Source organism: Streptomyces sp. NPDC047982, from assembly GCF_043204165.1.
Classification (GTDB): domain Bacteria; phylum Actinomycetota; class Actinomycetes; order Streptomycetales; family Streptomycetaceae; genus Streptomyces.
In genome coordinates, this window is the sequence record NZ_JBIDBS010000004.1 from 113,574 (window position 1) to 171,067 (window position 57,494).

The following is a 57,494-nucleotide window of genomic DNA, read 5'->3' on the forward strand; positions in this document are numbered from 1 at the left end:
TGGATCTCGCTGGTCGTCCTCGGTGCCACCACCGTCGCCCAGGGCGTCGTCGTCGCCCTGTCGGGGTCGGTGGCCCTGCTGGGCGACACCGTCCACAACGCCGCCGACGCGCTGACCGCCGTCCCGCTGGGGATCGCCTTCCTCCTCGGCCGACGGGCGGCGAACCACCGCTACACCTACGGCTACGGCCGGGCGGAGGATCTGGCCGGCGTCCTCATCGTCGCGACCATCGCCGCGTCCGCCGTCCTGGCCGCTTGTGCGGCGGCGGACCGGCTGCTCCATCCCCGCGACGTCACCCACCTGTGGGCCGTCTCCGCCGCCGCGCTCGTCGGTTTCATCGGCAACGAGTGGGTGGCCCGCTACCGCGTCCGCACGGGGCGCCGTATCGGCTCCGCCGCACTGGTCGCCGACGGCCTGCACGCCCGGACCGACGGATTCACCTCGCTGGCCGTCCTGCTGGGCGCGGGTGGCGCCGCGCTCGGCCTGCCCGCCGCCGATCCGGTGATCGGCCTGCTCATCGCCCTGGCCATCCTGTGGGTCCTGAAGGATGCCGCCCGCGAGGTCTGCCGGCGTCTGATGGACTCCGTCGACCCCGGCCTCGTCACCACCGCCCACTGCGCCCTGCGCGGCGTCGACGGCGTACGGGACACCGGGCGGGTACGCATGCGGTGGATCGGTCACGAGCTGCGGGCCGAGACCGAGGTCGTCGTCGATCCAGGGCTGAGCGTCGTCGAGGCCCACCGCATCGCCGTCGCCGCCGAGCACGCCCTCATCCACGCCGTGCCCCGGCTGACCGCGGTGACCGTGCACACGGACCACACACCCGTCGCAGGAGACCCGCACGCCGCCCTCGACCACCACACCGCCTGCCACGTCGCACGGCCCCCGGTGAACCGGGGGCCGTGCGACGGTACGAATGCCACGTGACGCGGCGCCTGCGAAACGGTGGGATCAGACGTTGAAGCCCAGCGCGCGCAGTTGTTCGCGCCCATCGTCCGTGATCTTGTCCGGACCCCACGGCGGCATCCAGACCCAGTTGATCCGCAGCTCGTTGACGATGCCGTCGGTCGCCGACTTCGCCTGGTCCTCGATGACATCGGTCAGCGGACAGGCCGCCGACGTCAGGGTCATGTCGAGAGTGGCGATGTTGGCGTCGTCGATGTGGATGCCGTAGATCAGCCCCAGGTTGACGACGTCGATGCCCAGCTCGGGGTCGACGACGTCGTACAGGGCCTCGCGGACCTCCTCCTCGGAGGCCGGCTTGGTCACCGGGGCCGCCTCTGCGGCCACCTGGGTCTCCTCGGAAGTCACCGTGTTCTCGCTCATGCCGTCTTCCCTTCGGACAGTGCCTTCGCCGTCGCGTCCTTCCACGCCATCCAGCTCAGCAGCGCGCACTTCACGCGGGCCGGGTACTTGGAGACGCCGGCGAACGCGACCGCGTCCTCCAGCACCTCCTCCATCGCGTCGTCCGGCTCCAGCTGGCCCTTCGACTGCATCAGCTCCAGAAAGGTCTCCTGGATCTTCTGCGCCTCGCCCAGCTCCTTTCCGACCAGCAGGTCGTTCAGCACGGACGCACTGGCCTGGCTGATGGAGCAGCCCTGACCCTCGTACGACACGTCGACGATGGTCTCGCCGTCGTACTTCACCCGGAGAGTGATCTCGTCGCCGCACGTCGGGTTGACGTGGTGCACCTCGGCGTCGCCGTCCCGCAGGCCACGCCCGTGGGGGTGCTTGTAGTGGTCCAGGATCACTTCCTGGTACATGGAATCAAGCTTCACCAGTCGACCTCAGCCGCTCGTCCCTCATCCGAAAAAGTTCCGTACGTGCTCCAGGCCGTCCACCAGGGCGTCGACCTCGGCGGGCGTGGAGTACAGATAGAAAGACGCTCGCGTCGTCGCGGGAATTCCGTACCGCAGACACACCGGCCGTGCGCAGTGGTGTCCGACCCGGACCGCGATGCCCTGCTCGTCCAGCACCTGGCCCACGTCGTGCGGATGGATGTCCCCGAGCGTGAAGGAGATCGTGGCGCCGCGGTCCTCGGCCGTCGCCGGGCCGATGATCCGGAGGTCGGGTACCTCCAGCAGCCGCTTCACCGCGTACTCGGTGATCGCCTGCTCGTGTCGGTGGATCTTCTCCATGCCGATCGCCGAGAGGTAGTCCACGGCCGCGCCGAGGCCGACGGCCTGCGCGATCGGGGGCGTACCGGCCTCGAACTTGTGCGGCGCGGGGGCGTACGTCGACGAGTGCATCGAGACGGTCTCGATCATCTCGCCCCCGCCGAGGAACGGCGGCAGGTCCTCCAGGAGCTCCTGCCGTCCCCAGAGCACGCCGATGCCGGTCGGGCCGACCATCTTGTGGCCGGTGAAGGCCACGAAGTCGGCCTGGAGCGCCTGCACGTCGAGCACCATGTGCGGGGCCGCCTGCGAGGCGTCGATGCAGACCAGCGCGCCGACCTGCTGGGCACGGCGGACGATCTTCTCGACCGGGTTGACCGTGCCCAGGATGTTCGAGACCAGCGTGAAGGTGACGATCTTCGTCTTCTCGGTGATGATCTCGTCGATCTTGGACAGGTCGAGGCGGCCGTCGTCGGTGATGCCGAACCACTTCAGCTTCGCGCCGGTGCGCTGCGCGAGCAACTGCCACGGCACGATGTTGGAGTGGTGCTCCATCTCCGTGGTGACGATCTCGGTGTCGCGGTCCACCCGGTAGGGCTCGTCGGCCCAGCCGAGCATGTTGGCCACGAGGTTCAGCGACTCGGAGGCGTTCTTGGTGAAGATCACCTCGTCGCGGCTGGGCGCGTTGATGAACGCGGCGACCTTGTCACGGGCGCCCTCGTACAGCGCCGTGGCCTCTTCCGCGATCGTGTACACGCCGCGGTGCACATTGGCGTTGTGCCGCTCGTAGTACTCGTTGAGCGCGTCGAGGACCTGGCGCGGTTTTTGCGAGGTCGCGGCGCTGTCCAGGTAGACGACCTTCTTCCCGTCGTGGACCGTGCGATCCAGCAGGGGGAAGTCCTTGCGGATCGCCTCGGTGTCGAGGAGGCCCGGCAGCTGTGTCACGCGGAAGCGCCACCCTTCACATACGCCTCGTAGCCCTCGTTCTCCAGCTTGTCGGCGAGCTCGGCGCCGCCGGACTCGGCAATGCGGCCGTTGGCGAAGACGTGCACGAAGTCGGGCTTGATGTAACGGAGGATCCGCGTGTAGTGCGTGATCAGCAGCGTGCCGACCTCGCCGGTCTCGCGGACCCGGTTGACGCCCTCGGAGACGATCCGCAGGGCGTCGACGTCGAGACCGGAGTCGGTCTCGTCGAGGATCGCGACCTTCGGCTTGAGCAGCTCGAGCTGGAGGATCTCGTGGCGCTTCTTCTCACCGCCGGAGAAGCCCTCGTTGACGTTGCGCTCGGCGAAGGCCGGGTCCATCTGGAGCCGCTCCATGGTCTCCTTGACCTCCTTCACCCAGGTGCGCAGCTTGGGCGCCTCGCCCCGGATGGCGGTGGCGGAGGTGCGCAGGAAGTTGGAGACCGAGACGCCGGGGACCTCGACGGGGTACTGCATCGCGAGGAACACGCCGGCGCGGGCGCGCTCGTCGACGGTCATCGCCAGGACGTCCTCGCCGTCCAGGGTCACCGAACCGCCGGTGACCGTGTACTTGGGGTGACCCGCGAGCGAGTACGCGAGGGTGGACTTGCCGGACCCGTTGGGGCCCATGATGGCGTGGGTCTCACCCCTCTTCACGGTCAGGTCGACGCCCTTGAGGATCTCCTTCGTGGCGTTGTCGGCCTCGACGGTGACGTGCAGGTCGCGGATTTCAAGCGTTGCCATGGGTGACTCAGGACTCCTGGGTGACGGAGACGAGCACATCGTCCCCTTCGATCTTGACGGGGTATACGGGGACGGGGCGCGTCGCCGGAAGGCCGGACGGCTTGCCGGTGCGGAGGTCGAAGCTGGAGCCGTGCAGCCAGCACTCGATCATGCAGTCCTCCACCTCTCCCTCGGACAGTGAGACGTTCGCGTGCGAGCAGATGTCGTTGATCGCGAACACCTCGCCCCCGGTACGGACGACGGACACCGGGACGCCGTCGAGCTCCACCCGCTTCGGGGTGTCCTCTTCCAGCTCGCTGAGCGTGCACACTTTGACGAAGGCCATCAGACGGACGCCCTCAGCTCGGTCTCGATCTTCTCGAGCAGCCGCGCCTCGACGTCCGGCAGGCCGATCTGCTGGACGAGTTCGGCGAAGAAGCCGCGGACGACGAGCCGACGGGCCTCCTCGGCAGGAATGCCGCGCGCCATCAGGTAGAAGAGCTGCTCGTCGTCGAAGCGGCCGGTCGCGGAGGCGTGGCCGGCACCGACGATCTCACCGGTCTCGATCTCCAGGTTCGGCACCGAGTCGACGCGCGCGCCGTCCGTGAGGACGAGGTTGCGGTTCATCTCGTAGGTGTCGGTGCCCTCGGCGGCGGCCCGGATCAGCACGTCGCCGATCCACACCGCGTGCGCGTCGTCGCCCTGGAGCGCGCCCTTGTAGGCGGCGTTGGACTTGCAGTGCGGGGTGTTGTGGTCGACCAGGAGGCGGTGCTCCTGGTGCTGGCCCTTGTCGGTGAAGTACAGACCGAACAGCTCGGCCTCGCCTCCGGTGCCCGCGTAGCTGACGCGCGGGTGGAGGCGGACGAGGTCGCCGCCGAAGGTGACGACGATCGACTTGAACGAGGCGTCCCGGCCGACCAGGGCGTTGTGCTGGCCGACGTGGACCGCGTTCTCGTCCCAGTCCTGCACGGAGACGACGGTCAGCTTCGCCCCGTCGCCGAGGACGTAGTCCACGTTGGCGGCGAGCACCGCGTCACCGGTGTGGTCGATGACGACGACGGCCTCGGCGAAGGCTCCCAGCTCCACGACCTGGTGGCCGAAGGCCACGCCGCCCTCGCCGTGCACCGCGATGCGGATCGGCTCGGTGAGCACGGCCTCCTTGGGGACCGTGACCACGGACGCCTGCTCGAAGGACGAGTACGCCTGGGCGGCGACGCGGTCCACCGGGGTGCCGGCCCGGCCGAGCCGGGAGTCGTCGCGGCCGACGGTCTCGACCGTGACCCCTTCGGGGGCCTCGATGGCGACCTTGACACCGCCGCCGGCGGCCACCGCCGTGCCGTCGTGCAGTCCGCGCAGCCGGTCCAGCGGCGTGAACCGCCACTCCTCCTCACGGCCGTGCGGGACCGGGAAGTCCGCGACATCGAAGGACGGCGGGGCGCTCATGCGCGTGGCGACGGTCGACTCGGCGGCCACCGCGATGGAACCGGTGGTGGTGGATCCCGCCGGAGGGGGTCCCCCCGCTCGAGCGGAGCCGAGAGTGGGGGAGTTCTGAGCCTCAGCCATGGCTGTCGTAGTGCTCGCTTTCTCAGTGAAGTGTCCGGGGATTCGGTCGTCGGGCCGGGTCAGCCGACCGAACCCTCCATCTGCAGCTCGATCAGCCGGTTGAGTTCGAGCGCGTACTCCATCGGCAGTTCCTTGGCGATCGGCTCGACGAAGCCGCGCACGATCATCGCCATCGCCTCGAACTCCGTCATACCGCGGCTCATCAGGTAGAAGAGCTGGTCCTCGGAGACCTTGGAGACGGTCGCCTCGTGCCCCATGGAGACGTCGTCCTCACGGACGTCGACGTACGGGTAGGTGTCGGAACGCGAGATCGTGTCGACCAGCAGCGCGTCGCAGAGCACGTTCGACTTCGCGCCCGGCGCTCCCTCGCCGATCTCGATCAGACCGCGGTAGGAGGTGCGTCCGCCGCCCCGCGCCACCGACTTGGAGACGATGTTGGAGGAGGTGTTCGGCGCCATGTGGACCATCTTGGCGCCGGCGTCCTGGTGCTGACCCTCGCCCGCGAAGGCGATGGACAGGGTCTCGCCCTTGGCGTGCTCGCCCATCAGGTAGACGGCCGGGTACTTCATCGTGACCTTGGAGCCGATGTTGCCGTCGACCCACTCCATGGTCGCGCCCTCGTAGGCCACGGCGCGCTTGGTGACCAGGTTGTAGACGTTGTTCGACCAGTTCTGGATCGTCGTGTAGCGGCAGCGGCCGCCCTTCTTCACGATGATCTCGACGACCGCGGAGTGCAGCGAGTCCGAGGAGTAGATCGGGGCGGTGCAGCCCTCGACGTAGTGGACGTACGCGTCCTCGTCGACGATGATCAGCGTCCGCTCGAACTGGCCCATGTTCTCGGTGTTGATACGGAAGTACGCCTGGAGCGGGATGTCGACATGGACGCCCTTGGGCACGTAGATGAACGAGCCGCCGGACCACACGGCCGTGTTCAGCGAGGCGAACTTGTTGTCGCCGACCGGGATGACGGTGCCGAAGTACTCCTTGAAGAGCTCGGGGTGCTCCTTCAGCGCGGTGTCGGTGTCGAGGAAGACGACGCCCTGCGACTCCAGGTCCTCGCGGATCTGGTGGTAGACGACCTCCGACTCGTACTGCGCGGCGACGCCCGCGACCAGGCGCTGCTTCTCCGCCTCCGGGATGCCGAGCTTGTCGTAGGTGTTCTTGATGTCCTCGGGCAGGTCCTCCCAGGACTCCGCCTGCTTCTCCGTGGACCGCACGAAGTACTTGATGTTGTCGAAGTCGATACCCGACAGATCGGAGCCCCAGGTGGGCATGGGCTTCTTGTCGAAGAGCCTGAGGCCCTTGAGGCGCAGCTTCAGCATCCACTCGGGCTCGTTCTTCTTCGCGGAGATGTCGCGGACGACGTCCTCCGAGAGCCCGCGCTTGGCCTCGGCGCCTGCCGCGTCGGAGTCGGCCCAGCCGTATTCGTACCTGCCCAGCCCCTCGAGTTCGGGGTGGACGGTCTCCGTGGGGAGCGTCATGCGGGGTTCCTCCCGGCCTTGCTTGCAGATGCTGAATGGGTGGTCTTCGGTGCTGTGCGGCGACCGCTGCGCGGGATGTACGTCGTGCACACCTCGTCGCCGTGGGCGATGGTGGCCAGACGCTGCACATGCGTGCCGAGGAGGCTGGAGAAGAATTCCGTCTCCGCCTCACACAGCTGCGGATACCGCTCGGCGACATGAGCGACCGGGCAGTGGTGCTGGCACAACTGCTCGCCCTGCTGCGGGCCGGGCGCGCTACGCGCCGTAGCAGCGTACCCGTCGGCGGACAAGGCCCTGGCCAACGCCTCGGTGCGCGAACCGGGGTCCGCGGCCTCGACCGCCGCCCGGTACGCCTCGGCCTGGGCCGCGATCCTGGCCCGGGCGAAGGCGGCGACCGCGGCCACTCCCGAGGTCTCGGCGATCCACCCCAGGGCGTCAGCGGCGAGCTTGTCGTAGGACTGGTCGAAGGCGTCCCGGCCACAGTCGGTCAGGGCGAACACCTTGGCCGGGCGGCCACGCGTCCGCGCCCCGTAGACCCGCTGCTCACGGGCCTCGACGACGCCGTCCGACGCGAGGGTGTCGAGGTGGCGGCGGACCGCGGCCTGGGTGAGACCGAGGCGCTTCGCCAGCTCGGCGACGGTGGACGGGCCGTGGTCCAGGATGGAGCGCGCGACCCTGTTGCGCGTCGAACGCTCGCCGGTCGCGAGTTCCTCCTGGGGTGTCTCCCGCTTGGTCTCGCCGTTTTTCACAACGCCATTGTTGCGTAATTAATCCGGCCCTGACAACCACGGTCCGGAACGATCTACGGTGCGTTTCATCACTTAGGGTCACCTAATCCAGCCCGGAACCGGCCCTGGATCCGGGCTCCGCGCGCCTTTCGGCGGCCCGGGAAAAGACGCCCCCGCAGCCGCCGGGGTCCCGCGCCCGCCTGGTGCCGGTCACGGCACTAGACTCACCGGCCATGAAGAGCGAGCCGGTCGTCCAGATCCGCGGGCTGGTGAAGCGGTACGGCCGCAAGACCGCGGTGGACGGCCTCGACCTGAGCGTCCGCGCCGGTACGGTCACCGCCGTTCTCGGCCCCAACGGAGCCGGAAAGACCACCACCGTCGAGACCTGCGAGGGCTACCGCCGCCCGGACACCGGGACGGTGCGGGTCCTCGGCCTCGACCCCGTCGCGGACGCCGCCCGGCTGCGGCCCAGGATCGGCGTGATGCTCCAGTCCGGTGGTGTCTACTCCGGGGCGCGCGCGGACGAGATGCTGCGCCACATGGCGAAGCTCCACGCCCACCCGCTGGACGTCGACGCCCTGATCGACCGCCTCGGCCTCGGCAGCTGCGGCCGCACCACCTACCGCCGGCTGTCCGGCGGTCAGCAGCAGCGCCTCTCCTTGGCGATGGCCGTCGTGGGCCGCCCCGAACTGGTCTTCCTCGACGAGCCGACCGCCGGGCTCGACCCGCAGGCCCGCCGCTCCACCTGGGAGCTCGTGCGCGAGCTGCGCGCCGACGGGGTGTCCGTCGTCCTCACCACGCACTTCATGGACGAGGCCGAGGAGCTCGCCGACGACGTCGCCGTCATCGACGCGGGCAGGGTCGTCGCCCAGGACAGCCCCGAGGCGCTCTGCCGCGGCGGTGCCGAGAACACCCTGCGGTTCACCGGCCGCCCCGGCCTCGATCTGGGCTCCCTGCTCAAGGCACTGCCCGACGGCGCGGGGGCGGCCGAGCCCGCCCCGGGCACGTACCGCATCACGGCCGACGTCGACCCGCAACTGCTGGCCACCGTCACCTCCTGGTGCGCGCAGCACGGGGTGATGCCGTCCGGCATCTCCGTCGAGCGGCACACCCTGGAGGACGTCTTCCTCGAACTGACCGGCAAGGAGCTGCGCGCATGAGCGCCGGTACGTACGCCCCGCGGCCGGGCGCCGCCCCGCTCTCCCGCATGATCGCCGCGCAGACGGCGCTGGAGACGCGGATGCTGCTGCGCAACGGCGAGCAGCTGCTGCTGACCGTGATCATCCCGACGCTGCTGCTGGTGCTGTTCAGCGCGGTCGACATCGTGGACACCGGCGCGGGCCGGTCCGTGGATTTCCTGACGCCCGGCGTCCTGGCGCTCGCCGTGATGTCCACGGCCTTCACCGGCCAGGCCATCGCCACCGGCTTCGAGCGCCGCTACGGGGTGCTCAAGCGGCTCGGTGCCTCGCCGCTGCCGCGCTGGGCGCTGATGACCGCCAAGACCCTCGCGGTGCTGGTCACCGAGGTGCTCCAGGTGGTGCTCCTGACGGTGATCGCGTCCGCGCTGGGCTGGTCGCCGCACGGCGACCCGCTCGCCGTGGTGCTGCTGCTGGTGCTCGGCACCGCCGCGTTCTCCGGGCTCGGACTGCTGATGGCCGGGACGCTGAGGGCGGAGGCCACGCTGGCCGCGGCCAACCTGGTCTTCCTGCTGCTGCTGGTCGGCGGCGGGGTGATCGTGCCACTGGACAAGTTCCCGGACGCGGTGCAGTCGGCGCTCGGGCTGCTGCCCATCGCGGCCCTGTCGGACGGGCTGCGTGACGTTCTCCAGCACGGTGCCGGGATGCCGTGGGGCGATCTCGGCGTGCTGGTGGTGTGGGCGGTGCTCGGGCTGGGCGCGGCGGCGAAGTTCTTCCGCTGGGAGTGAGTCGGCGGCAGCGGGCCGGGACGCGCGCCCGGCGTGAGCCGCTGTGCGCGGCCTTCCGGCCGAGCGCCCCGAAGGGTGCTGCGGCAGCAGTTGCACGACGTACGCGGCAGCGCCCCGGAGCGTGCCGGGAGCGTCCCGCGCGTGTGCTCGACGTGAGCCCCCGGCAGCGCTCCGTCGACGGTTCGCACTACTCGTCCCCCCTCGTGAAAGCTTGCACAAGCCGCCGCCTACGATGGTGCGCGTGCCCAAGCTGACCCGAGCCGAAGTCGCTCAAGCCGTGCGGAATCCGCTTCGTTACATCGCCGAACGGTGGACGCCGACGGACCGCATCGTCCGCCGTGCCGCACTGTCGGCCGTACTCATGTCGGTCCTCATCGTCGTGACCGGCGGAGCGGTACGACTGACCGGCTCCGGCCTCGGCTGCCCCACCTGGCCCAAGTGCACCGAGGACAGCCTCACCGCGACGAGCGAGATGGGCTTGCACGGCGTCATCGAGTTCGGCAACCGCCTGCTGACGTACGTCCTGTGCGCGGCCGTCGGCTGGGCGATCGTCGCCGCCCGCTCGGCGAAGCCCTGGCGGCGCAGCCTCACCCGGCTCGGCTGGGCGCAGTTCTGGGTGGTCATGGGCAACGCCGTGCTCGGCGGCATCGTGGTGCTGGTGGGCCTCAACCCCTACACGGTCGCGGCGCACTTCCTGCTCACCACGGCGCTGCTCACCGTCGCGCTGGTGATGTGGCAGCGGATCGGCGAGGGCGATGAAGCGCCCCGGCCGCTGGTGGGCAAGGCGGTGTCCCAGCTGACCTGGCTGCTCGTGGTCGCCGCGGGGCTGCTGATCGCGGTCGGCACGGTCGTCACGGGCGCCGGACGGCACGCGGGTGACTCCAGCGACGTCCCCCGCATTCCGGTGGACTGGCAGATGGTCGCGCAGCTCCACGCCGACCTGGCCTGGGTCGTGGTGGCGCTGACCGTCGCCCTCTGGTTCGTACTGAAGGCCGTGGACGCGCCGGCCGGTCCGCGCAACCGGGCCCGTGACCTGTTCCTGGTGCTGCTGGGGCAGGGCGTGATCGGTTACGTCCAGTACTTCATGGACACCCCGGAGATCCTGGTCGGCCTGCACATGCTCGGTTCGTGTCTGGTGTGGATCGCGGTGGTGCGGGTGCTGCTGTCGCTGCGCGAGCGTCCGGTGGCCGCGACCGCGGCCCCTGGCCCCGCGGTCGAGGAGCCGGAGCCGGCCGCCGCGGGGTGAGCCGGGAGGGCAGGGGGTTGCTCGCCGTACGAGGAGCCGCTCGTCAGCCCTTGTCGGACGGGCCGCCCACCTGGATCCCGGCCATCCGCGTCCACTCGTACAGGCCGGTGCGGACCTTCGCCGCGAGTTCTCCGTCGAAGGACTCGTGCATCGTGATCCCGGCCTTCCGGGCGGCGCTCTCGGCGACCTCGTACGAGGGGGCGACCAGATCGCCCCAGCCGCCGTCCTCGCCCACGAGAACGATGCGGGCGCCCATCTGCCCGATGTAGGCGAGCTGCCCCTCCGCGCCGCCGTGCGCCTTGGAGAAGGCACCGATCTGCTTGGCGAGCCTGGCAGCCCTGCGCTCCGCGCGGGCCGCCCGCTTGCCGCTCTCCACCTGGGTCTCAGCCGTCTCTGCCATGGTCAGGATGCTACCCACGGGTAGATGGACGTGCGACGGGCGGGGTACGTGGCGTGGGCCACGTACCCCGCCCGTCGGCAGGCTTCGGCGAAAGGGGACCGCCCCGGGGGCCACCCCGGGAAGCGGGCTACCTCAGGAAGGGGTCGATCGCCACGGCGAGGAAGAGCAGCGAGACATAGGTGATCGACCAGTGGAACAGCCGCATCTCCTTGAGCTTCGCGCCGGTCACTCCCGCCTTGGCCCGGTTGAGCAGGGCGTGCGCCTCCCAGAGCCAGAAACCGCCGGTCAGCACCGCCACCGCGGTGTAGAACCAGCCGGTGTAGCCGAGCGGGGTCAGCAGCAGGGAGACGACCACCATCGCCCAGCTGTAGAGCACGATCTGGCGGCCCACCACGCGGTTCGACGCGATCACCGGAAGCATCGGGACCCCGGCGCGGGCGTAGTCGTCCTTGACCTTCATCGAGAGCGGCCAGTAGTGCGGCGGTGTCCAGAAGAACATCACGACGAAGAGGATGACCGCGGCCCACGACATCGAGTTCGTCACGGACGACCAGCCGATGAGGACCGGCATGCAGCCCGCGATGCCGCCCCAGACGATGTTCTGCGCGGTACGCCGCTTCAGCACCAGCGTGTAGCCCACGACGTAGAACAGCAGCGCGCCGAGCGCGAGCGCGGCCGACAGCCAGTTGACCAGCAGCCCGAGCCAGAGCGTGGAGACCACCGCCAGCACGATGCCGAACGCCAGGCACTCGCGCGGGCTCACCATGCCGGTGACCAGCGGACGCTGCGACGTGCGGTGCATCACCGCGTCGATGTCGCGGTCGATGTACATGTTCAACGCGTTGGCGCCGCCCGCGGAGAGGTATCCGCCGATGGTGGTCGTGAGCACGAGCCACAGATCCGGCACGCCCCGGGCCGCCAGGAACATCACCGGCACGGTGGTGATCAGCAGCAGTTCGATGATCCGAGGCTTGGTCAGCGCCACGAATGCCTTGACACGGGCCCCGAACGGGCGATGGGCCCCCGGGCTGAGAGTCAAGGCGACCCCTGCGGGTCGGGACTCGACGGCCGTCACGCACACCCCTGACAGAGAAATCCAGCAAGCTCCGGGTGTGAGGGCCCGGTAAAGACTTGCACGAACCAGACCACTGTAGACGTTGGGAACATGCCGTTCTTCGCGGGGGTCTGATCGTGTTGAAGTGGCACGCAAGCAGGGAATCGCGCCCGTCACGGCGATGCGGAGGCGGCGGCGCGAACCCCTCGCGGCGCCGGAGGAGGGCCACCGGAGCGGCGCGCTCCCCATACACCCGAGCGGCACCCGCCCCCGCGCACCCGGCGGGGACACGCCCGCCGGACCGGCACGCGGGCGGACGGTCCGGCGCACGCACCGGTACGGAACAGGCGCGCACGACGTCGCTCACGAAAGCGGCACACAAGCCGCGGACGCCGCCCCACCGGAGCGGGCGCGAAAGCGCGGAAATCCGTTCAGGGGGCGATACAGAAGCGCCCTTCCCCGCTCACCGGAGCAGCGCAGAAGTGAGCCCCCGCGCTCATACGGGAGGCGAACCCACCAGGCCGCCCGCACCCTGGAAAGCAGCGGAAAATACGCGTTCCGACGAAGGTAGGCTCGACCATCCCGGTGCGGTCACAGTCACCGGGATCCCCGGTGCGGTCACAGTCACCGGTTGACAACAGTGGAGAGGAGCCCTGACTCAGGGTGAGCACCAAGCCGACCACCACAGATCTCCAGTGGACCGAAGTGGACCAGCGGGCCGTGGACACCGCTCGCGTCCTCGCCGCCGACGCCGTGCAGAAGGTCGGAAACGGCCACCCGGGCACGGCGATGAGCCTGGCTCCCGCCGCGTACACCCTCTTCCAGAAGGTGATGCGGCACGACCCCGCCGACCCGGAGTGGACGGGCCGCGACCGGTTCGTGCTCTCTGCCGGCCACAGCAGCCTGACCCTCTACATCCAGCTCTACCTGGCCGGGTACGGCCTGGAGCTCGACGACCTCAAGTCCTTCCGGACCTGGGGCTCCAAGACCCCGGGCCACCCGGAGTACGGGCACACCGCCGGCGTCGAGACGACCACGGGCCCGCTGGGCCAGGGTGTTGCCAACGCCGTGGGCATGGCGATGGCCGCCCGCTACGAGCGCGGTCTGTTCGACCCGGAGGCGGCGCCCGGCACCTCCCCGTTCGACCACATGGTGTGGGTCGTCGCGGGCGACGGCTGCCTCCAGGAGGGCATCGCCGCGGAGGCGTCCTCGCTGGCGGGGCACCAGAAGCTCGGCAACCTGGTCGTGCTGTGGGACGACAACCACATCTCGATCGAGGGAGACACGCAGACCGCGGTCTCCGAGGACACCCTGAAGCGGTACGAGGCGTACGGCTGGCACGTCCAGCGCGTCGAGCAGCTGCCCAGCGGCGACCTGGACCCGGCGGGTCTGTACCGGGCGCTGGAGGCCGCCAGGGCCGAGACCGGGCGCCCCTCCTTCATCGCGGCCCGCTCGATCATCGCGTGGCCCGCTCCGAACGCCCAGAACACCGAGGCGTCGCACGGCTCGGCGCTGGGCGAGGAGGAGGTCGCCGCGACGAAGAGGGTTCTCGGCTTCGACCCCGAGAAGTCCTTCGAGGTCTCCGACGAGGTCATCGCGCACACCCGCAAGGCGCTGGACCGCGGCCGTGAGGCCCGGGCCGAGTGGGAGAAGTCCCTCGCCGCGTGGCGCACCGCCAGCCCGGAGCGCGCCGCCGAGTTCGACCGGATCTCCGCCGGCGAGCTGCCCGCGGGCTGGGAGGACAGGCTCCCGGTCTTCGAGCCCGGCAAGAGCGTGGCCACCCGTGCCGCCTCCGGCAAGGTGCTCCAGTCGCTCGGCGAGGTCGTCCCCGAGCTGTGGGGCGGCTCCGCCGACCTGGCGGGCTCGAACAACACGACGATCGACAAGACGTCGTCGTTCCTCCCCGTGGGCAACCCGCTGCCCGGCGCGGACCCGTACGGCCGCACGATCCACTTCGGCATCCGCGAGCACGCCATGGCCGCGGCCATGAACGGCATCGCACTGCACGGCAACACCCGTGTCTACGGCGGCACCTTCCTGGTGTTCTCCGACTACATGCGCAACGCCGTGCGGCTGTCCGCGCTGATGCACCTGCCGGTGACGTACGTGTGGACGCACGACTCGATCGGTCTCGGCGAGGACGGCCCGACCCACCAGCCGGTGGAGCACCTGGCCTCGCTGCGCGCCATCCCGGGCCTGAACATCGTCCGCCCGGCCGACGCCAACGAGACCGCCATCGCCTGGCGCGAGATCATGCGCCGCCACACCAAGGTGTTCGGCGAGGGGACCCCGCACGGTCTGGCGCTGACCCGCCAGGGCGTGCCGACGTACGAGGCGAACGAGGACGCGGCCAAGGGCGGCTACGTGCTCCTGGAGGCCGAGGGCGGCGAAGCCCGGGTGCTGCTGATCGGCACGGGCTCCGAGGTGCACCTCGCCGTCGAGGCGCGCGAGGAGCTGCAGGCGGCCGGCATCCCGGCCCGTGTGGTGTCGATGCCGTCGGTCGAGTGGTTCGAGGAGCAGGACCAGGCGTACAAGGACAGCGTCCTGCCGCCGTCGGTGAAGGCGCGGGTCGCGGTCGAGGCCGGTATCGGCCTGACCTGGCACCGGTACGTCGGGGACGCCGGCCGGATCGTCTCGCTGGAGCACTTCGGTGCCTCGGCCGACGCCAAGGTCCTCTTCCGTGAGTTCGGCTTCACCGGCGAGCACGTCGCCGCCGCAGCGCGGGAATCTCTCGCCGCCGCCGCGCGCTGACGCCCTTATAAGGACAAGTAGGAGATGCAATTCTCATGACAGACGCACTCAAGCGCCTCTCCGACGAGGGCGTGGCGATCTGGCTCGACGACCTGTCGCGCAAGCGGATCACGTCGGGCAATCTGGCCGAGCTGATCGACGAGCAGCACGTGGTGGGTGTCACCACCAACCCGTCGATCTTCCAGAAGGCGATTTCGAGCGGTGACGGCTACGAGCGGCAGCTGACCGACCTCGCCACCCGCAAGGTCACCGTCGACGAGGCCATCCGCATGATCACGACGGCCGACGTGCGGGACGCGGCGGACATCCTGCGCCCCGTCTTCGACGCCACGGACGGCCGGGACGGACGGGTCTCCATCGAGGTGGACCCGCGTCTGGCCCACCACACCGCCGCCACCGTCGCCGAGGCCAAGCAGCTGGCCTGGCTGGTGGACCGGCCCAACACGCTCATCAAGATCCCGGCGACGAAGGCCGGTCTCCCGGCGATCACCGAGGTCATCGGCAAGGGCATCAGCGTCAACGTCACGCTGATCTTCTCGCTGGAGCGCTACCGCGAGGTCATGGACGCCTACCTGGCGGGTCTGGAGAAGGCCAAGGCCGCGGGCCTGGACCTGTCCAGGATCCACTCGGTGGCGTCGTTCTTCGTGTCCCGGGTGGACACCGAGATCGACAAGCGGCTCGACACGATCGGCACCCCCGAGGCCAAGGCGCTCAGGGGCAAGGCGGCGCTCGCCAACGCCCGCCTCGCCTACCAGGCGTACGAGGAGGTGTTCGGCTCGGAGCGCTGGGCCGCCCTGGACAAGGCGCAGGCCAACAAGCAGCGTCCGCTGTGGGCCTCGACCGGCGTCAAGGACCCCGCGTACAAGGACACCCTGTACGTCGACGAACTGGTCGCCCCCGGCACGGTCAACACCATGCCCGAGGCCACCCTGGACGCCACCGCCGACCACGGGCGGATCACCGGCGACACCATCGCCGGCACCTACGAGCAGGCCCGTGCCGAGCTCGACGCCGTGGCGGAGCTCGGCATCTCCTACGAGGACGTCGTCCAGCTGCTGGAGGACGAGGGCGTCGAGAAGTTCGAGACGTCCTGGATCGACCTGCTCAACTCGACCGAGGCGGAACTCAAGCGCCTCGCCCCTTCGGAGGACTGACCACCTTGTCTGGTGTTCCCGGAGCCAACCCGCTTCGTGACCCCCAGGATCGACGGCTCCCGCGCATCGCGGGGCCGTCGGGCCTGGTGATCTTTGGTGTAACGGGCGATTTGTCCCGTAAAAAGCTGATGCCCGCGGTCTACGACCTGGCCAATCGCGGGCTGCTGCCGCCGGGCTTCTCGCTCGTCGGTTTCGCGCGCCGCGAGTGGCAGGACGAGGACTTCGCGCAGGAGGTCCACGACGCCGTCAAGCAGCACGCCCGTACCCCGTTCCGCGAGGAGGTCTGGCAGCAGCTCATCCAGGGGATGCGCTTCGTCCAGGGCAACTTCGACGACGACGAGGCGTTCGAGACGCTGAAGGCGACGATCCACGAACTCGATGCGGCACAGGGCACGGGCGGCAACTTCGCCTTCTACCTGTCCGTACCGCCGAAGTTCTTCCCCAAGGTCGTCCAGCAGCTCAAGAAGCACGGCCTGGCCGACCAGAAGGAGGGCTCCTGGCGGCGTGCCGTCATCGAGAAGCCCTTCGGACACGACCTGCGGAGCGCTCAGGAGCTCAACCGGATCGTGCACGACGTCTTCCCGCCCAACGAGGTCTTCCGGATCGACCACTACCTCGGCAAGGAGACGGTCCAGAACATCCTGGCGCTGCGGTTCGCGAACACGATGTTCGAGCCGATCTGGAACAGGTCGTACGTCGACCACGTCCAGATCACGATGGCCGAGGACATCGGCATCGGCGGCCGGGCCGGTTACTACGACGGCATCGGCGCGGCCCGTGACGTCATCCAGAACCACCTGCTCCAACTGCTGGCGCTGACCGCGATGGAGGAGCCCGGCTCCTTCCACCCGAAGGCCCTGGTCGCCGAGAAGCTCAAGGTGCTCGCGGCGGTGGAGCTGCCGGAGGACCTGGGCAAGCACACGGTGCGCGGCCAGTACGCGCACGCCTGGCAGGGCGGCGAGGAGGTCCGCGGCTATCTGGAGGAGGACGGCATCGACCCCGGGTCGACGACCGACACCTTCGCCGCGATCAAGCTGACGATCAACAACCGCCGCTGGGCGGGCGTGCCGTTCTACCTCCGTACCGGAAAGCGGCTCGGCCGCCGGGTCACGGAGATCGCGGTCGTCTTCAAGCGCGCCCCGTATCTGCCGTTCGAGTCCGGCGCGACGGAGGAGCTGGGCGGGAACGCCCTGGTCATCCGGGTCCAGCCGGACGAGGGCGTGACCGTCCGGTTCGGTTCCAAGGTGCCCGGCACCTCGATGGAGGTCCGGGACGTCACGATGGACTTCGCGTACGGCGAGTCCTTCACCGAGTCGAGCCCGGAGGCGTACGAGCGGCTCATCCTCGATGTGCTGCTCGGTGACGCCAACCTCTTCCCGCGGCACCAGGAGGTCGAGCTCTCCTGGAACATCCTCGACCCGATCGAGGAGTACTGGGCCGAGCACGGCAAGCCCGCGCAGTACCCGGCGGGCACGTGGGGGCCGGCCGAGGCGGACGAGATGCTCGCACGAGACGGACGGAGCTGGCGCCGGCCATGAAGATCGACCTCACGGAGACCACCTCCAGCAAGATCAACCAGGCGCTGGTGTCGGCCCGTCGTGCCATCGGCACCCCGGCCATCGGCATGGTGATGACCCTGGTCATCGTCACCGACGAGGAGAACGCGTACGACGCGCTCAAGGCGGCCGGTGACGCCTCGCACGAGCACCCCTCGCGGATCATCGCGGTGATCAAGCGGGCCGCCCGCTCGCCGCGCAGCCGCCGCGACGCCCGGCTCGACGCCGAGGTCCGGGTCGGCTCGGACGCGGGCACCGGCGAGACGGTCGTGCTGCGCCTCCACGGCGAGCTGGCCAACCACGCCCAGTCGGTGGTCCTGCCGCTCCTGCTGCCGGACGCCCCGGTCGTGGTCTGGTGGCCGCAGGACGCGCCCGCGGAGCCGGCGAAGGACCCGCTGGGCGCGCTCGCCCAGCGCCGGATCACGGACGCCTACTCGGCGGAGCACCCCTGCGACGAACTCGCCCTGCGCGCCCGGTCGTACGCCCCGGGCGACACCGACCTGGCCTGGACCCGCGTCACGCCGTGGCGCTCGATGCTGGCCGCCGCGCTCGACCAGCAGCACTCCGAGATCGTCTCGGCGACCGTCGAGGGCGAGTCGGAGAACCCGAGCTGCGAACTGCTCGCCATGTGGCTGGCGGACCGGCTCGGGGTCCCGGTCGAACGCACCCAGTCCGAGGGCCCCGGCCTGACGGCCGTGCGGATGGAGACCAAGAACGGTGTCATCGTCCTGGACCGGCCGGACGGGTCGATGGCCACGCTCTCGATGCAGGGCCAGCCGGACCGCGCGGTGGCGCTCAAACGGCGGGAGACCGCCGAACTGCTCGCCGAGGAGCTGCGGCGTCTGGACCCGGACAACACCTATGAGGCGACGGTGAGGTTCGGCGTGGAAAAGCTCGGCGGACCGGCGCAGCCGAAGCCCGCCGATCCGAAGCCGGCCGACCCGGAGCCCGACGCGTCCGCACCCGACCCTGCCCCCACGAAGAAGGCCGCGGCCAAGTCCCCGGCCAAGAAGGCGGCGTCGAAGTGAGTGCCCCTCAACTCGTCGTGCATCGCGACAAGGAGCTGATGGCACAGGCCGCCGCGGCCCGGCTGATCACGAAGGTCGTGGACGCCCAGGCCGCGCGCGGTCACGCCTCGGTGGTCCTCACCGGCGGGCGCAACGGCAACGGCCTGCTGGCCGCCCTCGCCGCCGCGCCCGCCCGGGACGCGATCGACTGGTCGCGGCTCGACCTGTGGTGGGGCGATGAGCGGTTCCTGCCGGAGGGCGACCCGGAGCGCAATGTCACGCAGGCCCGCAAGGCGCTGCTGGACACGGTGCCGCTGGATCCGTCGCGGGTGCACGCCATGCCCGCGTCGGACGGCCCCTGGGGCAACGACGCGGACGAGGCGGCGGCAGCGTACGCCGCCGAACTGGCCGCCGCGGCCGGTCCGGAGGACCACGGGCCGGTGCCCACGTTCGACGTGCTGATGCTGGGCGTCGGCCCGGACACGCATGTCGCGTCGCTCTTCCCGGAGCTGCCCGCGGTGCGGGAGACCGAGCGCACCGTCGTCGGTGTGCACGGCGCCCCCAAGCCGCCGCCCACCCGCGTCTCGCTGACGCTGCCCGCGATCCGGGCCGCGCGCGAGGTGTGGCTGCTCGCCGCGGGCGAGGACAAGGCCGAGGCCGCACAGATCGCGCTCTCGGGCGCCGGGGAGATCCAGGCCCCGGCGGCCGGGGCGTACGGACGCGCCCGGACGCTGTGGCTGCTGGACGCGGCGGCGGCCTCGCGGCTGCCGCGCGCCCTGTATCCGCCGGCCTCGTCCTGATCGGTCGTCCCCGCGGTCGTTCCCCGGTCGAGGCCGGGCCGAAGACGTACCGGGAGCGGGGCCGCACCGGGCGCTGCGTCCTCGCGGTCTCAGCCGGTCGGCGGGGTGCGTTCCAGGAAGGGCTCCAGCAGGCCCGGGACGGCCCGGGAGGCGAAGTCGAGGCCCTCGCTCGCGTCCGCGTCGTACGCCGTGTACGCGCCCGCCCCGGCGGCCGTGGTCGCGGCGATGTCGATCACACCGGCCCGCCGCTGGAAATACGTCTGCCGGACCGTCCAGCCGATGACTCCGGCCCGCTCCAGCGCGGCGGTGGAGCGTCGGATCGTGCCGGACCGGACCACCAGGTAGTCGCCGCTGAGCGCGTGCCCCAGGCCCCGATACGCGTCCCGGGCGAGGAACAGCCCGAGCGGCAGCCCCACGACCGCACAGGCGAGCGCCGCCCACAGCAGGACCGGGGTCAGCAGCAGCCCCGCCACGACCAGGGCGAGCACGGGAACGGCGACGGCCCACAGCGCCCGGCGCAGCCGCCGCCCGCGGGCCGCCACCGGGTGCCCGGTCAGCGCGGCGCCGGTCGGTGGGACGTCCTCGCGCAGGACGTCGGCGGCCACCACGTCGGCCACGGGCCGGGGCACGACGGGCAGCAGGGAGTCGTGGTCGCGGCTCTGCTCCTCGTCGTCCTTGGCGAGTCCGGTGGTGATCGCGTCGACCCGGGCGGCACCGAACATCCGGACGCCGAGCGGCTCGACGAGATCGACACCGCGCAGCCTGCGTTCCTCGATGGAGACGGAACGGGAGGTCAGCAGACCGCGTCGGATGCGCAGGGTGCCGCCCGGTTCGCGCTCCAGCCGGTAGTTCCACCACATCTCGATCCACAGGCCGAGCGCGCCGACGACACCGGCGGCCAGCACGGCGAGGGCGAGGACCCCGATCACGGCGGGCAGCGCGGTGTCCCGGAACCGGTCGCCGACCCAGTCGATGACCTTTCCCTGGGCCCCGAACCAGTCGCTGACCTGCATCACCGCACCGGCCGCCGCGCCGCCGAGCGCGGGGGCGACGAACGACACCGGTGCGTAGCGGATCCAGCGCGGATCCAGGACGGCGAGTTCGCCCTGGCGATGGGTGCCCGGGGCGCCCGTGTCCGCGCGTTCCAGCAGCTCGCGGCGGAGCCGTTCACCCTCCGCCCTGGCGACCGGGTCGAGTTCCAGGGTGGAGTCGCCTCCGGAGTGCTCGCCGGTGCCGATGCGGACGGTGACCAGGCCCAGGACCCGTTGCAGGAGATGAGCGGTGAGATCGACGCTGCGGACGCGCTCACGAGCCAGTGAGCGCTTCTTGACCACGAGCAGCCCGGTGTGCAGCTCGACCCGTTCGGCGCCGACGCGGTAGCGGGTGCGGCGCCACCGTGCGTAGTCGCCCGCCGCGGCGCAGCCGACCAGCGACGGCACACCGGCCGCGACCAGCGCCACCGCCACGCCGAACCCGAACCGCCCCGACAGCCCGAGCGTGACGGGCACGGCCGCACCGACCGCCACACCGGCGGTGAGCAGCGCGCTCACGAGGACCGTACGCCGGTCCAGGCGCCGCCAGTCCGCCCCGGCGGCCGTGGCCGTCACGACGCCGGTGCCGTCGTCGCCCGCTCCGGCCTGCGGAGCGGGCGCGTCCGTGCTCATGTGGCGTCCCCGGGGGTGTCCTGGGTGATCCGGGTGAGCCGGTCGGCCAGTTCGGCCGCCAGCTCGTGGCTCAGTCCCGCGATCCGCACCGCGCCCTTGGAGGAGGCGGTGGTCACAGTGACGGTGGCGAGCCGGTGGAGCTGTTCGAGCGGGCCGCGCACGGTGTCCACGGTCTGGATGCGGGACATCGGGGCGATCCGCCACTCCTGCCACAGGACGCCCGTCCTGACGTACACGGCTTCGTCGGTGACCTCCCAGCGGTGGGTGCGGAACCACCAGAGAGGGAAGAGGGCGGCGCAGCCGGTGCCGAGGACCGCGAGGACCGCGGCGGGCAGCAGCAGCCAGAACCTGGCGGGCTCGATGAGCACGCCCAGCACGACGAGGACCACCACCGGTGCCGCGGTCAGCAGCAGCCACTGGGCGCGCCACCAGCCGACCGCCCTCGGGTCCAGGGTGTTGTTCGGCGGCCTCAGCCGCACCGTCCGCTCCCCCACGCTCACCGGCTCAACGCCCCCTGCGGGCGCGGTACGCCCCGACGAGGGCCGCGGTGGAGCTGTCCAGCCGCTCGCCACCGCCGCCGTCGGTCAGCACCGGCTCGATCCTCTTGGCGAGGACCTTGCCGAGTTCGACGCCCCACTGGTCGAAGGAGTCGATGTTCCAGACGGCGCCCTGGACGAAGACCTTGTGCTCGTACAGCGCGACGAGCTGGCCGAGGACGGACGGGGTCAGCCGGTCGGCGAGGATCGTCGTCGTCGGGTGGTTTCCCTCGAAGGTCTTGTGCGGCACGAGTTCCTCGGCGACGCCCTCGGCACGGACCTCGTCCGGCGTCCTGCCGAAGGCCAGTGCCTGGGTCTGGGCGAAGAAGTTGGCCATCAGCAGATCGTGCTGGGCGGCCAGACCGGGCAGCAGGTCCTCGACCGGCTCGGCGAAACCGATGAAGTCGGCCGGGATGACCTTGGTGCCCTGGTGGATCAACTGGTAGTAGGCGTGCTGACCGTTGGTGCCGGGGGTGCCCCAGACGACCGGTCCGGTCTGCCAGTCGACGGGGCGGCCGTCGCGGTCCACGGACTTGCCGTTGGACTCCATGTCCAACTGCTGCAAGTACGCGGTGAACCTGGACAGATAGTGGCTGTACGGCAGCACGGCATGCGACTGGGCGTCGAAGAAGGCTCCGTACCAGACACCCAACAGGCCGAGCAGCAAGGGGGCGTTGGCCTCGGCAGGGGCGGTGCGGAAGTGCTCGTCGACGAGGTGGAAACCGTCGAGCATCTCGCGGAAACGGTCCGGCCCGACCGCGATCATCAGGGAGAGGCCGATGGCGGAGTCGTACGAGTAGCGACCGCCGACCCAGTCCCAGAACTCGAACATGTTGGCGGTGTCGATGCCGAAGTCGGCGACCTTGTCCGCATTGGTGGACAGCGCCACGAAGTGCTGCGAGACCGCTTCCTGACCGGCGTTCAGGCCGGTCAGCAGCCAGTTGCGGGCGGAGGTCGCGTTGGTGATGGTCTCGACCGTGGTGAAGGTCTTCGACGCGACGATGAAAAGCGTCTCGGCGGGGTCGAGATCGCGCACCGCCTCGTGGAGGTCGGCGCCGTCGACGTTGGACACGAAGCGGACGGTGAGCGAGCGGTCGGTGAAGGAGCGCAGCGCCTCGTAGGCCATGGCGGGGCCGAGGTCGGAGCCGCCGATGCCGACGTTGACGACGTTCCTGATGCGCTTGCCGGTGTGGCCGGTCCACTCCCCCGACCGGACGCGGTCGGAGAACGCCGCCATCTTGTCGAGCACGGCGTGCACGCCCGGCACCACGTTCTCGCCGTCGACCTCGATCACCGCGTCGCGCGGGGCACGCAGCGCGGTGTGCAGGACGGCGCGGTCCTCGGTGGTGTTGATCTTCTCGCCGCGGAACATCGCGTCCCTCAGCTCCGCCACTCCGGTGGCGGCGGCGAGATCGCGCAGGAGCCGCAGCGCCGTGTCGTCGAGGAGGTGCTTGGAGTAGTCGATGTACAGGTCGCCGACCTGGAGGGTGTATCGGCTGCCGCGTTCCGGATCGTCCGCAAAGAGCTGCCGCAGATGAGTTTCCCCGAGCTGCTCGCGGTGCTTGCCCAGAGCCGCCCATTCGGGGGTCCGGTTGAGACTGGTTCGGTTCGGTGTGTTCATCCCGGTTGTCGGCCCACTTCTTCTCGTGCTTGCAGATGCCCCGCCGACTGCCCAACCTAATTGATCGCAGGGGCCGACGAGGCGACGACGAGGTGCGGCACCGGTGGATGCACTCCGGCCGGGCCCCTGACGGGTACCCGGCCGGTGATTCTCAGATCTCGCCCCGGAGTTTCGCCAGGGCCTCGGCGAGGATGGCCTCGCCGTCGGCATCGCTGCGCCGCTCGCGCACATACGCGAGATGTGTCTTGTACGGCTCGGTGCGCGGCGGGTCGGGCGGGCAGTCCCGGTCCTGGCCGGCCGGGAAACCACAGCGCGGGCAGTCCCACGTCTCGGGTACCTGCGCGTCACTGGCGAAGCTCGGCTGCGTCTCGTGCCCGTTCGAGCACCAGAAGGAGATGCGAAGACGCGGCGCGGACTCGCCCCGCTCGGCCTCCCCCATCGGCCCCGCCCCGACCCGGCTCCCCCGGATCGCGTTGCCACTTGCCACGGTCGTAACTCCCCTGCGTGATGGTGCTCGAAGATGCCCCAGTCTACGTAAGGCCCAACGCGCGTCCAGTGAAAGGAGTTACACCCTCACCGGGATTCTCCTACGACGCGTCAGCTGTCCAGCTTGATCAGCAGACCGAGCACGACGATGCACGCGAACCAGAGCAGTCCCACGACGACCGTGATCCGGTCGAGGTTGCGCTCCGCGACCGAGGAACCACCCACGGACGACTGCATGCCGCCACCGAACATGTCGGAGAGGCCGCCGCCCTTTCCCTTGTGCATCAGCACCAGCAGCATCAGCAGCAGGCTGAAGACGATCAGGGCGATCTCGAACCCCAAAATCACGGCTGGTCCCTACTTTCCGGAGTCCTCTGGACTGCATGTGCGAGCAACGGGGGCCGGGGGGCTGTGCCCTTCCCGGCCCCCGCAAGGGTACGACGGATCCGCGCTACCGCATACTCACTGGTCGCGGAAGCGGATGATCTTGACGAACTCGTCGGCGTCGAGCGAGGCACCGCCGACCAGCGCGCCGTCCACGTCGGGCTTCTCCATGATCTCCGCGACGTTCCCGGACTTCACGGAGCCGCCGTACTGGATGCGGACCTTGTCGGCCAGCTCCTGGGAGTACAGCTCGGCGAGCCGGCCGCGGATCGCCGCGCAGACCTCCTGGGCGTCGTCGGCGCCACAGACCTTGCCGGTGCCGATCGCCCAGACCGGTTCGTACGCGATCACGATCGACTCGGCCTGCTCGGCGGGGAGGTCCTTCAGACCGCCGTCGACCTGGGCGAGGGTGTGCGGGACGTGGTTGCCCTCCTCGCGGACGGCCAGTTCCTCGCCGACGCAGAGGATCGGGGTCAGGCCGTGCTTGTAGGCGGCCTTCACCTTGCTGTTGCAGATCTCGTCGGTCTCCTTGTGGTACTGGCGGCGCTCGCTGTGCCCGACGGCGACATAGGTGCACTTCAGCTTGGCGAGCATCGGGCCGGAGATCTCACCGGTGTACGCGCCGGAGTCGTGCGCCGAGATGTCCTGGGCGCCGTACTTGATCCGCAGCTTGTCGCCGTCGACCAGGGTCTGCACGGAGCGCAGGTCGGTGAAGGGCACCAGGACGGCGACCTCGACGGCGTCGTAGTCCTTGGCGGCCAGGGCGAAGGCGAGCTTCTGGACGTGGGCGATGGCCTCCAGGTGGTTGAGGTTCATCTTCCAGTTGCCCGCCATCAGCGGGGTGCGGGTGGTCATGAGAGGTCAGTCCTCCAGAGCAGCGAGGCCGGGAAGCGTCTTGCCCTCGAGGTATTCGAGGCTGGCGCCGCCACCGGTCGAGATGTGTCCGAATGCGTTGTCGTCGAAGCCCAGGGTGCGGACGGCCGCGGCGGAGTCGCCGCCGCCCACCACGCTGAAGCCCGAGGAGTCGGCGAGGGCCTGGGCCACGGCCCGGGTGCCCTCGGCGTAGTCGGGGTGCTCGAAGACGCCCATGGGGCCGTTCCAGAAGACGGTGGCCGCGTCGGCGAGCTTCGAGGCGTACAGCCTGTTGGTCTCGGGACCGTTGTCGAGACCCATGAAACCGGCCGGGATGGCGTCCGCGGGCACCGTGCGGTGCTCGGTCGGGGCCTTGGCCTTGAGGTCGGGGAACTGCTCGGAGACGACGACGTCGACGGGGAGCACGAACTCCACGCCCTTGTCCTCGGCACGCTTCAGGTACTCCAGCACCGCCGGGATCTGCTCCTCCTGGAGGAGCGAGCTGCCGACCTCGTGGCCCTTGGCCTTGAGGAAGGTGTAGGCCATGCCACCGCCGATGAGGATGCGGTCGGCGCGCTCCAGCAGGTGGTCGATCACGCCGAGCTTGTCGGAGACCTTGGAGCCGCCGAGCACGACGGCGTACGGACGCTCGACCTTCTCGGTGAGCTTCTTCAGGACGCCGACCTCGGTGGCGATCAGGTCGCCGGCGGCGTGCGGCAGCCGGGCGGGGAGGTCGAAGACCGAGGCGTGCTTGCGGTGCACCGCGCCGAAGCCGTCACCCACGTACACGTCGGCGAGTTCGGCGAGCCGGTCGGCGAACTCGCCGCGCTCGGCGGCGTCCCCGGCCGTCTCGCCGGGGTTGAAGCGGAGGTTCTCCAGGACGGCGACCCGGCCGTCGGTGAGCGCGGCGACGGTGGCGCGCGCGGACTCGCCGACGGTGTCGGTCGCGAAGGCCACGTCGGCTCCGATGAGCTCACCGAGCCGGGCGGCGGCGGGCGCCAGGGAGAACGCCGGGTCGAAAGCGCCCTTGGGCCGGCCCAGGTGCGAGGCGACGACGACCCGCGCACCGGCCGCGACGAGCTTCTCCACGGTCGGCACGACGGCGCGGATGCGTCCGTCGTCGGTGATGGTGGTGCCGCTCAGCGGCACGTTGAGGTCGGCGCGGACGAATACGCGCCTGCCGGTGACCCCTTCGGCGAGGAGTTCGTCGATCGTCTTCATTCCTGCTGGACTCCTTGGAGGACGAGAGAACATGCGACGGGGCCCGAACGGCGCGCCAGTGCGCTGTTCGAGCCCCGTACTCACATCGAGGTGCCTGCCGACCTGGTGGTCAGAGCCGGCTGCCCACGAAGACGGTCAGGTCGACGAGACGGTTGGAGTAGCCCCACTCGTTGTCGTACCAGCCGATGATCTTGACCTGCGAACCTTCCGCCATGGTCAGCAGGGAGTCGAAGGTGCAGGACGCCGGGTCCGACACGATGTCCGAGGACACGATCGGGTCCTCGGTGTAGAACAGCTTGCCCTTGAGAGGGCCTTCCTCGGACGCCTTCTGGAAGGCGGCGTTGACCTCGTCGCGGGTGACCTCGCGGTCCAGCGTGACCACGAGGTCGATGACCGAGCCGGTCGGGACGGGGACGCGCATGGCGAGACCGTCGAGCTTGCCCTTGAGCTGAGGGAGCACCAGGGCGGTGGCCTTGGCGGCACCGGTGGTCGTCGGAATGATGTTCTGGGCGGCGGCACGGGCGCGGCGCAGGTCGGAGTGAGGGAAGTCCAGGATGCGCTGGTCGTTCGTGTACGCGTGGACCGTCGTCATCAGGCCCTTGACGATGCCGAAGCTCTCGTCCAGGACCTTCGCCATCGGCGCGACGCAGTTGGTGGTGCAGGAGGCGTTGGAGATGACGTGGTGGTTGGCCGCGTCGTACTTGCCCTCGTTGACGCCCATCACGATCGTGATGTCCTCGCCCTTGGCCGGGGCCGAGACGAGGACCTTCTTGGCGCCGCCTGCGATGTGCTTCTCGGCGTCCGCCTTCTTGGTGAAGATGCCGGTCGACTCGACGACGATGTCGACGCCCAGCTCTCCCCAGGGGATGTCCGCAGGATTGCGCTCGGAGAGGACCTTGATGGTGTGACCGTCGACGGTGATGCTGTCGGCGGTGTGGCTGACCTCGGCCTCCAGACGTCCCAGAATGGTGTCGTACTTCAGAAGGTGAGCCGTGGTCGCGGTGTCACCCAGGTCGTTGACAGCCACGATCTCGATGTCCGCCCCCTGCTTCAGCAGCGCGCGGAAGTAGTTCCGACCGATGCGGCCAAAGCCGTTGATGCCTACGCGGATCGTCACGAAACCGATCTCCTCGTCAGGTACGCCGGTTCCCAGGAACCGGTGAGTTGTATACGGATGTCCCCGACCGCCTCCGACCCTACCTCTCCGAGGAGCGGGGAGTGACATCGAACGGGTCCGGGCGAAACCGCGGGGGCCCGTACTCCTCGGTAGGAGTACGGGCCCCGGCGACATGGCCGCTCATCGGGCAAAAGTCACGGAGCGTCAATACACGTACGTGTACAGCCCGTTCCGCATTCAGCCGGTTTCTCGCCTTTCGGCTCACCCCACCAAGCGATTGTCAGGTCATCCCACGAGGCCGTCGGCGAGCTCGTCACTGAGAGTGGATTCGGTGCCCGGGATCCCCAGGTCCTGGGCCCTCTTGTCGGCCATCGCCAGCAGTCGGCGGATCCGGCCCGCGACCGCGTCCTTGGTCAGCGGCGGGTCGGCGAGCGCACCCAGCTCCTCCAGGGACGCCTGCTTGTGTTCCATGCGCAGCCGGCCGGCCGCGGCGAGGTGCTCGGGCACGTCGTCGCCCAGGATCTCCAGCGCGCGCCCGACCCTGGCACCCGCGGCGACCGCCGCCCGTGCGGAGCGGCGCAGGTTGGCGTCGTCGAAGTTGGCGAGCCGGTTGGCGGTGGCGCGGACCTCGCGGCGCATCCGCCGCTCCTCCCAGGCCAGCACCGAATCGTGGGCGCCGAGCCGGGTGAGCAGGGCTCCGATCGCGTCGCCGTCGCGGACGACGACCCGGTCCACCCCCCGCACCTCGCGGGCCTTCGCCGCGATGGAGAGCCTGCGCGCCGCGCCGACGAGGGCGAGCGCGGCCTCCGGACCCGGACATGTCACTTCCAAGGAGGAGGAGCGGCCGGGTTCGGTGAGCGAGCCGTGCGCCAGGAAGGCGCCGCGCCAGGCGGCCTCGGCGTCGCAGGTGGCCCCCGAAACCACCTGCGGGGGCAGCCCGCGGATGGGCCGTCCGCGACCGTCCACCAGACCGGTCTGGCGGGCCAGCTGGTCGCCGCCCGCCACGACGCGCACGACGTAACGGGAGCCGCGCCGCAGCCCGCCGGGGGCCATCACGATCAGCTCCGAGCTGTGCCCGAAGATCTCGAGGATGTCCCGCTTCAGCCGACGCGCCGCCATCGACGTGTCCAGCTCCGCCTCGATCACGATCCGGCCGCTCACCAGGTGGAGCCCGCCCGCGAACCGAAGGATCGCCGAGACCTCCGCCTTCCTGCAGCAGGTCCGGGTCACCGGAAGCCGGGACACTTCGTCCTTCACCGCCGGCGTCATCGCCATGGGCCGATCCTTCCATGCATCCGAAAAATACGGTCGTACGCGGCGGCCAACAGCTCCGGATCATGGATCGGAACGCCGTCGGGTGAGGCCACCGGCGCCAGCTCGACCGCGGCGCCGAGCCGCTTGGCGGCATCGACGAGAGCCTCGCGATCGGGCACGGCGGCTTCGTCGGCCAGCACCACGTCCATGGCGAGTTTAGGGGCGTGTCGTCCCAAAACCTCCAAATGACGCTGCGGGGAGAAGCCATCAGTTTCGCCGGGTTGCGGAGCGAGATTGAGCGAGAGGACCTTGCGGGCCTTGGTCTCGACCAGCGCGTCGAGCAGTTCCGGGACGAGCAGGTGCGGGATCACGGAGGAGAACCAGGATCCCGGGCCCAGCACCACCCAGTCGGCGTCCAGGACGGCGGCGACGGCCTCGGGGACGGCCGGCGGGTCGTTCGGGACGACGTGGACGGACTGCACCTCGCCCGGGGTCAGCGCCACCGTCGCCTGGCCGCACACCGTGTCCACGTCGTCCGGGCGGGCCGGGTCGTGTCCCCGTACGAGAGCCTGGAGCTCCAGCGGCACGGCGGACATGGGCAGCACCCGGCCGTGCGCCCCGAGGAGCTTGCCGACCAGGTCCAGGGCCTGGACGTGGTCGCCGAGCTGCTCCCACAGGGCGACGATCAGCAGATTGCCGACCGCGTGCTCGTGCAGGTCGCCCTTGGACTGGAAGCGGTGCTGAATGACCCGGGCCCACGTCTGCCCCCAGTCGTCGTCGCCGCACAGCGCGGCCAGCGCCTTGCGCAGATCGCCGGGCGGCAGCACGCCCAGCTCCTCACGGAGCCGTCCGCTGGAGCCGCCGTCGTCGGCGACGGTGACCACCGCCGTGAGGTCGCCGGTGATCCGGCGGAGCGCCGCCAGCGAGGCGGACAGCCCGTGGCCGCCGCCGAGGGCGACGACCTTGGGCTGCGTACCGCGTTTGCGGCCGGACAGCGCGGAGGTGGCTCTGCGCAGCCGGCGCAGGCGCTGGTTGCGGCTGGTCACTCGCGCCCCATGTCCCGGTGCACGAGAACGGTCTCGATCCCTTCGGTCGCGAGCCTGGCCGCGAGCTTCTCGGACATGGCGACCGAGCGGTGCTTGCCGCCCGTGCAGCCGACGGCGATCGTCACATAGCGCTTGCCCTCGCGGCGGTATCCGGCGGCGACGAGATGGAGCAGTTCCGTGTACTGGTTGAGGAACTCCTTGGCGCCGGGCTGGTCGAAGACGTAGGCGGAGACCTCCTCGTTGAGCCCGGTGAACGGGCGCAGCTCCGGGACCCAGTGCGGGTTGGGCAGGAAGCGGCAGTCGACCACCAGGTCGGCGTCGACCGGCAGGCCGTACTTGAAGCCGAACGACATCACCGTGGCGCGCAGCTCCGGCTCCTCCTCACCGGCGAACTGCGCGTCCATCTTGGCGCGCAGCTCGTGCACGTTGAGGCTGGAGGTGTCGATCACCAGGTCGGCGTCGCCGCGCAGCTCGCGCAGCAGGTCGCGCTCGGCGGCGATGCCGTCGACGATCCGGCCGTCGCCCTGGAGCGGGTGCGGGCGGCGGACCGACTCGAAGCGGCGGACCAGGGCGTCGTCGGAGGACTCCAGGAAGACGATCCGCCGCGTGACGTGCTTGGCCTCCAGGTCGGCGAGGGACTCGCGGAGGTTGTCGAAGAAACGGCGGCCCCGCACGTCGACGACGACGGCGATGCGCGCCACGTTGCCCTGCGAACGGGCACCGAGCTCGACCATGGTGGGGATCAGGGCGGGCGGCAGGTTGTCCACGACGAACCAGCCGAGGTCCTCCAGGCACTTGGCCGCGGTGCTGCGGCCCGCGCCCGACATCCCGGAGATGATCACCAGCTCGGGGATGGCCCCGTCGCCGTTGTCGATCGTGGTGCCCGTACTCACGTGTCCTGCTCCGTCTGTTCGGTCGGTGCCGCCGTGCTCGACCCGGTACTCGTGACCGGTCTTGCGCTGATTCTCGTGTTCGTGCTCGGTCATGTCGTGCTGCCCCCGTCATCCTCGTCGATGATCTCTCCGGTCGCCGTGTTCACGGCGGGCGCGGCCGGGGTCGCCGTGGCCAGGGCGACGGCCACCGACTCCGCCGTCCGGCGGCCTATGCCCGGGACCGCGCAGATCTCGTCGATTGTCGCCTGCCTGAGCTTCTTCACGGAGCCGAAATGCTTGATCAACGCCTGTTTCCGGGTCTCACCGAGTCCGGCGACGGCGTCCAGGGGACCGGAGCGGATGCGCTTGGCCCGCTTGGTGCGCTGGTACGTGATCGCGAACCGGTGGGCCTCGTCGCGCACGCGCTGGAGGAGGTAGAGGCCCTCGCTCGACCGGGGCAGGACGACGGGGTCGTCGTCGTCCGGCAGCCAGACCTCTTCGAGCCGCTTGGCGAGACCGCACACGGCGATGTCGTCGATGCCCAGTTCGTCGAGGGCTCGTTTCGCCGCCGCGACCTGGGGCTGCCCGCCGTCGACCACGACGAGCTGGGGCGGATAGGCGAACCGCTTGGGACGGCCGTCGTCCTCACGGGGCTCGCTCCCCGGATCGGGCACGGCGTCGGGGGCGACGTCATGCACGGGGCCGGTGCCCGGCACGCAGCCGACGGGACCGACTGCCGACGGCAGGCCGTCCGGGGACGGGGCCGCGGGATCCGCCGCTGCGCGGCCGTACGGGGTCGGGGCGAGACCGTCCGGAGTTGCGGCGCGGTCCGTCGGGGCGGGTGTCTCCTCCCACTCCCCCGTCCGCTCCTTCTCCTGGAGGTACCGCTTGAAACGGCGGCCGATCACCTCGTGCATCGACCGGACGTCGTCCTGGCCCTCGAAGCTCTTGATCTGGAAACGGCGGTACTCGCTCTTGCGGGCCAGCCCGTCCTCGAAGACGACCATGGAGGCGACCACGTCGTCGCCCTGGAGGTGCGAGATGTCGTAGCACTCGATACGGAGCGGGGCGGTGTCGAGGCCGAGCGCCTCGGCGATCTCCTCCAGGGCGCGGGAGCGGGTCGTCAGGTCGGAGGCGCGCTTGGTCTTGTGCAGCGCCAGGGCCTGCTGGGCGTTGCGCTGGACCGTCGCCATCAGGTCCTTCTTGTCACCGCGCTGCGGGATGCGCAGGCTGACCTGGGCTCCCCGGCGGCCGGCGAGCCACTGGGAGACCGCGTCCGGGTCCTCGGGCAGGGCGGGGACGAGGACTTCCTTGGGGACGGCGTCGCCCGTCTCCTCGCCGTAGAGCTGTTGCAAGGCGTGTTCGACCAGACCCGAGGTGTCGACGTTCTCGACCTTGTCGGTGACCCAGCCACGCTGCCCGCGCACCCGGCCGCCTCGTACATGGAAGATCTGGACGGCGGCTTCGAGCTCGTCCTCGGCGACCGCGATCAGGTCGGCGTCGGTGGCGTCGGCGAGGACGACCGCGCTCTTCTCCATGGCCCGCTTGAGGGCCTCCAGGTCGTCGCGGAGCCGGGCCGCCCGCTCGTACTCCATCTCCTCGGCCGCCGCCATCATGTCCTTCTCCAAGCGGCGGATGTACGTGCCGGTGCGGCCGGCCATGAAGTCGCAGAAGTCCTCCGCCAGTTCGCGGTGCTCTTCGAGGGTGACCCGGCCGACGCAGGGGGCCGAGCACTTGCCGATGTAGCCGAGGAGGCATGGCCGGCCGGTCCTGGCCGCGTTCTTGAACACCCCGGCGGAGCAGGTGCGCACCGGGAAGACCCGGAGCATCAGGTCGACCGTCTCGCGGATCGCCCAGGCGTGCCCGTAGGGGCCGAAGTAGCGCACGCCCTTCTTCTTGGAGCCGCGCATGACCTGGACACGCGGGAATTCCTCGTTGAGCGTGACCGCGAGGTAGGGATAGCTCTTGTCGTCGCGGTACTTGACGTTGAACCGGGGGTCGAACTCCTTGATCCAGGAGTACTCCAGCTGGAGCGCCTCGACCTCCGTGGAGACGACGGTCCATTCCACCGACGCGGCCGTGGTGACCATCGTGCGGGTGCGCGGGTGGAGGGCTGCCAGGTCCTGGAAGTAGTTGGCCAGACGCTGGCGCAGGTTCTTGGCCTTGCCGACGTAGATCACCCGGCGGTGCTCGTCGCGGAATCTGTAGACCCCCGGGGAGTCGGGGATCTGTCCCGGCTTGGGTCGGTAGCTGGAGGGGTCTGCCATGTGTCCCACCCTACTTGCGGGCAGTGACAGCAGGGCCTGCCCGGACACGACCCTTCGCCCGGCGCTGTTTCCGGGACCGGCAGGCGTTCACCGGACCGGGCGGGCCGGGACGGGGCCCGGATCGGCCGGGTGGGGGCGGATCTCCGGGCCCCCCGCCGGTGCGCCCGGGGGCGCTCCGGCCGCATCCGGCCGCGGCGGGTCTCAGGACTTGGGGCCGGCGATGAGCTTGCCGCCCTCGACCCTGACCGGCACCTCGGGCAGCGGCGCGGTCGCCGGGCCCTTCGTCGCCGTGCCGGTCGTCGTGTCGAAGCGGCTGCCGTGGCAGGGGCAGTTGCCCACGTTGTCCTCGACCTTGTCCAGCACGCAGCCCCCGTGGGTGCACTGGGCGCTGAACGCCTTGTACCGGCCCTTCGCCGGGCAGCTGACGACGACCCGCTGCTCGCGGTAGAGCTTGGATCCGCCGACCGGGATCTCTTCCGGCGCTCCGAGGTCGACGGGGGCGGTGGGCGTCGGCGGCCCGGCGTGGCCGAGCACCGATTCGGTCGAGCAGGCGACCGCTCCCAGCCCGGCGACGCCGGCGAGAGCGGCGCCCTTCAGCACGGTACGACGGGCGGCGGGCTGGCCGGACATGCGGTCTCCACTGGTCGGAGGGGCGAAATCTGCGGAGGTCGCCCGACGACGGGGACACGGGAGTACGGGAGGTACGCGGGCATCGGCGCCATCGGTGACGGAACCGACGATACCGGCGAAGACCGAGCGGCCGACGCGCGGGCTGCCCGAGACCGGTTCCCGCTGGTCAGGGGCGGTTGCCGGACATGGCTCGGTACGAATGCCGCCGAGCCAAGGCGACCGGGGGCGGCACCGGGAACGGCCGCGGGTCCGGCGACGGCGCGGCCCCGCGACAGCGACGGCGACGAGGCAGGCGGCCCCCTCCGTCGGAGGGCCGCCTGCCGGGCACGCGGCCGTCAGGACTTGCGCGCGCGGGTCGTCTTCTTCGCCGCGGGCTTCTTCACCGCGGCCGTCTTGGCGGCCGTGGCCGTGGCGGACTTGGCGGCCTGTCCCGCACTCGCCCTGGCCGTGGCCGTCTTCCTGGCCGGGGTCGACTTCGCGGCGACCGCCTTCTTGGCCGCGACCTTCCGCTCCGGCTTGCGGGCCGCGGGCACCGCGGCCTCGCTCACCCGGTCCGGGTCCAGGATGCTCTGGAGGAACTTCCCGGTGTGGCTGGCCGGAACCCCGGCGACCTGCTCCGGTGTCCCCTCGGCGACCACCTGGCCACCGCCGTTGCCGCCTTCGGGGCCCATGTCGATGACCCAGTCCGCGGTCTTGATCACATCGAGGTTGTGCTCGATCACGATCACCGAGTTGCCCTTGTCGACCAGCCCGGACAGCACCTTGATGAGCTTGCTGATGTCCTCGAAGTGCAGGCCCGTGGTCGGCTCGTCCAGGACGTAGACCGTGCGGCCGGTGGAGCGCTTCTGCAGCTCGCTCGCCAGCTTCACCCGCTGGGCCTCGCCGCCCGAGAGCGTCGGCGCGGACTGGCCGAGCCGTACGTATCCCAGGCCGACCTCGTTGAGCGTACGGAGGTGCCGGGCGATGGTCGGGACGGCCTCGAAGAACTCCAGGCCCTCCTCGATCGGCATGTCCAGCACCTCGGCGATGGACTTGCCCTTGTAGTGGACCTCCAGGGTCTCGCGGTTGTACCGCGCTCCGTGGCAGACCTCGCACGGGACGTAGACGTCCGGCAGGAAGTTCATCTCGATCTTGATCGTGCCGTCGCCGGAGCAGTTCTCGCAGCGGCCGCCCTTGACGTTGAAGGAGAAGCGGCCCGGCAGGTAGCCGCGCACCTTCGCCTCCATCGTCTCCGCGAACAGCTTGCGGATGTGGTCGAAGACACCGGTGTACGTGGCCGGGTTGGACCGGGGCGTACGTCCGATGGGCGACTGGTCGACGTGCACCACCTTGTCGACCTGGTCGTCGCCGTCGACCCGGGTGTGCCGTCCGGGCACCGACTTGGCGCCGTTCAGCTCGCGCGCCAGGTGGGTGTAGAGGATGTCGTTGACCAGCGTCGACTTTCCGGAGCCCGAGACGCCCGTGACGGCCGTGAGCACGCCGAGCGGGAAGGAGATGTCGATGTCCTGGAGGTTGTTCTCCCGGGCGCCGTGCACCGTGAGGCTGCGGGACGGGTCGACGGGGCGCCGGATGTCGGGCGTCGTGATCGACTTCGTGCCGTTCAGATACTGTCCGGTGATCGATTCGCCGTTGCCCAGCAGTTCCTTCAGCGATCCGGAGTGGACCACCTTTCCGCCGTGCTCACCGGCGCCGGGGCCGATGTCGACGACCCAGTCGGCGACCTTGATGGTGTCCTCGTCGTGCTCGACGACGATGAGCGTGTTGCCCATGTCGCGGAGCCGGACGAGTGTCTCGATGAGCCGGTGGTTGTCCCGCTGGTGCAGGCCGATGGACGGCTCGTCCAGCACGTACAGCACGCCGACCAGGCCGGAACCGATCTGGGTGGCCAGCCGGATGCGCTGGGCCTCGCCTCCGGACAGGGTGCCCGCGGCGCGGTTCAGCGAGAGGTAGTCGAGACCCACGTCGACCAGGAACCGCAGCCGCTCGTTGACCTCCTTCAGCACCCGCTCGGCGATCTTCTTGTCCCGGGCGTTCAGCGTCAGCCGGCCGAGGAAGTCCGCGCACTCGCTGATCGACATCGCGGAGACCTCGGCGATGGACTTCTCCATCACCGTCACCGCGAGGACGATCGGCTTGAGGCGGGTGCCCTCACAGGTCGGGCAGGGCACCTCGCGCATGTACCCCTCGAAGCGCTCCCGGCTGGAGTCGCTCTCGGCCTCGGAATGGCGCCGCTTGACGAACTGCACCGCGCCCTCGAAGGCGGGGGTGGTGTACGCGCGCTCGCGTCCGTAACGGTTGCGGTAGCGGACCTCGGTCTGGATCTTGTGACCGTAGAGGAGGGCCTTCTTGGCGCGCTGCGGCAGCCCGGCCCACGGGATGTCCGTGCGAAAGCCGAGGGCCTTGGCGAGGGCGCCGATCAATCGGCCGAAGTACTCCTTGGTATGGCCGTGCGACCAGGGGTGGATCGCGCCGCCGTCGAGCGACCGCTCCTCGTCGGGGACGACCAGCTCGGGGTCGACCTCCATCCGCGTACCGATGCCCGTGCAGTCGGGGCAGGCGCCGAAGGGCGAGTTGAACGAGAAGGAACGCGGCTCCAGCTCCTCGAAGGAGAGGTCGTCGTACGGGCAGTAGAGGTGCTCGGAGTACATCCGCTCGCGCTCGGGGTCGTCCTCGGGAAGGTCGACGAAGTCGAGCACGACCATGCCGCCGGAGAGCCCGAGGGCGGTCTCGACCGAGTCGGTCAGCCGGCGCTTGGCCCCCTCCTTCACCGTGAGGCGGTCGACGACCACCTCGATGGTGTGCTTCTCCTGCTTCTTCAGCTTGGGCGGATCGGCGAGGTGGATGGTCTCGCCGTCGACCCGGGCCCTGCTGTAGCCCTTGGTCTGGAGATCGGCGAAGAGGTCGACGAACTCTCCCTTGCGCTCGCGCACCAGCGGCGAGAGCACCTGGAAACGGCTGCCCTCGGACAGACCGAGCACCTTGTCCACGATGGCCTGCGGCGACTGGCGCGAGATGGGGCGGCCGCATTCGGGACAGTGCGGTTTACCGATCCTGGCGAACAGCAGCCGCAGGTAGTCGTACACCTCGGTGATGGTGCCGACCGTCGAGCGCGGATTGCGCGAGGTCGACTTCTGGTCGATGGAGACGGCGGGCGAGAGGCCCTCGATGAAGTCGACGTCCGGCTTGTCCATCTGGCCGAGGAACTGCCGGGCGTACGAGGAGAGGGACTCCACGTAGCGCCGCTGGCCCTCGGCGAAGATCGTGTCGAACGCGAGGGACGACTTGCCCGACCCGGAAAGCCCGGTGAAGACGATGAGCGAGTCGCGGGGAAGGTCGAGAGAGACGTTCTTGAGATTGTGCTCGCGAGCGCCACGGACGATGAGACGGTCGACCACGCCGGTCCGCACCTTTCTGGAGAGAAGTGGGGGAACTGAGCCCCTGTCCCAGGGTATGGGGGGCGCCACAGCGGTGTACGAAGCTTTTCGACTCCGAGCGTATAGCACGCACATTCGATTTTTGGACGACTGTCGCTCCCTTCACCCGAAGGAGTGGCCGGGCTACGCTCGGCGTCATGATTGATCACGCGCACGACCTGCGCGCCGTACGTGAAGCGACCGATCGACTGCTCAGCGCCACCGGGAAATTGGACGACGCGGCACTCGCCCGGCCATCGCGCCTGCCGGGCTGGAGCCGCGGTCATGTCGTCGCGCATCTCTCTCGTAACGCCGACGCGCTCGTGAATGTTCTCCAGGGGCGCGCCATGTACGCAGACAGCGAAACCCGCGACCGCGACATCGAGCGCGGCGCGCCCCGGCCGAAGGCGGAGCAGCAGGCCGACCTCGCCGACAGCGCGGCCCGCTTCGCGGACGCGGCCTCGACCCCGGCCGACTGGTCCCGGACCGTCACGCTGCGCAACGGCGTGACGGACTCGGCCTCCCGGATCCCCTTCCGCCGCCGCGTCGAGGTCGAGCTGCACCATGTCGACCTGGGCATCGGCTACGAGCTGGAGGACCTGCCGGACGAATTCGTCGCCCGGGAGATCGACTTCCTCGCCGAACGGTTCGCCGGGCACCCCGGCGTCGTGTCCACGGAGATCGCCGCCGACGACGGCCGGTCCTGGTCCACGGGTGGTGGCGCCGAAGGTGCCCCCGTCGTGGTCCGCGGGAGCGCGACCGAGCTGCTCGGCTGGCTCTGCGGACGCCGGGACGGATCGGCGCTGACCGTCGACAGCGGACTCCTCCCCGCGCTGCCCCCGCTATAGGCTGAGACGCATGACGTACAGCGGAGCGGTCAAGGTCGGCGGTCGTGCTGACGTACACGAGTTGACGGATCTGATGATCTCCAAGGTCGCTGTCGGCCCGGGGAACAACAACGCCTATCTGCTGCGCTGTCGGGCCACCGACGAGCAGCTCCTCATCGACGCGGCCGACGAGGCCGGGACGCTGCTGCGGCTGATCGGTGACGACGGCATCGCCTCCGTCGTCACCACCCACCGGCACCCCGACCACTGGCAGGCGCTCGCCGAGGTCGTCGCGGCCACCGGGGCCCGTACGTTCGCCGGCAGGCACGACGCCGAGGGCATCCCGGTCCCGACCGATGTCCTGGTGGACGACAACGACACGATCCGGGTGGGCCGGGTCGAACTGACCGCCCGCCACCTCGTCGGTCACACGCCGGGGTCCATCGCGCTGATCTACGACGACCCGCACGGCGCCCCGCACCTGTTCACCGGGGACTGCCTCTTCCCCGGCGGAGTCGGCAACACCCGCAAGAACCCCGACGCCTTCGCGAGCCTGATGCACGACGTGGAGACCAAGCTCTTCGACCGACTGCCCGACGAGACCTGGGTCTATCCGGGCCACGGTCACGACACCACGCTCGGCGTCGAGCGCCCGCATCTGCCCGAATGGCGCGCCCGCGGCTGGTGACGCCCGGCCGCTCCCGCGGCCACTCGTCCCGCGCCGGATCCAGCGGGTCCGCGCGGGACCCGCACAGGGATCCCGGGCGCCCCGCCCCGCCCGCCTCCCGGCGGATTCCACGGGCCGGGGCGCTCCCCCGTGCCGATCCCGAAGGACACGGGCGGGGATGCGAGGGAGCGCCCCTTGTGGCAGCGGCCGACGGCGGTCTCGTCAGGCGTCGATGCCCGCCCCCACGTCCGGGGTCCTGTCCGATTCCCCGGCCGCTTCGGCCCGCTTCCGCTTCCGGTCGGCGATCAGGCTGGTGATCGTGGTGATCACCAGGACCCCGCAGATGACGCCGAGCGAGACCGGTATCGAGATCTCGGGGACGTGCACCCCGGACTCGTGCAGCGCGTGCAGCACCAGCTTCACGCCGATGAAGCCGAGGATGACCGAGAGCCCGTAGCTGAGGTGGACCAGCTTCTTCAGCAGGCCACCGATCAGGAAGTACAGCTGCCGCAGGCCCATCAGGGCGAAGGCGTTGGCCGTGAACACGATGTACGGGTCCTGGGTCAGACCGAAGATCGCGGGTATGGAGTCCAGGGCGAACAGCACGTCAGTGGTGCCGATGGCGAGCATGACGACCATCAAGGGCGTCAGGACGCGCTTGCCCTTGTCGCGTATGAAGAGCTTGGTGCCGTGATATCGGTCGGCGACCCCGAAGCGGCGCTCGATCGATTTCAGCAGGCGGTTCTCCTCGAACTCCTCCCCTTCTTCGTCGGCCCGCGCCTCCTGGACGAGCTTCCAGGCGGTGTAGATCAGGAATGCGCCGAAGATGTAGAAGACCCACGAGAAGTTGGCGATGACCGCGGCACCCGCGGCGATGAAGACCGCCCGGAGCACCAACGCGATCAGAACACCGACGAGCAGCACACGCTGCTGGAGGTGGGAGGGGACCGAGAACTTCGCCATGATCAGGACGAAGACGAACAGATTGTCGACACTGAGCGACTTCTCCGTGATGAAGCCCGCGAAGAACTCGCCCGACGCCTGGCTGTCGCCGAACACCAGCAGGCCGAGCCCGAAGAGCACGGCCAGCGTGATCCAGATGATCGTCCAGATCCCGGCTTCCTTGGTCGACACGTCATGGGGCCTGCGCCCGATGAAGAAGTCGACGGCGATGAGGGCGGACAGACCGAGAATGGTCAGCGCCCAGAGGGTCCATGAAACGTCCACTGCGCCTCCGGCAGTTCACTACGGCTACTGATTCAGCGTCGTCGCTGCCGGAGGTCTCCTCCACCCGGGCACGCATGCCGCGCACCAGGACCGACGCCCCGGGACCGGTCAGGATCCGTACTGACGGGAACGCCGCGTGGGAGTACTCCCCTCCGCTCAAGAAACAGTACAGGAAACCCCAAAGGAAGGTAAAGAGATAGACAAGGGCCCGCCAAACCGCCAGGTCAGAGGCGGTGTCAAGGAGCGCGGGCGATGTGGTTGCGGTCCGCTCGGCGTGCTGCCGCTCAGCGACGCCACGTACGACGGGCCGCGGCCACCTTGGCCAGGACGTCGTCGAGCACCCGGCTGCCGGGCGGCACCCTGAGCGGCTCATACGTCCAGGCGTGTCCCACCCAGGGGTCGGCCAGGTGGTCGTCGGCGACCGGGGTGATCCGGAGCAGCGAGCGCCACAGCGGGTCGAGCACCGGCCCGTAGGCGGCGGCGTCCTCGCGGTCCGCGACCATCAGCAGATGGACGCCGACCGAGGGTCCCTCGTCGGCCAGATAGCGCAGTTGGGTGACGGCCCGGTCGTCGAAGCCGTGGGGGAAGTCGTTGACGATCAGCAGATGCTGGCCGGTGTCCACGTCCGGCGGCAGCGAGTCGGCGGCGCCCGCCCGGATCGCCATCTGGACCAGGTCGACGCGCCGGGTGAGCCGGGCGAGGACCGAGGTGACCCCGCCGGGCCCCGCGGCGGGCGGCTCGGCGAGGGCCCCGGAGCGGACCAGCGGGGCGAGCGGCCCGGCCGCCGAGCCCGCGGGGTCGATGACATGCACGGAGAACTCGTCGGCCGGGTACACGGCCAGCAGCCGGGCCGCGTGCGCGACCGCGTTCTCCATGGCCAGACGGCGCAGTTGCGCGGCGTCCGCCAGAGCCGCCGCCCCGGACGCCGTACGGCCGCTGTCGACCCAGATGCCACGCTCCAGCGGGAGCCTGACCAGCAGCGGGATGCGCAGGCCGGTGGCCTCGGGCAGATGGAGGTCGCCGAGCCGCAGCGCCATGGGGATCTCCATGGGGACGCGGTAGGCGTGCCAGACGGGGTTGTCCCATCCCGCGTACGCGGCGGGGAGCGCGGGTTCCACCACGGCGGTCTCGGCGGTGAGCTGCGCGATGTCGCGGTCGAGCGCCTCCTTCGCCCGGGAGGTGAGTTCGTCGCGCTTGGCACGGGCCTGTTCGCGGGCCCGGTCCCCGGCGCCACCGATCCGGTTGCGCGGATCGGACAGGGTCCGGTCGAGCTCCTGGTCCATGCGGGACTCGGCGAATTCGACGGCGCTGCGGTACGCGGCGGTGGTGCGGGCCAGGTCTTCGAACATGCCCCAGATCTGGTTGTAGAGGCGCTCCTCCATGGACCAGCCGGTGGCGTCCCCGGCGACGGGCCGGGCGGGGCTGCCGGGCCCGGCGGGTGGCGCGGTGGGAGGGGGCGGCGGGGGTGCGGAGGTCTGGCGGCGCGGGTGGGTGTAGTCGACGGGGCCGCCCGTGGCGGGGGTGCCCGGTGGCGGTGCCGACGGGGTGAGTGGCTCGGCCTGGGGGGTCGTGGGTGGTGCGGCAGGGGCCGACGGGTCGTCCGGGGCCGATGCGGGGCGTGGGCCGTGGCCGACGCGATCGCCGTCCGGGGTGCGGGGCGGGGGCGGTGGGACCGTGCGGGCCGTCGCGCGGGAGACGGCGTCCTGGATCGAGCGGGCGAGTTCGGCCGCCCGCTCCAGGCCCTGGTCGGTGAGCATGGCGGCGAGGCCGCCCGCGTAGCCCTGGCCGACGGCGCGGACCTTCCAGGCGCCCTGGCGGCGGTAGAGCTCCAGGGCCGCGACGGCCGATTCGGCGTCGAGCCCGGTGAGGGTGAAGGTGGCGATCTCCGCGCCGTCGAGCCCGGTGACGGCGACGAAGGGCGCGGCGACCGCGCCGAAGCGGACCGGGCCGCCGATGCCCGTGGGCAGGGCCAGCAGCACGGTGATCCGGTGCACCTGGGCGGGAACGGCGTCGAGGTCGACGGCGAGCCGGTGGCCGGCGGCGGCCTGACGGGGCACTTCGAGCCCGGGCAGCGAGGGCGCGCCGGGGTGGGCGACCCGTTCGGCGCCGTGGACGGTGCCGTTCTCGTCGGCGAGCGTGGCACCGGCCACGACGGGCGTGCCGGCCGACACCCGGATCTCCAGTCGGGTCTGGGACAAGGTGTGGTTCTGCCCCCGGACCAGCTCGGCCGTCATTGCCCTGTCCCCTCGACGAGTTGGTGCTGCGCTGTGCGGTGCGGTGTCGCGCGGTGCCGTGCGGCACCATGTGGTGCAGCCCCCGGCGGCCGTTGCCTCCGGGAGCTGCGCGTACCTCTGCCGGCCGACTGGTCCGGCCGTGCCTACAGGTGCGGCAGGATCGCCGGCATCAGGTCCTGGAAGGTACGGCCGTTGGCCGGGTTGCCGAGGGCGGTCATCTGCCATCCGTTCCCCGAACGGTGCACCTTCGCCATGATCTGGGCGGTGTACTGCCCGCCGCCGTCCAGCGTGTAACGGGCGAGCTCCTGCCCGTTGGTCTCGTCGACGAGGCGGCAGAAGGCGTTCTGCACCTCCTGGAACGTCTGGCCGGTGAAGGAGTTCACCGTGAAGACGATCTGGTCGATGTGGACCGGCACCCGCTGGAGGTCGACGAGGATCGCCTCGTCGTCGCCGCCCGAACCGGCACCGCCGACCAGGTTGTCCCCCGTGTGCTTGACCGATCCGTCGTCGCTGACGAGGTGACGGAAGAAGACCACGTCGACCGGCTGCTTGTCGGCGAACAGCACCGCCGACGCGTCGAGGTCGATCTCCCGCGTGCGCGAACCGAACAGGCCGCGGCGCGGTGCCGCCCGCCAGCCGAGCCCCATCCGCACCGCGGTCAGCGTCCCCCCGTCGCTCTTCTGCAGGCTGATTGCCTGGCCCTTGGTCATATTGACCGTCACGCGCTGTCCCCTCTCCGCTTGCCCCGCAACCGTCCGTGCGCGGTGTTTCCCCGCACCCTACGCAGTCGCACTGACAACGAGGCCGCTTGAGGTGTTTTTGTGTCGGTCCTGCAACACATCGACCGCTTGGCGGTCAGGCGAGGCCCGCTTCCCGCATCTGACGCAGCTCCTTCTTCAGCTCGCCGACCTCGTCGCGCAACCGGGCCGCCACCTCGAACTGCAGGTCCGCGGCGGCCGCCCGCATCCGTTCGGTCATCTCCTCGATGATTCCGGCGAGCTCGGTGGCGGGCCGGTCGGTGACCACGGCGGCGGACTTCTTCCCGGAGCCGGCCGCCTTGGCACCGATCGCGGGGACGGGGGCCTTGGCGCCCTTGGCCTGGCGGTAGCCGGTGCCGAGCAACTGCTCGGTGTCGACCTCCTCGCGGGCGATCGTCGCGACGATGTCGTTGATCTTCTTGCGAAGCGGCTGGGGGTCGATGCCGCGCTCGGTGTTGTAGGCGATCTGCTTCTCGCGACGGCGGTTGGTCTCGTCGATGGCCTGCGCCATCGCCGGGGTGATCGTGTCGGCGTACATGTGGACCTGTCCCGAGACATTACGGGCGGCACGTCCGATGGTCTGGATCAGGGACGTGCCCGAGCGCAGGAAGCCCTGCTTGTCCGCGTCGAGGATGGCGACGAGCGACACCTCGGGGAGGTCGAGCCCCTCCCGCAGGAGGTTGATGCCGACCAGTACGTCGAACTCGCCGGAGCGCAGCTCGCGCAGCAGCTCGACGCGGCGCAGGGTGTCCACGTCGCTGTGGAGGTAGCGGACCTGGATGCCGAGCTCCAGGAAGTAGTCGGTGAGGTCCTCGGCCATCTTCTTGGTGAGGGTGGTGACGAGGACGCGTTCGTCCTTCTCGACACGCTTGCGGATCTCGTGCACCAGGTCGTCGATCTGGCCCTCGGTGGGCTTGACGACGACCTCCGGGTCGACAAGGCCGGTGGGGCGGATGATCTGCTCCACGAAGCCGTCGCTCCGGGACAGCTCGTACGTTCCGGGGGTGGCCGAGAGATAGACGGTCTGGTTGATCCGGCCCAGGAACTCCTCCCACTTCAGCGGGCGGTTGTCGAGCGCGGAGGGCAGCCGGAAGCCGTGGTCGACCAGGGTGCGTTTCCGCGAGGCGTCGCCCTCGTACATGGCACCGATCTGCGGCACGGTGACGTGCGACTCGTCGAGGACGAGGAGGAAGTCCTCGGGGAAGTAGTCGAGGAGCGTGTTGGGCGCGGTTCCGGGAGAGCGGCCGTCGAAGTGCATCGAGTAGTTCTCGACACCGGAGCAGGTGCCGATCTGCCGGAGCATTTCGATGTCGTACGTGGTACGCATCCGCAGGCGCTGGGCCTCCAGCATCTTGCCCTGCTTCTCCAGCTCGGCGAGGCGCTGTTCCAGCTCCCGCTCGATGCCGTTGACCGCCTTCTCCATCCGCTCCGGACCGGCGACGTAGTGGCTGGCGGGGAAGACGTAGAGGGACTGGTCCTCGCTGATCACCTCGCCGGTGAGCGGGTGGAGGGTGGAGAGCGCCTCGATCTCGTCGCCGAACATCTCGATGCGGACGGCGAGCTCCTCGTAGACCGGGAAGATCTCGATCGTGTCGCCGCGGACCCGGAACGTGCCGCGGGTGAAGGCCAGGTCGTTGCGGGTGTACTGGATCTCGACGAAACGGCGCAGCAGCTCGTCGCGGTCGATCTCGTCGCCGACCTTGAGCGGAACCATCCGGTCCACGTATTCCTGCGGCGTACCGAGGCCGTAGATGCAGGAGACGGAGGCGACCACGACGACATCGCGCCGGGTGAGCAGCGAATTCGTCGCGGAGTGGCGCAGCCGCTCGACCTCCTCGTTGATCGAGGAGTCCTTCTCGATGTAGGTGTCCGACTGGGGGACGTACGCCTCGGGCTGGTAGTAGTCGTAGTACGAGACGAAGTACTCGACGGCGTTGTTGGGCAGGAGTTCACGGAACTCGTTCGCGAGTTGGGCGGCGAGCGTCTTGTTCGGCGCCATCACGAGGGTGGGGCGCTGCAGCTTCTCGATCATCCACGCGGTGGTCGCCGATTTGCCGGTACCGGTCGCACCGAGCAGGACGACGTCGTTCTCGCCCGCGCGGATGCGCCGGTCCAGCTCGGCGATGGCCGCGGGCTGGTCGCCGCTGGGCTGGTAGGGACTGACGACCTCGAAAGGCGCCACCGAACGTTCGATCTTCGAAACGGGCCGCATGAGACCACGGTACGACCCCTCACCGACAACCGGCCGGTTCGGCCGTCACGCCGGGACCGGGGGCGGGGCGAGAGCGAGGGCCGGGGTGGCGACTGGTGGGGATTCGGGCTCGGGGCGGCCGTCACGCGCTCCTGGAACGGCCGGGGCCGGGGGTCACCACTCTCCGGGCGGTGCGGGGTCGCGCGGGCGGGAGTGGAACGAAGCCGGGTCGGCGTACGTGCCGAAGCTCGGCACCTGCCGCGGTGCCGGGACTCCGGCCCGGCCATCGGCCCCGTCGCCGGCCTTGGTGTCGTTCCAGTCCGGGGTGCCCATCACCATCAGGGGATCGAACATCACGACGACCGCGGCGAGGAGCAGGAAGCAGCCGGGGCCGACCAGCAGGGGCAGGAGAGGGACGGCCGAGCTGTCCGCGGCGGCTTCGCCGGTCAGGGCGGCGGGGTGCAGATGGACGCTGAGCGCGGCCATGCCCGTGTAGTGCATGCCGCTCACGGCGACGCCCATCAGGACGCTGGCACCGAGACCGGCCAGGAAGCCCTGGACGGAGACGGCCGCCCAGAGCGCGGACGTTGCGGCCACCACGGCTATGACGACGGAGAGCACCACGGTGATCGTGTCGTACTCGAACCGCCCCTCCAATCGCATTCCGGCCATGCCCAGGTAGTGCATGGTGGCCATGCCGAGCCCGATGATGGTGCCGCCGGTCATCAGTGCCATGCGGGTGGCGCCTCGGTACCCGACGACGAAGATGCCGACGGCGACCATGCCGATGGCGACCGCGAGACTGGCGAAGGTGATCGGCTTGTCGTAGCCGATGGCCGCCCCGTCGATGGTGAAGCCCGTCATCGCGACGAAGTGCATCGTCCAGATGCCGGAGCCGATGGAGGTCGCGCCGAGAGCCAGCCAGCCCGCCTTGAAGGAACGCTCGGTGCGCAGCGAACGGGTCGTGCAGCGCAGCCCGAGAGCCGCGCCGAGGCAGGCCATCAGAAAAGCCGCGACGGGCGTCACCACTCCGTGGCTGAAACCATCGATCGTGCCCTGCATGCTCGTACGCCCTTCGCGAAAGCCCGGGTCCGGGGGTGACCCTAAGCTGCGAAGCCCGGCAAAAAAACAGAAGAGCTGCATTTTAGCGACAAGGAGATCGGCCCGTGACCCGGTCCGGTCCCGACGACGGCCTCGGCTCGTGACCTTCCTTCGTCCGTCGCCCTCCGGGGCACCACTGGCACTCTCGGCCCGTCCGCGGGCTGGGTCCGTCGGGCCGGGGCCGTGTCAGTGGTCGGACGTACGGTGGTTCCCATGAACAGCAACGGGGCCGTCGAGTGGGCCGTCGTCGGGAGCGACATCGGCCCGCTGCTGCTCGCCGCGACCGGCACGGGGCTGGTGAACGTGGTGTTCCATGCCCGGCCCGAGGTGCGGGAGAGGGCGCTCGGACAGTTGCGGGCGCGGCTGGGTGCGGAACCGGTGGAGAATCCCGGTTCCGCACGGCTCGCCGGGCCGATCCGCGGGCTCGCGGCGTATTTCGCGGGTTCGGCGCGGGAGTTCTCGTTGGCACTGGACTGGTCGCTGACATCCGGCTTCAACCGCCAAGTGCTGCGCGAACTGGCGGCGGGCGTGCCGTACGGGACGGTCGTCGGCTACGGGGACCTGGCCGCGCGCGTGGGACAGCCGGGGGCGGCGCAGGCGGTGGGGGTGGCCATGGGGTCCAATCCCCTGCCGGTGGTGGTGCCGTGCCACCGGGTGGTGGAGAGCGACGGCGGACTGGGCGGGTTCGGCGGTGGGCTCGACACCAAGCGGAAGCTGCTGGCGCTGGAAGGCGTGCTGCCGCAGCCGCTGTTCTGATGTCCGACGCACGACTGGTCCCGTACGAGGGGGCGCCGGGTCGTAGCGGCACATGCCCGGGCGTACGTCGTTCGCGGAATCCGACCGCGGACTCCGACCGCCCATGCCCCGCTCCAGGCCCGCATCCGACCACCATATGTCGCACTTGTGTACGAGCTGGCACACTGCGTCAGTGACCAACCCTCTCTATGCTCCTGACACGTCCGCCCGGCCCGTCCGGCCCGCCGAGCGGGTCTCGGCGGACGATCTTCCCGCACTGCGACGCAGAACGTCCGCCGTACTGATAGCCAGCCAGATACTCGGCGGCCTCGGCGTTCCCATCGGTATCGCCCTGGCACCGGTCCTGGCCTCCGAGGTGAGCGGCTCCGAGGCATGGTCGGGGCTGGCCCCCACGGCGTCGGTGGCCGGTACCGCGCTGCTGTCGCTGCCGCTGGCGGCGGTGATGACCTCGCGCGGCCGACGCCCCGGCCTCGTGCTCGCGTATCTGATCGGTGCGCTCGGCGCGGGACTCGTGGTCCTGGCCACCATCGTGGAAAACTTTCCGCTGCTGCTGATCGGGATGGCCGCGTTCGGTGCCGGTTCCTCGGCCAATCTGCAGGCCCGTTTCGCCGCCGCTGATCTGGTCGAGCCGGACCGCCGGGGCCGGGCGATCTCCACCGTCATCTGGGCCACGACCATCGGCTCGGTTCTCGGGCCGAACATCGCGGCCCCGGTGGGGCGGATCTTCCGCGGCACGGCGATATCCGAGCATGCGGGCCCGTTCTTCTTCGCGGCCGGGATCTTCCTGTCCGCCGCCCTGCTCGTCGCGGTGCTGTTGAGACCGGACCCGCTGCTGACCGCGCGGGCCCTGGCTCCGCAGAGTGACATGTCCCCCGCGAGCCGGTCGCTGCGAGCCGGATTCGCGGCGGTCCGGGGGTCGGCGAAGGCGCGGCTGGCGCTGGTGACGGTGGCCGTCTCGCACACCGCCATGGTGTCGATCATGGTGATGACGCCCGTGCACCTGGGCCACCACGGCGCGGGACTCCAACTGATCGGGCTCGTCATCAGCGGCCACATCGCGGGGATGTACGCGTTCTCCCCGGTGATGGGCTGGCTGTCCGACCGGTTCGGCCGGCTGTCGGTGATCGGTCTGGCGATCGGGCTGCTCTCCTGCGCCGCGCTTCTTGCCGGCACCGCGGGCCCCAGCCACGGCCGGACGGCGGCGGGCCTGTTCCTGCTCGGTCTGGGCTGGTCGGCCGGGCTGGTCGCCGGTTCGGCGCTGCTCACCGATTCCGTGCCGCAGCCCGCCCGCGCCGCCGTGCAGGGGCTTTCGGACCTGACCATGAACACGGCGGCGGGCGTCGGCGGCGCCATCGCCGGGCTGATCGTCGCCCAAGTCGGCTACGGCTGGCTGAACGTGGCGGCGGCATGCCTACTGCTCCCACTGGCTGCGTCGGCACTGCGCCGGTCCCTCGCCCGGCCCTCCGCGCACGAAGCACGGGGGACGCTGCCGGCACCCGACTCGCCCGGGGCTCCGGCGCACGGCGCCCCGGCATCCGCGGCGACGACTGCAACCGCGACATCCGCACCGTCCGCCACCGATCACTGATGTCGCACGGGGACGCTCATCGCTGTTGATGTCTCACCGGGACGATCGCTGACGCCGCAGAGGCGATCACTGACTTCAAAGGCGATCACTGCTGGAGCTTCGGCCGAAGCTCCAGCAGTGATCGCCGACCCGTCAGAGGCAGATGTGGTACGCCTTGCGCAGCGTCTCGTGCACGGTCCATGTCGTACGGTCGCCCTCACGCAGTACGCAGGCGTCCCCCGGGCCTATCTCCAGCGTCGCCCCTCCCTCGACCGCCACGGTGGCCCGGCCGCTGACCACCACGAACAGTTCGTCGGCCTCCGTGTCGGTGACGACTCCGGGCGTGATCTGCCAGATGCCGCGCACTTGCTTGCCGTCGGGCGATTCCCACAGAACCTTGCCCGTCACGACCGGTTCGCCGGAGACGATCTGCGCGGGGTCGAGCGGTTCGGGTTCGAGTTCCGCGTCCGGAATGTGCACGACGAACGAGGCCGGAGACTGATCATGTGTGGTCATGGCCGGTCACCATAGCGTCCTCTTCGCGACGATTCGCCGTCAGGGCAGGAAGCACTGCGGCACCGGGACGGGAGAGGCACTGGAGGAACACCGGAGGGGACACCGAAGGGACCCGCACACGGGGAGGCCGGCCCGGCCGTACGTTTGAGGACGGCACACCCGCGACAGGGATGTGGACATGCCATCGACTGCGTCGGACGGCGCGCATCCCTACACCCCCGTCCTCTCCCCCGAGGTACGGACGGCCCTCGCCACGCACCACCCCGTCGTGGCCCTGGAATCGACGATCATCGCCCACGGTCTGCCGCGCCCCCGCAATCTGCGGGTCGCCGAGGAGCTCGAAGATCTGGTGCGGGCCGCGGGCGCGGTCCCTGCCACGATCGCCGTGCTCGACGGACAGGCCCGCATCGGCCTGGACGAGGACGCGTTGGAACGGGTCGCCACCGATCCGGCCATGCGGAAACTGGGCCACCGCGATCTCGCACCGGCCCTTGCGACGGGCGCCAGCGGGGCGACGACCGTGTCCGCGACGGCGTTCCTCGCCGCCCGCGCCGGACTGCGCGTCTTCGCGACGGGCGGGCTCGGCGGCGTGCACCGGGAATGGACACGGACCCAGGACGAGTCGGCGGACCTGCGGCTCCTCGCGCGAACCGGCATCACGGTGGTGTGTGCGGGGGTGAAGTCGATCCTGGACGTCCCCGCCACCCTGCAGCGCCTGGAAACGCTGGGGATCGGGGTCCTCGGCTACGGCACCGATCACTTCCCCGGCTTCTACCTGCACAGCTCGGGCGAACCGGTCGACTGGACGGTGCGGACGCCCGAGGAGGTCGCGGAGGTGATGCGGGCCCAGGACGCGCTGGACGGCACCGCCTCCGCGCTGATCGTCGCCAACCCCGTACCCGCGCGGGACCAGTTGGATCCCGGACTTCACGACCGTGTGCTGGCAGAAGCCCTCGACGCGTGCCGGGATCGCGGCATCGTGGGCCAGGCCGTCACCCCCTTCCTGCTGGACCGGCTGATGCGACGGACCGAGGGGGCCTCCTTGGAGGCCAATCTGGCGGCCGTACGCGCAAACGTGTCCCTCGCCGCCCGGGTCGCCTCCGCGTGGACGGCCCGCGCACGCGGCACGGCGGAGCGCCGCGGCGACCGGAACACAACGCGGCGCGACGGTGCGCGGTGAACAGGACCGGTCCGCAACGCGCGAGGTCCGGAGCCGGCCCGGAACGCGCGGGCAACCGTACCGTGCCGGAACCCAGGGGGGACGGTGTCGCGTCGGCGCCCGACAGCCGGTCGACGGCCCGCGGCGGGCTTCTCGTCATCGGCGACGTGGTCACCGACGTGGTGGCCCGGCATGCGAAGGAGCTGTCCCGCGGTACGGACACCTCCGCCCGGATCCATACCCTGCCGGGCGGCGCGGGCGCCAACGTCGCCTGCTGGGCGGCACGTTCGGGCTGTCCGGACGTGCGGCTGCTGGCACGGGTCGGCACCGACAGCGCGGCCTGGCACCGTGACGCGCTGAGCCGGGCGGGGGTGCGCTGCCTGCTGGCCGTGGACGACGAGGCGCCGACCGCCACCGTCGTCGCCCTCGTCGACTCCACGGCCGAGCGCACGTTCCTCACCGACAGCGGCGCCGTGCTGCGCCTCTCCCCGGACGACTGGTCGGCGTCGATGCTCGACGGAGTCGGCCACCTCCACCTCTCCGGGTACCTTCTCTTCGCCGCGACGAGCAGGGCGACCGTTCTGCTCGCACTGCGGGAGGCGCGACGGCGGCGGATCACGGTGAGCGTCGACCCGGCCTCCGCCGGATTCCTCGCCGAACTGGGCGTGGACCGCTTCCTGACCGCGGTGGAGGGTGCGGACCTGCTGCTCCCCAATACGGACGAGGCCCACCTGCTCACCGGAACCCCGGACCCGGCGGACGCCGCCGCGGAGTTGAGCCTCCGGGTGCCCCGAGTGGTCGTCACGCTCGGTGAGGGCGGCGCGCTGCTGGCCGTGTCGGGCACGGTGACGGGACGCTTTCCGGCCGTTCCGGTGCGGGGAGCCGTGGACTCGACAGGTGCGGGCGACGCGTTCACCGGCGGCCTCCTCGCGGCGCTGCTGTCGGGGGCGGACGACGCCTCGGCCGTGGCGGCGGGCTGCCGTTCGGGGGCCGAGGCGGTCACCACGGTGGGCGGCCGCCCGCGCCCGTGAGGGATGCCCGCCGACCTGGGCGGGCGGGTGCCGAACGGGCCGGGCCGACGGCGGATGCCCGCCGATCCAGGCGGGTGCCGAACGGGCCGACGGCGGATGCCGACCGGGACGCGACATGTCCCGTCGTCGCCGGACGGGCTCCGCCCGCTACGCGTTCCGCCCGCTGCGCTGCCATCCGGTCCAGGCGGGGGGCAGCGGGTCGTCGGCCCGTACGACCGCGTCCGCGCGATCGCCGGGCGCCGCTTCTTCCTCGTACCGCGCGAATGCGGGCAGGGTCCAGCGCTCGCTCTCCCCGGTGCGCCGCTGCAGCGCGCCCGGCGACATCCGCAGAGGGACGCTCAGGTCCAACGGGCCGTGGATCCTTCGAACGCCCCCCACGTTACCGACGTGTTGCCCCGCCGAGCCCTCCTCGCCCATCAAAGCCGCGCATGCGGCCACCCTCGCCCCGCCGCCCGCGCGCCCGCCCCTCCGTCCCCCTTCCGGAACGCGCCGGACCGCACCATGTCCGGCCCGCCGTTCACTCCCCACGGAGCTCGGCGGCGAGCGGCCCGTCGCCGGTCACTTCGGCGCGCCCGTTCCTGACCGCCTCCGCGAGGGTCAACTCACCCCGTCCGAGCGCGAGACACGCTTCGACATCGAGCGCGATACGGGCATCGGCATGGGCGGCCGGGCCGTCCCCGTACACCGCCGCGCCGACCGGGGACTCCCGCGCGCCACCGCCCGCGTCCGCGGCGTCGTCTCCCGCGCCGCGCCCCGCCTCGGGCGTCCCGCCACCGGCGCGCACATGGAACTCCCCCTCGTCCAGGCGGACTTCGACGACCCCCGCGTGCGTCGTCCCGTCCAGGACGCGCAACAACGGCAGCGCGAACCAGTGCGCCCGTACGGCATCGGTGGGCCGCCGTTCGTCGAGCGCGGGCGCCCCCCATTCGGCGAGCGCGGAGAGTACGGGCAGCAACCCACGGCCGCGTTCCGTCAGTTCGTACACCGAGGCCGCGGCGGGCGGTGGAAGCCGGCGGCGGGTGGCAAGACCGTTGTGCTCCATGTCCTTGAGCCGGGAGGCGAGGACGTCCGTACTGACGCCCGGCAGGTCCGCATGGAGGTCCGTGTACCGGCGCGGCCCCGCCAGCAGTTCACGGACGATCAGCAAGGTCCACCGATCGCCCACGGAGTCGAGGGAGCGCGCGGTGGCACAGAACTGGTCGTAACTCCGGCGGCGGGACGGGCGCGTTGCGGCTTGTTGCTGACGTGGCATGCGACGCAGTCTAGACATGTTGTTGGACTTTCCAAGCCTGAGCTTGGTAAAACCAAGTATCGCAACCAGGTCGGGGAGGCCACCGCATGGAATTCCGGCAGTCCAGCAAGCTCGACGAGGTCTGTTACGAGATCCGGGGCCCGGTCATCGAGCACGCCAACGCCCTGGAGGAGGCGGGCCACAGCGTGCTCCGCCTCAACACCGGCAACCCCGCACTCTTCGGCTTCGAGGCGCCCGAGGAAGTCGTCCAGGACATGATCCGGATGCTTCCGCAGGCGCACGGCTACACCGACTCGCGCGGCATCCTCTCCGCGCGCCGAGCGGTGGTGCAGCGCTACCAGGCGATGGGGCTGACGGACGTGGGGGTCGACGACGTCTTCCTCGGCAACGGCGTCTCCGAGCTGATCTCCATGGCCGTCCAGGCGCTGCTGGAGGACGGCGACGAAGTGCTCATCCCGTCTCCCGACTACCCGTTGTGGACGGCGGTGGTGACCCTCGCGGGCGGCAAGGCGGTGCACTACACATGCGACGAGGCGTCGGATTGGAACCCCGACCTGGAGGACATGGCCTCGAAGATCGGCGACCGCACCAGGGCCGTCGTGATCATCAATCCGAACAACCCGACCGGCGCCGTCTATCCGCGCGAGATCCTCGAAGGCATCCTCGATCTGGCGCGCAGGCACGGCCTGATGGTGTTCGCCGACGAGATCTATGACCAGATCCTCTACGACGACGCCGAGCACCACACCGTGGCGTCCCTCGCCCCCGACCTGCTCTGCCTCACGTTCAGCGGCCTGTCGAAGACGTACCGCGTCGCGGGCTTCCGCTCCGGCTGGCTGGTGATCTCGGGCCCGCAGCAGCACGCCCGCAGCTATCTGGAGGGGCTCACCACCCTCGCTTCCATGCGTCTGTGCCCCAACGCGCCGGCGCAGTACGCCATTCAGGCGGCGCTCGGTGGCCGGCAGTCGATCCGGGAGCTGGTGGCGCCCGGCGGCAGGCTGCACGAGCAGCGGAACCGGGCCTGGGAGAAGCTGAACGAGATCCCCGGTGTGTCGTGCGTGAAGCCGAAGGGCGCGCTGTACGCGTTCCCTCGCATCGACCCGCAGGTGCACCCGATCGTCGACGACGAGAAATTCGTCCTGGACCTGCTGCTGCGGGAGAAGATCCAGGTCGTCCAGGGCACGGGCTTCAACTGGCCGCGGCCCGACCACTTCCGGATCCTGACGCTGCCGTACGCTGACGACCTCGACGCGGCCATCAGCCGCATCGGCCGCTTCCTGACCGGATACCGCCAGTGATCGGATGCCCCGGGTGACCTGCTCCGCATGCCGTGTTCCCGTCCTCACCCAGTTCGCCTCGCCCGACCTCGTCGGCCCGATCGTCGAAGACGGGGTCGATCCGGCGACGGACCCGGCCTGGGCGGATTCGGGCGCCGCGTCACGGGCCGAGTACGCGCGCTGGTCCGGTCATCTGTGCGGTATGACCTGCCTGCGCATGGCGCTCGGCGCCGGTGCCCCGTCCCTGTTCGCGCTGCGCGACGGGGCGGTCCGGTACGGCGCGTACACACAGGACGCGGACGGTGTGATCCGGGGGCTGGTCTACGCCCCGTTCGCGGAGTACGTCCGGGAGGTGCACGGCCTCGACGCCACGGTCCACCGTCACTTGTCGTCGCGGGAGATCCTCGGCCTGCTGGACGGCGGCCGCACGGTCCTGGCATCGGTGCACTACGGCATCCGGAGGCCGGAACTGTCTCCTCCGGGTCGGGGCGGGCACCTGGTGCTGCTGACGTCCCGCACGGCCGACGGCACCGGCGTCCACTTCCACAACCCGTCCGGCACGACGACCGGGACGCGCGCCGCGGACCTTTCCCTGCCCGACTTCGAGCGCTTCTTCGCGGGGCGCGGTGTGTCGCTGGTGGCACGCGACACCCCGTCGGCGGGGTGCGGTGTGCCGGAGGCGGTACGTGTGCGGCGGGACGCGCCGCGCACGTAATCAGGAACGGGAGCGGGCCCGGAGGCGTAGCCGGCCCCCGGGCCCTGAGAGTGCCACCCATGCGGCACGCCGACACTTTTAAGAACCCGCGTCAGGTTTATGTCGTCGCGTCCTGCCTTTAGACCATCGGAGACCGAAGCTCTCCGAGCCGGAGTCGAACCGGCATTTCGACGCCCATGGGCACGGGCCCGAGCGATTCGGCGATGGGTGGCGAATGCTGAGCCTGGAGCAAGAGTCTGAGATTGATCGCGGTCTGCCTCCGCCAGTTGGGCCACCCCGGCCCGTTGGTGCGACGGGCGCACCGAGTGCCGGGGGGAGGACTCGAACCTCCACTGGAACCGCGTCGTCACGACAAGCCTCAGTTTCAGCTTGCGCTCCTCGCGCACCCCGGCCGTAGTGGACGGCCGGGGAGTCCATGACCGGTCACCCGAAGAGGTAACCGAATATCGCATCACCCACCCGCTGGTCGGTGACATCCACGCCGTTGGCCTCCTCACGGGCGAACTTCACGGCCTGCTGGAGCTTCTCCACCCGGTCCAGCAGTTCGTTGACGCGCCGCGCCGGGAGGGCACCGGAGAACTTCACGGTCGTCCAGTAACCGATCGGAACGTCCTCGTAGTACACCTCGACCTGCGCCGGGTGCTTGTCGGTCGCCTCCGCCTTCACGTGGTTGCGGGGAACCTTCTTCGTACGGAGCGTCCGCACCGGCTCGGTCTTCCAGGAGTCCGTCGACGGGTCCTGGATCCACGCCTCGGCGGCGTCGAGCACCGGAAGCTTGCGCACGAACGTGTTGATGTCCGTCAACTGCTTCTCCAGGAAGAGCAGATACGACACCGGCACGTCGCTCACGAGCACCTGCCCGTCGACCTTCACATCCGCACGGGCAGTGCAGTTCGCCCAGTCCTTCGTGGCGGTCACATCGAAGAGGCGGGTCAGCGTCGTCGCGGTCTGCCTCAGCACGTCCTCGGCCTTGACCTGCACCAGGGTCGACTCGGGCGGCAACTGCTCGCCCTCCTCGTCCTTCGGCTGGTAGGTCCGGGAGATACCGGCCAGCAGACCGGTTTTCTGAAGGCCGTGATGCGCCGCCGTCAGGTCCTGGTGTGCCTTGGACTTGACGCCCTTCTCCACTGCGATGATCTGATTGAGTTTCGCCACGTCGAGAAAGCTAGCAGCGCCAAGGTCACGACTGCCATCAGTTTCCCGCACCCCAGTTCGATGAATTCCCTTCCCTCTGGGCCGCAGTCGGACCACCGTCGGGTCGTCGGGGCGTCGTCGGGGTGTCATCGGACCGCCGACGTGCTCGTCGAGAGGTACGGTTCGGCTTCGGGGCCGTCGGCTTGGGGACGGGTGCCGGCCGCGGGTCCGGACTCGTCCTCGGGGCTGGTGGGCCGGGACTCGGGTCCGGACGCGGCTCCGCAACACGGGGCGGATTGCGGGACGCGGCGGATTCGGGACACGTGTCAGCCTCCGCTCAGCCTCCGCCGAGTGCCGTGAGCGTGCCGACGGGGTCGGAGTCAGGGGTGGCGCGGGGCCACCAGTCGTCCTCGCCCGGTTCGGACTCGTAGCCGTACCAGCGGCCGTCGTGGCCGAAGCGGAGCTGGAGTGTGCCGTCGGGGTGCGTGAGGCGGTTGCGCCACGGGTGGAAGCGGGGGAAGTTGGCCGCCGCGAGCGCGGGACGGGCCCGGTCGAAGGGGCCGGCCGGAGGGTCCCAGGGCGTTTCGAGGACGGCCAGCCCCTCGGCACCGCCCTGGCGCCAGGCCGCGACGGCTCGGGCCAGATCGGTGGGGGTACGGCCGGTGGCGTACGCGAGTTCCCGGTAGAGGGCGCGGGTGGTCGCGGTGAGCCCGGCGGTGTGACGGGACGCGGCCAGTCGTACCGCGTCCTGCCATGGAGTGAGGCGGGCGAGCGGGTCGACGCCGGTGGCGAGGAGCGTGTGCGCGCGTGCCGAGGCGTCCGTGGCGAGGTGATCGAGGGCGAGCGGGTCCCGGGCACCGGGCAGGCCGGGGTACGCGGGCGGCTGCCCCGGGTGCGGCGGGAGCGGGAGTGGTGCGGGAAGCGGTGGGAGACGGTGGTCGGCAAGGGCTTCGCGGGCGGGCACCGAGGGGGTCGTGGGGGCAGCGGGGCGTTCCCGGGCCTCGTGCGCGGCGTTGCGGCGGCCCAGTTCTTCGAGGAGTTCGCGTTCGCCCCGGCCGCGCAGCAGCAGGAGGACGAACGGGTCGGTGTCCAGAAGCCGGGCCATCTGGTAGCAGAGCGCGGAGACATGCTTGCAGGGTCGGCCCCGGTCGGGGCAGGTGCAGTCGGGGTCGAGGTCGTCGGCGGCGGGCAGCAGCGCGACACCGGCCTCTGCCGCCGCGTCGACCAGCGAGTGCGGCATCTCCTTGTCGAGCAGTGCCGCCAGGTGGCCGGGGCGGGCGGCGACCGCGTCGAGAAAGGTGTCCCAGTCGGGGTCGGTGAGCGCCCGCAGGCGCAGTTCGGTGCGGTAGGGGCGGGGGCGGCTGCCGTGGACGTAGGCGACGACCCGGCCGGGGGTGACGGTGATCGCGGCGACCTTGCCGCTGTCGGCGTACGTACGGCCGCGGGCGAGCCGCGCCTCGTCCATCGACAGGGATTCCAGGGCGTCCACCCAGGCGCGTCCCCACCAACTGTCCGCGAAGGGTTCGTCGCCCTGGGAGGTGCGGGGCGGCACGGCCTCGAAGGTGCGGCGCAGATCGTCCGGGCCGGGACGCGGGCGCACGGCGGGACGGCTGTCGCCGCCGACGCCCCGACGGGCTTCGGCACGGGAATCGGGGGCGGTCGGCCCGCGGCCCTCGGGGCGTGGACCGGGACCGGTGGGGCGACGAACTCCGGGGCGGGAATCGGAGGCGGTGGGCCGACGGACATCGGCCCGGGAATCGGCGGAGGGGCGGTGGACCTCGGCACGGGAGTCAGCGGTGGGCCGACGGACGTCGGCACGGGAATCGGCGGCGACGAGCCGGCGCACCTCGGCACGCGGGTCGGCAGCGGTGAGGCGACGAACCCCGGCGCGGGAGTCGGCGGAGGGCGGGCGGACCTCGGGGCGAGGAGTCATGTCGGCCTCCTGAGTGAGACGAGGTCGGCCAGATCGCGGTCACTGAGCTCGGTCAGCGCGGTCTCGCCGCTGCCGAGGACGGCGTCGGCCAGATCCCTCTTGGCCCTCAGCAGCTCACCGATCCGGTCCTCGACCGTGCCTTCCGCGATCAGCCGGTGCACCTGCACGGGTTGCGTCTGGCCGATGCGGTACGCCCGGTCCGTGGCCTGTTCCTCGACGGCGGGATTCCACCAGCGGTCGTAGTGGACGACGTGGGCGGCCCGGGTGAGGTTCAGCCCGGTGCCCGCCGCTTTCAGGGAGAGCAGGAAGACCGGGACCTCGCC

The 57,494-nt window shown here is 70.5% G+C and carries 51 protein-coding genes, 1 tRNA gene and 1 pseudogene (2 of these 53 cut by a window edge); 17 read left to right on the top strand and 36 right to left on the bottom strand.

The genetic code is table 11. The features are described from left to right. Positions 1-927: the 3' portion of a cation diffusion facilitator family transporter gene (locus ACGF2V_RS06060; RefSeq protein WP_362621410.1), read on the top strand. Its footprint begins 246 nt before the window's first position; only the last 927 of its 1,173 coding nucleotides appear in the window; the start codon falls outside the window, past its left edge; the stop codon is at positions 925-927. A gap of 24 nt (positions 928-951) precedes the next feature. Here ACGF2V_RS06060 and ACGF2V_RS06065 read toward each other — a convergent pair whose 3' ends face one another. The 8 genes from ACGF2V_RS06065 to ACGF2V_RS06100 are packed head-to-tail and all read right to left on the bottom strand — an operon-like array spanning position 952 to position 7,592. Beyond that, the gene (locus ACGF2V_RS06065; RefSeq protein WP_362621411.1) at positions 952-1,326 is read right to left on the bottom strand and encodes a metal-sulfur cluster assembly factor; all 375 of its coding nucleotides are present in this window, start codon (positions 1,324-1,326) and stop codon (positions 952-954) included. After that, the gene (gene sufU / locus ACGF2V_RS06070; RefSeq protein ID WP_093899506.1) at positions 1,323-1,778 is read right to left on the bottom strand and encodes a Fe-S cluster assembly sulfur transfer protein SufU; all 456 of its coding nucleotides are present in this window, start codon (positions 1,776-1,778) and stop codon (positions 1,323-1,325) included. The genes ACGF2V_RS06065 and sufU overlap by 4 nt, the downstream gene beginning before the upstream one ends. A 24-nt stretch (positions 1,779-1,802) precedes the next feature. Then, a complete protein-coding gene (locus ACGF2V_RS06075) occupies positions 1,803-3,059 on the bottom strand; it encodes a cysteine desulfurase (protein ID WP_362621414.1) in 1,257 nt (418 codons plus the stop codon). Then, a complete protein-coding gene (gene sufC / locus ACGF2V_RS06080; RefSeq protein ID WP_362621415.1) occupies positions 3,056-3,820 on the bottom strand; it encodes a Fe-S cluster assembly ATPase SufC in 765 nt (254 codons plus the stop codon). The genes ACGF2V_RS06075 and sufC overlap by 4 nt, the downstream gene beginning before the upstream one ends. A 7-nt stretch (positions 3,821-3,827) precedes the next feature. Then, a complete protein-coding gene (locus ACGF2V_RS06085) occupies positions 3,828-4,145 on the bottom strand; it encodes a bifunctional 3-phenylpropionate/cinnamic acid dioxygenase ferredoxin subunit (protein ID WP_362703762.1) in 318 nt (105 codons plus the stop codon). Continuing rightward, positions 4,145-5,362 (bottom strand): Fe-S cluster assembly protein SufD, encoded by a 1,218-nt coding sequence (sufD, locus tag ACGF2V_RS06090; protein ID WP_362703765.1) that lies wholly within the window; start codon positions 5,360-5,362, stop codon positions 4,145-4,147. The genes ACGF2V_RS06085 and sufD overlap by 1 nt, the downstream gene beginning before the upstream one ends. Before the next feature lie 59 nt (positions 5,363-5,421). Then, complete coding sequence (gene sufB / locus ACGF2V_RS06095) at positions 5,422-6,843, bottom strand: Fe-S cluster assembly protein SufB (protein WP_362621418.1); 1,422 nt, start codon at positions 6,841-6,843, stop codon at positions 5,422-5,424. Continuing rightward, positions 6,840-7,592: an ArsR family transcriptional regulator gene (locus ACGF2V_RS06100; protein WP_362621419.1), complete on the bottom strand. Its 753-nt coding sequence runs from the start codon at positions 7,590-7,592 to the stop codon at positions 6,840-6,842. The genes sufB and ACGF2V_RS06100 overlap by 4 nt, the downstream gene beginning before the upstream one ends. Before the next feature lie 212 nt (positions 7,593-7,804). On the opposite strand from ACGF2V_RS06100, the gene ACGF2V_RS06105 reads away from it, so the two are divergent. From ACGF2V_RS06105 to ACGF2V_RS06115, 3 genes are all read left to right on the top strand, one after another. Then, entirely contained in the window at positions 7,805-8,731 is a 927-nt protein-coding gene (locus ACGF2V_RS06105; protein ID WP_362703767.1) for an ABC transporter ATP-binding protein, read from the top strand. After that, positions 8,728-9,495 (top strand): ABC transporter permease, encoded by a 768-nt coding sequence (locus ACGF2V_RS06110; RefSeq protein WP_362621422.1) that lies wholly within the window; start codon positions 8,728-8,730, stop codon positions 9,493-9,495. The genes ACGF2V_RS06105 and ACGF2V_RS06110 overlap by 4 nt, the downstream gene beginning before the upstream one ends. 232 nt (positions 9,496-9,727) lie before the next feature. Further along, positions 9,728-10,741: a COX15/CtaA family protein gene (locus ACGF2V_RS06115; protein ID WP_362703770.1), complete on the top strand. Its 1,014-nt coding sequence runs from the start codon at positions 9,728-9,730 to the stop codon at positions 10,739-10,741. Positions 10,742-10,784: 43 nt separating this feature from the next. Here ACGF2V_RS06115 and ACGF2V_RS06120 read toward each other — a convergent pair whose 3' ends face one another. Continuing rightward, a complete protein-coding gene (locus ACGF2V_RS06120; protein ID WP_362703773.1) occupies positions 10,785-11,141 on the bottom strand; it encodes a hypothetical protein in 357 nt (118 codons plus the stop codon). A 127-nt stretch (positions 11,142-11,268) separates the two neighbouring features. Beyond that, positions 11,269-12,222: a heme o synthase gene (locus ACGF2V_RS06125; RefSeq protein ID WP_362621425.1), complete on the bottom strand. Its 954-nt coding sequence runs from the start codon at positions 12,220-12,222 to the stop codon at positions 11,269-11,271. Positions 12,223-12,858: 636 nt separating this feature from the next. On the opposite strand from ACGF2V_RS06125, the gene tkt reads away from it, so the two are divergent. Genes tkt through pgl form a run of 5 tightly spaced genes read left to right on the top strand, consistent with a single transcriptional unit; the run spans position 12,859 to position 19,463 of the window. After that, entirely contained in the window at positions 12,859-14,946 is a 2,088-nt protein-coding gene (gene tkt, locus ACGF2V_RS06130; RefSeq protein ID WP_362703776.1) for a transketolase, read from the top strand. 35 nt (positions 14,947-14,981) lie between these two features. Continuing rightward, entirely contained in the window at positions 14,982-16,100 is a 1,119-nt protein-coding gene (tal, locus tag ACGF2V_RS06135; RefSeq protein WP_362703779.1) for a transaldolase, read from the top strand. A gap of 5 nt (positions 16,101-16,105) precedes the next feature. Beyond that, the gene (gene zwf, locus ACGF2V_RS06140) at positions 16,106-17,638 is read left to right on the top strand and encodes a glucose-6-phosphate dehydrogenase (protein WP_362621429.1); all 1,533 of its coding nucleotides are present in this window, start codon (positions 16,106-16,108) and stop codon (positions 17,636-17,638) included. Further along, positions 17,635-18,684: a glucose-6-phosphate dehydrogenase assembly protein OpcA gene (opcA, locus tag ACGF2V_RS06145; protein ID WP_362621431.1), complete on the top strand. Its 1,050-nt coding sequence runs from the start codon at positions 17,635-17,637 to the stop codon at positions 18,682-18,684. Before zwf ends, opcA begins: the two co-directional genes overlap by 4 nt. Next, a complete protein-coding gene (gene pgl, locus ACGF2V_RS06150) occupies positions 18,681-19,463 on the top strand; it encodes a 6-phosphogluconolactonase (protein WP_362703783.1) in 783 nt (260 codons plus the stop codon). The genes opcA and pgl overlap by 4 nt, the downstream gene beginning before the upstream one ends. Positions 19,464-19,552: 89 nt before the next feature. Here the strand turns inward: pgl and ACGF2V_RS06155 are convergent, their stop codons facing one another. The 14 genes from ACGF2V_RS06155 to uvrA all read right to left on the bottom strand — a co-directional run bounded on the left by ACGF2V_RS06155 (position 19,553) and on the right by uvrA (position 36,808). Next, entirely contained in the window at positions 19,553-21,127 is a 1,575-nt protein-coding gene (locus ACGF2V_RS06155; RefSeq protein WP_362628742.1) for a PH domain-containing protein, read from the bottom strand. Further along, positions 21,124-21,627 (bottom strand): PH domain-containing protein, encoded by a 504-nt coding sequence (locus ACGF2V_RS06160; RefSeq protein ID WP_362628745.1) that lies wholly within the window; start codon positions 21,625-21,627, stop codon positions 21,124-21,126. Before ACGF2V_RS06160 ends, ACGF2V_RS06155 begins: the two co-directional genes overlap by 4 nt. Before the next feature lie 4 nt (positions 21,628-21,631). Further along, entirely contained in the window at positions 21,632-23,284 is a 1,653-nt protein-coding gene (gene pgi, locus ACGF2V_RS06165) for a glucose-6-phosphate isomerase (protein ID WP_362628747.1), read from the bottom strand. A gap of 151 nt (positions 23,285-23,435) precedes the next feature. Then, a complete protein-coding gene (locus ACGF2V_RS06170) occupies positions 23,436-23,771 on the bottom strand; it encodes an RNA polymerase-binding protein RbpA (RefSeq protein ID WP_073788610.1) in 336 nt (111 codons plus the stop codon). Positions 23,772-23,881: 110 nt separating this feature from the next. Continuing rightward, complete coding sequence (secG, locus tag ACGF2V_RS06175; protein WP_351524541.1) at positions 23,882-24,118, bottom strand: preprotein translocase subunit SecG; 237 nt, start codon at positions 24,116-24,118, stop codon at positions 23,882-23,884. A 114-nt stretch (positions 24,119-24,232) separates the two neighbouring features. After that, the gene (gene tpiA, locus ACGF2V_RS06180) at positions 24,233-25,009 is read right to left on the bottom strand and encodes a triose-phosphate isomerase (protein WP_362703786.1); all 777 of its coding nucleotides are present in this window, start codon (positions 25,007-25,009) and stop codon (positions 24,233-24,235) included. 6 nt (positions 25,010-25,015) lie between these two features. Next, positions 25,016-26,227, bottom strand: coding sequence for a phosphoglycerate kinase (locus ACGF2V_RS06185; protein WP_362703789.1), 1,212 nt, complete (start codon positions 26,225-26,227; stop codon positions 25,016-25,018). Between the two features lie 109 nt (positions 26,228-26,336). After that, a complete protein-coding gene (gap, locus tag ACGF2V_RS06190) occupies positions 26,337-27,344 on the bottom strand; it encodes a type I glyceraldehyde-3-phosphate dehydrogenase (RefSeq protein WP_362628758.1) in 1,008 nt (335 codons plus the stop codon). Positions 27,345-27,629: 285 nt separating this feature from the next. Further along, positions 27,630-28,619, bottom strand: coding sequence for a DNA-binding protein WhiA (gene whiA, locus ACGF2V_RS06195; RefSeq protein ID WP_362628760.1), 990 nt, complete (start codon positions 28,617-28,619; stop codon positions 27,630-27,632). Beyond that, positions 28,610-29,644, bottom strand: coding sequence for a uridine diphosphate-N-acetylglucosamine-binding protein YvcK (gene yvcK / locus ACGF2V_RS06200; protein ID WP_362628763.1), 1,035 nt, complete (start codon positions 29,642-29,644; stop codon positions 28,610-28,612). The genes whiA and yvcK overlap by 10 nt, the downstream gene beginning before the upstream one ends. Beyond that, positions 29,641-30,630: an RNase adapter RapZ gene (gene rapZ, locus ACGF2V_RS06205; protein WP_351524546.1), complete on the bottom strand. Its 990-nt coding sequence runs from the start codon at positions 30,628-30,630 to the stop codon at positions 29,641-29,643. The genes yvcK and rapZ overlap by 4 nt, the downstream gene beginning before the upstream one ends. After that, the gene (gene uvrC, locus ACGF2V_RS06210) at positions 30,627-32,783 is read right to left on the bottom strand and encodes an excinuclease ABC subunit UvrC (protein ID WP_362703792.1); all 2,157 of its coding nucleotides are present in this window, start codon (positions 32,781-32,783) and stop codon (positions 30,627-30,629) included. The genes rapZ and uvrC overlap by 4 nt, the downstream gene beginning before the upstream one ends. A gap of 201 nt (positions 32,784-32,984) precedes the next feature. Next, positions 32,985-33,413 (bottom strand): Rieske (2Fe-2S) protein, encoded by a 429-nt coding sequence (locus tag ACGF2V_RS06215; protein WP_362628768.1) that lies wholly within the window; start codon positions 33,411-33,413, stop codon positions 32,985-32,987. Between the two features lie 335 nt (positions 33,414-33,748). Beyond that, on the bottom strand, positions 33,749-36,808 hold the full coding sequence (gene uvrA / locus ACGF2V_RS06220; RefSeq protein ID WP_362703795.1) for an excinuclease ABC subunit UvrA: 3,060 nt from the start codon (positions 36,806-36,808) through the stop codon (positions 33,749-33,751). A 176-nt stretch (positions 36,809-36,984) separates the two neighbouring features. Here uvrA and ACGF2V_RS06225 point away from each other — a divergent pair, with 176 nt between their 5' ends. Both ACGF2V_RS06225 and ACGF2V_RS06230 read left to right on the top strand, forming a co-directional pair. Next, positions 36,985-37,674 (top strand): maleylpyruvate isomerase family mycothiol-dependent enzyme, encoded by a 690-nt coding sequence (locus tag ACGF2V_RS06225; RefSeq protein WP_362628774.1) that lies wholly within the window; start codon positions 36,985-36,987, stop codon positions 37,672-37,674. Positions 37,675-37,684: 10 nt separating this feature from the next. Then, positions 37,685-38,341 carry an MBL fold metallo-hydrolase gene (locus ACGF2V_RS06230; protein WP_362628777.1) on the top strand — a complete coding sequence of 219 codons (657 nt, stop codon included), beginning with the start codon at positions 37,685-37,687 and terminating at the stop codon, positions 38,339-38,341. A gap of 201 nt (positions 38,342-38,542) precedes the next feature. On the opposite strand, the gene ACGF2V_RS06235 is transcribed toward ACGF2V_RS06230, so the two are convergent. The 5 genes from ACGF2V_RS06235 to ACGF2V_RS06255 all read right to left on the bottom strand — a co-directional run bounded on the left by ACGF2V_RS06235 (position 38,543) and on the right by ACGF2V_RS06255 (position 45,792). Next, a complete protein-coding gene (locus ACGF2V_RS06235; protein ID WP_362628780.1) occupies positions 38,543-39,547 on the bottom strand; it encodes a TerC family protein in 1,005 nt (334 codons plus the stop codon). 284 nt (positions 39,548-39,831) lie between these two features. Continuing rightward, on the bottom strand, positions 39,832-41,781 hold the full coding sequence (locus ACGF2V_RS06240; RefSeq protein WP_362703799.1) for a TerD family protein: 1,950 nt from the start codon (positions 41,779-41,781) through the stop codon (positions 39,832-39,834). Between the two features lie 143 nt (positions 41,782-41,924). Further along, positions 41,925-42,503 (bottom strand): TerD family protein, encoded by a 579-nt coding sequence (locus ACGF2V_RS06245; protein WP_362628786.1) that lies wholly within the window; start codon positions 42,501-42,503, stop codon positions 41,925-41,927. A 133-nt stretch (positions 42,504-42,636) separates the two neighbouring features. After that, a complete protein-coding gene (uvrB, locus tag ACGF2V_RS06250; protein ID WP_362703802.1) occupies positions 42,637-44,751 on the bottom strand; it encodes an excinuclease ABC subunit UvrB in 2,115 nt (704 codons plus the stop codon). Between the two features lie 153 nt (positions 44,752-44,904). Further along, positions 44,905-45,792, bottom strand: coding sequence for an MHYT domain-containing protein (locus tag ACGF2V_RS06255; RefSeq protein WP_362628792.1), 888 nt, complete (start codon positions 45,790-45,792; stop codon positions 44,905-44,907). A 252-nt stretch (positions 45,793-46,044) separates the two neighbouring features. Between ACGF2V_RS06255 and ACGF2V_RS06260 the strand changes: the two genes are divergently transcribed. Beyond that, positions 46,045-46,587 (top strand): methylated-DNA--[protein]-cysteine S-methyltransferase, encoded by a 543-nt coding sequence (locus tag ACGF2V_RS06260; protein WP_362703805.1) that lies wholly within the window; start codon positions 46,045-46,047, stop codon positions 46,585-46,587. Between the two features lie 136 nt (positions 46,588-46,723). Continuing rightward, on the top strand, positions 46,724-48,175 hold the full coding sequence (locus ACGF2V_RS06265; protein ID WP_392910951.1) for an MFS transporter: 1,452 nt from the start codon (positions 46,724-46,726) through the stop codon (positions 48,173-48,175). A 132-nt stretch (positions 48,176-48,307) separates the two neighbouring features. Here ACGF2V_RS06265 and ACGF2V_RS06270 read toward each other — a convergent pair whose 3' ends face one another. Continuing rightward, the gene (locus ACGF2V_RS06270; protein WP_073788646.1) at positions 48,308-48,670 is read right to left on the bottom strand and encodes a cupin domain-containing protein; all 363 of its coding nucleotides are present in this window, start codon (positions 48,668-48,670) and stop codon (positions 48,308-48,310) included. Between the two features lie 178 nt (positions 48,671-48,848). Between ACGF2V_RS06270 and ACGF2V_RS06275 the strand changes: the two genes are divergently transcribed. Both ACGF2V_RS06275 and ACGF2V_RS06280 read left to right on the top strand, forming a co-directional pair. Next, positions 48,849-49,850, top strand: a complete 1,002-nt coding sequence (locus tag ACGF2V_RS06275) for a pseudouridine-5'-phosphate glycosidase (protein ID WP_362621072.1) — start codon at positions 48,849-48,851, stop codon at positions 49,848-49,850. A 62-nt stretch (positions 49,851-49,912) separates the two neighbouring features. Beyond that, positions 49,913-50,860, top strand: coding sequence for a sugar kinase (locus ACGF2V_RS06280; RefSeq protein ID WP_362703809.1), 948 nt, complete (start codon positions 49,913-49,915; stop codon positions 50,858-50,860). Positions 50,861-51,007: 147 nt separating this feature from the next. On the opposite strand, the pseudogene ACGF2V_RS06285 reads toward ACGF2V_RS06280, so the two are convergent. Next, positions 51,008-51,235, bottom strand: a pseudogene (locus ACGF2V_RS06285) (uridine kinase); the annotation flags it as partial. A gap of 142 nt (positions 51,236-51,377) precedes the next feature. Further along, positions 51,378-52,112, bottom strand: coding sequence for a helix-turn-helix domain-containing protein (locus tag ACGF2V_RS06290; RefSeq protein WP_362621076.1), 735 nt, complete (start codon positions 52,110-52,112; stop codon positions 51,378-51,380). Positions 52,113-52,198: 86 nt separating this feature from the next. Here ACGF2V_RS06290 and ACGF2V_RS06295 point away from each other — a divergent pair, with 86 nt between their 5' ends. Both ACGF2V_RS06295 and ACGF2V_RS06300 read left to right on the top strand, forming a co-directional pair. Further along, the gene (locus ACGF2V_RS06295; RefSeq protein WP_362703812.1) at positions 52,199-53,410 is read left to right on the top strand and encodes a pyridoxal phosphate-dependent aminotransferase; all 1,212 of its coding nucleotides are present in this window, start codon (positions 52,199-52,201) and stop codon (positions 53,408-53,410) included. A 13-nt stretch (positions 53,411-53,423) separates the two neighbouring features. Next, positions 53,424-54,104: a peptidase gene (locus ACGF2V_RS06300; RefSeq protein WP_362703814.1), complete on the top strand. Its 681-nt coding sequence runs from the start codon at positions 53,424-53,426 to the stop codon at positions 54,102-54,104. 306 nt (positions 54,105-54,410) lie between these two features. On the opposite strand, the gene ACGF2V_RS06305 is transcribed toward ACGF2V_RS06300, so the two are convergent. From ACGF2V_RS06305 to ACGF2V_RS06320, 4 genes are all read right to left on the bottom strand, one after another. Beyond that, positions 54,411-54,496, bottom strand: a tRNA-OTHER gene (locus ACGF2V_RS06305). 31 nt (positions 54,497-54,527) lie between these two features. Beyond that, positions 54,528-55,259 (bottom strand): hypothetical protein, encoded by a 732-nt coding sequence (locus ACGF2V_RS06310; protein WP_362621081.1) that lies wholly within the window; start codon positions 55,257-55,259, stop codon positions 54,528-54,530. Positions 55,260-55,575: 316 nt separating this feature from the next. Further along, positions 55,576-57,171: an SWIM zinc finger family protein gene (locus ACGF2V_RS06315; RefSeq protein ID WP_362621083.1), complete on the bottom strand. Its 1,596-nt coding sequence runs from the start codon at positions 57,169-57,171 to the stop codon at positions 55,576-55,578. Beyond that, on the bottom strand, positions 57,168-57,494 hold the 3' end of the coding sequence (locus ACGF2V_RS06320; protein ID WP_362703817.1) for a DEAD/DEAH box helicase. 2,823 nt of this gene lie beyond the right edge of the window; 327 of the gene's 3,150 nt are visible here — the last part of the coding sequence; the start codon falls outside the window, past its right edge — the gene reads right to left on this strand; it ends in the stop codon at positions 57,168-57,170. The genes ACGF2V_RS06315 and ACGF2V_RS06320 overlap by 4 nt, the downstream gene beginning before the upstream one ends.

Coding starts and splice junctions, on each gene's coding strand:
- ACGF2V_RS06295 (WP_362703812.1), top strand. CDS start 52,199: ATGGAATTCCGGCAGTCCAGCAAGCTCGACGAGGTCTGTTACGAGATC.
- uvrC (WP_362703792.1), bottom strand. CDS start 32,783: ATGGCAGACCCCTCCAGCTACCGACCCAAGCCGGGACAGATCCCCGAC.
- tal (WP_362703779.1), top strand. CDS start 14,982: ATGACAGACGCACTCAAGCGCCTCTCCGACGAGGGCGTGGCGATCTGG.
- uvrB (WP_362703802.1), bottom strand. CDS start 44,751: ATGCGGCCCGTTTCGAAGATCGAACGTTCGGTGGCGCCTTTCGAGGTC.
- ACGF2V_RS06225 (WP_362628774.1), top strand. CDS start 36,985: ATGATTGATCACGCGCACGACCTGCGCGCCGTACGTGAAGCGACCGAT.
- ACGF2V_RS06275 (WP_362621072.1), top strand. CDS start 48,849: ATGCCATCGACTGCGTCGGACGGCGCGCATCCCTACACCCCCGTCCTC.
- pgi (WP_362628747.1), bottom strand. CDS start 23,284: ATGAACACACCGAACCGAACCAGTCTCAACCGGACCCCCGAATGGGCG.
- ACGF2V_RS06265 (WP_392910951.1), top strand. CDS start 46,724: ATGTCGCACTTGTGTACGAGCTGGCACACTGCGTCAGTGACCAACCCT.
- ACGF2V_RS06260 (WP_362703805.1), top strand. CDS start 46,045: ATGAACAGCAACGGGGCCGTCGAGTGGGCCGTCGTCGGGAGCGACATC.
- ACGF2V_RS06185 (WP_362703789.1), bottom strand. CDS start 26,227: ATGAAGACGATCGACGAACTCCTCGCCGAAGGGGTCACCGGCAGGCGC.
- ACGF2V_RS06085 (WP_362703762.1), bottom strand. CDS start 4,145: ATGGCCTTCGTCAAAGTGTGCACGCTCAGCGAGCTGGAAGAGGACACC.
- rapZ (WP_351524546.1), bottom strand. CDS start 30,630: ATGACCGAGCACGAACACGAGAATCAGCGCAAGACCGGTCACGAGTAC.
- ACGF2V_RS06155 (WP_362628742.1), bottom strand. CDS start 21,127: ATGAGCACGGACGCGCCCGCTCCGCAGGCCGGAGCGGGCGACGACGGC.
- sufD (WP_362703765.1), bottom strand. CDS start 5,362: ATGGCTGAGGCTCAGAACTCCCCCACTCTCGGCTCCGCTCGAGCGGGG.
- sufC (WP_362621415.1), bottom strand. CDS start 3,820: ATGGCAACGCTTGAAATCCGCGACCTGCACGTCACCGTCGAGGCCGAC.
- ACGF2V_RS06230 (WP_362628777.1), top strand. CDS start 37,685: ATGACGTACAGCGGAGCGGTCAAGGTCGGCGGTCGTGCTGACGTACAC.
- opcA (WP_362621431.1), top strand. CDS start 17,635: ATGAAGATCGACCTCACGGAGACCACCTCCAGCAAGATCAACCAGGCG.
- ACGF2V_RS06065 (WP_362621411.1), bottom strand. CDS start 1,326: ATGAGCGAGAACACGGTGACTTCCGAGGAGACCCAGGTGGCCGCAGAG.
- ACGF2V_RS06240 (WP_362703799.1), bottom strand. CDS start 41,781: ATGACGGCCGAGCTGGTCCGGGGGCAGAACCACACCTTGTCCCAGACC.
- ACGF2V_RS06315 (WP_362621083.1), bottom strand. CDS start 57,171: ATGACTCCTCGCCCCGAGGTCCGCCCGCCCTCCGCCGACTCCCGCGCC.
- ACGF2V_RS06255 (WP_362628792.1), bottom strand. CDS start 45,792: ATGCAGGGCACGATCGATGGTTTCAGCCACGGAGTGGTGACGCCCGTC.
- ACGF2V_RS06115 (WP_362703770.1), top strand. CDS start 9,728: ATGGTGCGCGTGCCCAAGCTGACCCGAGCCGAAGTCGCTCAAGCCGTG.
- ACGF2V_RS06270 (WP_073788646.1), bottom strand. CDS start 48,670: ATGACCACACATGATCAGTCTCCGGCCTCGTTCGTCGTGCACATTCCG.
- tpiA (WP_362703786.1), bottom strand. CDS start 25,009: ATGACCACCCGCACCCCGCTGATGGCGGGCAACTGGAAGATGAACCTC.
- ACGF2V_RS06215 (WP_362628768.1), bottom strand. CDS start 33,413: ATGTCCGGCCAGCCCGCCGCCCGTCGTACCGTGCTGAAGGGCGCCGCT.
- ACGF2V_RS06290 (WP_362621076.1), bottom strand. CDS start 52,112: ATGCCACGTCAGCAACAAGCCGCAACGCGCCCGTCCCGCCGCCGGAGT.
- ACGF2V_RS06105 (WP_362703767.1), top strand. CDS start 7,805: ATGAAGAGCGAGCCGGTCGTCCAGATCCGCGGGCTGGTGAAGCGGTAC.
- sufB (WP_362621418.1), bottom strand. CDS start 6,843: ATGACGCTCCCCACGGAGACCGTCCACCCCGAACTCGAGGGGCTGGGC.
- ACGF2V_RS06120 (WP_362703773.1), bottom strand. CDS start 11,141: ATGGCAGAGACGGCTGAGACCCAGGTGGAGAGCGGCAAGCGGGCGGCC.
- whiA (WP_362628760.1), bottom strand. CDS start 28,619: ATGGCGATGACGCCGGCGGTGAAGGACGAAGTGTCCCGGCTTCCGGTG.
- ACGF2V_RS06110 (WP_362621422.1), top strand. CDS start 8,728: ATGAGCGCCGGTACGTACGCCCCGCGGCCGGGCGCCGCCCCGCTCTCC.